This window comes from Verrucomicrobium sp. BvORR106, assembly GCF_000739655.1.
Taxonomy (GTDB): Bacteria; Verrucomicrobiota; Verrucomicrobiia; order Verrucomicrobiales; family Verrucomicrobiaceae; genus Verrucomicrobium.
Genome location: NZ_BATR01000053.1, coordinates 1 through 57,671 on the forward strand (window position 1 = coordinate 1; position 57,671 = coordinate 57,671).

The window sequence follows — 57,671 nt, forward strand, 5'->3', positions numbered from 1 at the left end:
TACGGTCGGTGTTGAGCGCCGATGAGCAGAATGTTCCGTCACCAGGCCAGCGAGGCTGCAGGCAGCCCGATGGCTGACGCCTTTGCGCCCACCCCCTGGTCATTGATCGCCGCCCTTCCAGCGCTCTTGTAGTTGACGACGTGAGGAGACACAAATTTCCTGGTATATGGTGATGTGGCGGAGGAGAAGGACCAAGGGGCCAAGGTGAGCGCTTGAACGGGCGGGAGCAGGGCGATGGGTAGGCGGAGTCACACCGCGAGAACCACGCCGCAGGCGCTTCAGGCGGTGAGGTGATTGCACGCTTTCTTTGTAAAACCACCGCTGTGAGCAAGAAACATCCGGCCTGCGCGCGTGTGGAACAGGACGATCCCTTCATCTCTTCCCCCTTACTCAAAAGTTGTACAACTGCGCAGCACGTGATCCTTGCCTCGTTCCGGGGTTGCGGTAGTAGGTGGGGCGCGAGTGCAGATTGTTCCTGAAACCGACTACCATCCTCTGACTTCCCTTCAGTCCGGGATGATCGGTCACGCTCGGGCGAGCTCGGGAAATAGTGTCTACATTCAACAATTCATCCTTAAGTTCACCTCTGCGCTGGATCTTGAGCGGTGGGAGCGGGCCTGGAGTGAGGTGATCCACGCACAAGAAGTGTTGCGGACCCGCCTCGCCGAGGATGATCGCGGGCAACTGCTGCAGGCATTCCCTGCCGACTCGAACGTTGAGTTTGAAATCAGCGACCTGAGCGGCCTGTCCCCGGCTGTGCAACAAGCGAGGTTGGCAGAGTTCCTCGCGAACGACCTTCGCCGTGGCTTTGATCTGGCCACCGATACGCTGTCGCGATGGCACCATTTCATCTTCGGAGACGCCGCCAGCTGCCTGGTCTGGACCTCTCATCATGCCATTCTGGACGGTCGCTCGCGCATGGCGATCTTGGAAGAGGTGGGGGCGCGCTATCAGAGGACTCCCGACAGTGATGCGCCACCAGCCCCGCTGAGGCCCCGCTTCAGCGAGTATGTCGCCTTTACTCAGTCTCGAGACACGGCGGCGGCCCGCGAATTCTGGCGGACTGCCTTGCAAGGACTGGAGTCAGCGACTCCGTTGGATCTTGGATTCCCTCATCCAGCAGCGCTGGATCCGGCCGAGATGCATGGTCGGCGGCAGATCACGCTGGGGACAAATCTCACCCAGGCATTGAAGAGCCTTGCCGCGTCACTGGACGTCACGGTCAACACCCTGCTTCAAGCGGCGTGGGCTCTCCTTCTTTGCCGCTACACCGGCTGCCAGGACGTCGTCTTGGGCGCACCCCGGGTCTGCAGACATACTGGCCCGCTGGGAGGTGAGAAGGTGATCGGCCTGCTGATGAACACGGTTCCCATGCGGATTCACTGCCGGGAGGAAATGCCGCTGGGGGCCTGGATCAAGGAAATACGCACGCACTGGGTGGCGATGCGGCCGCACGAGCATCTGCCTCTCTCCCAGATCTTGGAAGCAAGTCCACTGGCCCCCGGTGACGCGCTCTTTGAAAGCCTCGTAGCGTTTGAGAACGCCTCCCTGTCATCGCGACTTCGCAGCCTGAGGGCCCCCTTTTCTGAAGCGGATGCAGAGCTGCGCGGTGCCTCGCACTATCCCCTGGTTCTTTCAGGGTGCGATGGGGATGATCTGGCACTGGAATTGACGCATGACAGGCGGCGGTTCGATGATCTCACCGCTGCCTCGATGCTCAAACATCTGGTGCATCTGCTCCAGCAGTTCGCAAGATCTCCCGGACGGAAGGTCGCAAAATTCACCCTGCTGTCTCCCGAGGACGAAGCCGCCGTGATCGCGCTGCTAAACCCGCCTGGGGAGGTTCTTGCCGAGCATCGCTCTCTGGTGCAGCTTTTCAAGGAGCAGGCTGCCCTGCATCCTGACGCCGTCGCCCTCAATGAGGGAGAGCAGAACCTGACCTATGGTGAACTGGCTGCCCGGGCGCAGGCGTTGGCCATGCGGTTGCGCGAGCTTGACGTTCGCGAGGGAGATCGGGTTGCCATCAGTGCAGACCGGTCATTGGGAATGATCATTGGCATGCTCGCCATCCTCTATGCCGGGGGATGTTATGTGCCTGTGGATGTCGCGGAGCCACGGGAGCGCCTCGTGGGGATGCTGAAAGATTGCGGCGTCAAAGTCATCCTGCACGGCCCGCAGCCAGCGGAGCCCTTTGCTCCTGGGAGTGCAGGGGACTGGTCGTTGCTCCGCTACGATGACGTCTCCTGGTCCGGCGCTGTCTCGCCATGGCCGTCTCCGCATGCAGACATCGCCTGCATTCTATACACCTCCGGTTCCACAGGCCGGCCGAAAGGGGTGCGCATCAAGCACGCGTCCATTGCAAATCTGGTGGTACAGACCAATTATACCAGCATCACTCCGCAGGATGTCGTGGCCCAGGCGGCCAGCTTCTGTTTTGATGCCGCCACCTTTGAGATATGGGGAGCGCTTTTGAATGGCGCCTGTTTGACCTTGCTGCCCAGAACCTCACTCCTGCAGGCAGCGGCTCTGGAACAAGAGCTGTTGCAACGTCGCATCACCATCCTCTTTCTCACCACCGGACTGTGCCACGAACTCGCTCGCCAGCGTCCTGGCATGTTCCGCAGCCTGAAACAACTGGTGGTCGGAGGAGAAGTTTTCCGACCGGAAGCGGCGGAGCGTCTCGTCGCGGCCGGCGGCCCGGCAAGATTGACCAATGGCTATGGGCCAACGGAGACCACCACCTTCGCCACCTGGCATGATATTTCCGCGCACCACGATTGGTCCCGCCCGCTGCCCATCGGACGTCCGGTGTCAGGGGCCAGGGTGTATGTGCTGGATCAGGCTCTGCGGATGCTCCCGCCGGGGATTCCGGGGGAGCTCTACATCGGTGGGGCGGGAGTGGCGTCCGGTTACGTCAATGATGAGGCTCTTACTGCGGCCGCCTTCGTGGCGAGCCCTTTTTCACAAGGTGAAGCTCTCTATCGCACCGGAGATTGGGTCCGCATCTTGCCGTGTGGCGGGCTGGACTTTCTTGGACGCAAGGATGGGCAGGCCAAGATTCGCGGCCATCGTGTGGAGCTGGCGGAGGTGGAGCTCGCGCTCGCCCAGCATCCTGCCGTGCAGGAGGCGGTGGCCACCATCCAGCCCCCCTCGTCAGGCTCTCCTGAGACGGTACTCGTGGGGCATGTCCTGCTCCACCCTGGCAGGGACATCAGCGGGCGGGAGCTGATGACCTTCCTCAGATCCAGATTGCAGGAATTCCTGATTCCGCGCCAGTGCTACGTCTGGGAGAAGTTTTCCTTGAACCGCAATGGCAAGGTGGATCGCGAGATTCTCTCACGGCCCCCCGGCCCGCCGCTGCCGCTGTCACCTCCTGCCGAGAGACCGCAGAAGGGCATTCAGGAGCATGTGCACCGGCTCTGGGCGGAGCTGCTTGGGACCGCGGACTTTGGCGTCCACGATGACTTTTTTGAACTCGGCGGAAACTCGCTTTCCGCCATGCGGCTGTTCGCCCTCGTGAAGCAGGAGTTTCAGCTTCACCTCACGCCGGTCACCTTTTTCACACGCTGCACGGTGGGCGAGCTGGCATCATGGATCGAGGAAACACGCGTGGCCGCGGCGGTGGAGCCTTCCGCACCCCGGATGGACACTGTGCTGGGGGGCTGCCGGCCGCTTTCCGCGCAGCAGCGCTCACTCTGGGAATCGACGGCCAGCGAATCTTCGTTTGGAATCTGGAACATCACCCGGCGTGTCCGGCTTCGTGGGCCACTGAGTGTGCCGGCGCTGAAAGAGGCCCTCCAGGCGGTAAGCCGCCGTCATGATGCCCTGCGCATTACCATACGGGTCGGAGCTGATGGCGAGCCTCTTCAGCAGGTGGCGGCGGCTTGCCACATCGAGGTGGTCGAGACCGATGTCTCGCAACTTGCCACCACGGAGCAGCGGGAACTCCTGTCCCGTTGTGCCCGGGAGGAGGTGTGGCACCCGTTGGATCTAGCGGTTTCTTCGATCCGGGTGAAGCTCTTCAAGCTCGGCGCAGAGGAGCACATGCTGATGGTCACGCTGCATCACTGCCTGTGCGATGGAGCTTCACTGACCATCTTGCTGGAAGATCTCGGCCGGTTTTACACCGCCATGGTGAGAGGCGAGGCACCGCAATTGCCGCAACCTTTGGGCCAGTCGATCCTGCTGCCCGACTGGGAAAAGCGATACTTTGATTCCACGGAAGGGCGTGCGGCGGCCAAGTACTGGCAGGAGTTTGTGGCCTCGGTCCCTCCGCCGGTCCGTCTGCCCGTGAGCGGTGAGAAGGGGCGTGATGCGGACTCCCGCGGAAGGTCGCTGACCACCACGGTCCCCAGCGCACTGGGCAAGAAGCTGCTGGAACAGGCCCAGATGCTGCGATCCAGCCCGTTCTCGCTCTTCTTCTCTGCCTTTGCGGTGCTGGTTCATGGTATCACATCGAGCGGGCGCTTCGTGGTCATGACGCCGTTCGGCCGCCGCGTCGAGCCCTGGATGCAGAACATCATGGGCATGTTCACCAATGCCCTCCCGATCGTGTTTGACCTCACGGGGAATCCCACCTTCGGCCAGCTGGTGGGCCGCACCCGCACCCGGCTGCAGCAGACACTGCAGCACCAGTTCCATCCGTCGGCCTGGATTACCGGGGCTGCCCAGATGGATCAATCCAGCCCGCAACTGCTGAAGTCCCTCGTGCAGCTGGACTTCGTGGAGATGCCGTCCATGGACCTCCAGCACCGGTTTCATGAGCTGGAAGTGACGCTTGAGCCGGTGGAGCACCAGACCATTCGTAATGATCTGCGGATCCTCGCCAGTCTCACCGCAGAGCCCATGGTGCTGAGGTTTGATTACCCGATGGCTCTGTTTGAGGAGCACACCATCGCCCGGCTGATGGAAGGCTATCTCGGGATTCTCCACCTTGTGGCGGATGATCCTGAGATTCCTCTAACCCATCTGCAGTGCGTCATCACGCCCTCCCTTCACAGCCAGCTTGCCGCCTCTGCCGACCGCTAGCATGAGATACGTTTCCACCGACAGCCAGACCTCTATTGAAACGTTCAGGCACCAGCTCTTTGAGGAGCAGGTGCGCCTGAATCCGCACGCGCCCGCTCTCGTCAGCAAAGACTGCCACTTCACTTACTCGGAATTGAATGACCGGGCCAATGCTGCTGCCTTCCGCATCCTGAGGTCAGGGGCCGGTCCAGGAGATATTGCGGCAGTGTATCTGAGGCGCAGCGCAGAGTTGGTGATCGCCGTGCTCGCGTTGCAAAAAGCTGGCGTCGCCTGCCTTCACCTCGATCCTGACTGGTCTCCACAGCAGACGGAGGGGCTGCTCCAGCTGGCCGGGGCAAAGGTTGTCATCACGCATGATTCCCTAAGCCAGAGCGTGGTGGGCTGTTGCGGCACGCTGATCTGTTTGGACACGGCTCGCGATGTGCCAGGGCCCGGGGCGTGGGTCAATCCAGAGGTGAAGGTCACCACCAGCGATCCAGAGAGCATCTTCTGCACCTCTGGCACCACCGGGGCGCCGAAGGCTGTTGTGTGGAATTTCCGTCTGCAGCGCTTGAACGCCGCTGCGAAGACGGGTGAGTTCTATTTTACCCCGCAGGATCGCGTGCTGGTGAAGGCACCGGTGTCTGTGACCCCGCTCATGATGGAGGCCTTTTCTCCCCTTCAATCGGGTGCGTGCGTGGTGGTGCTGCCGCCGGGTGAGGAGCAGGACCCGGACCGTATCCTGAACTGGGTCCTAGATCACCACATTACCGTCCTGGTTGCCGTGCCCACGCAGCTGCGCCTCTTGCTCGAGACAGGGCGTCTGTCTGCATGTCGAACCTTGAGGATCGTAGTCACCTTTGGCGAGGCGTTTCCTCCCGCCCTGGAGGAGAGGTTCTGGGCCAGCACCCACGCGGATCTGGTACTCTTCTACGGAGCCACAGAGGCACCGAGTCTCGCTTACCGGTTCTCGCGGAAAGGGCATCTCCCTTCCGGGTATAACGTCGGCCGTCCCGGCGCGGGGAAGTACCTCCGCGTGCTGGATGCAAACGGTCAGGTGTTGCCGGAAGGCAGCCCGGGCGAGCTGCATGTGGGCGGGATGGGGCTGGCGCACGGTTATTTCAAAAACGAAGCGCTCACTCGCGAGCGGTTCATCCCGGACCCGCTCGGCGCACAGCCTCAAGCGCGTCTCTTTCGCACGGGGGACCGGGGCCGTTTGCTCCCGGATGGATCTGTCGAGTTCCTGGGCAGGTGTGATGATCTGGTGAAAATCCGCGGTTACCGGGTGGAGCTCAGCACCGTGGAGCAGGCGCTGGGCACCCTGCCTGGTGTCAGCCATGCGGCGGTCCAGGCCTGGGATGACGGACTAGGAAACAAATACCTTGCCGGTTACCTCGTGCCGGCCGCGGGTGGGCAAGCAGAGCTGACCGTGTGGCGGCAGATGCTGCACCATCTGCTCCCTGCGCATGCTGTCCCGGGTGCCCTCGTCGTGCTGGATCGCCTTCCCGTGTCCTCCAGCGGCAAGGTCTCCCGGAATGACCTCCCTCCGCCGGTAGCTCGTGAGGCCTGGACGGACGACACCTGGGAGGCCCCGACCGATCCCGTGGAGGTCGAAGTCGCAGCACTCTGGTCAGAGATCCTCGGGCTGGACCGCATCAGCCGGAACGATGCTTTCTTCGAACTCGGAGGCACATCCTTGCGGGCATTGGCCCTGCTCAAAAGGATGACCGCGAGCCTCGGGGTCGAGCTGCCCGTACTGGCGTTGTTGGAGAATCCCAGCCTTGCGGCACTCGCGGGGCGGGTTCGCGCCAACCAGGCCTCGGAACCGCCGGTGGAGAGTGATCCTGGATTTCTGTCGACTCTCCGGCAAGGCGGAGCTGGCGCGCCGCTTTTCATCATCCCCGGCGGCTGGGGAGGAGAAAACGAGCTGCTGGTCTTTGCGGCGTTGTTGAGAAGGCTCCGGGTGGATCGTCCCGTCTTTGGCATCCAATCCAAGGCGATGGATGCAGCGTGGGAACTGCCTTCTACTCTGGAGGTTCAGGCTGAAGCGGTGTTTCAGGCCGTGCAGCAGGTGCAGCCAGTGGGTCCCTACATCTTCATTGGGGAATGTCTCGCAGGGGTCATGGCCGTTGCGCTTGCGGCCCGGGCAGAGGCTTTGGGGCATCGTCCGGGTTTGGTCATTCTGTTGGATGCCCGGGTGGGGCCAGCGAGCGAATCCAACTCTGCCGCCGCCGATACCCCCTCCACACTGCCCCCGCGCATCGATCAATATTACCGGCTTCTGAAGGCATACCGTCCCCCGCGCATCGAGCACCAGGTGAGATTGGTGCTTTCCTCTGAGGTGAGAGACGCGGAGGCGTTTGCGCGCGGATGGCGGGAGATCGCGCGCTCCGGTATCTCGGTGCTTCGGGTCACCGGTACGCATGACAGCTACATCCGCGAGGACGCCGCTGAGACGGCCCGCCTGCTGGAGCGTTTGATTGAGGAAATAAACTGAGGAAGACATCCGGACGCCGCGGGCAGGGGGCGTCCCCGTCCCTGCCCGCTCTCTTGCAGGCTACCTCCGTGCCTCCAGCACCAGGTTGAATGGTGTCTTCACCGCGCAGCGGAAGTGGCTGAATCCCGCCTTGCGGAACACCTCCGCCAGGCGCGCTTCACCCGCCTGTGCCCCCAGCACCATGTGCCCGCCCTCGGACACGGCATGGGGACAGCACAGCATGGTGGAGCCGGTGTAGTAGAGCCTTGCGACAGGGGAGATGTTGTCCTCCGTACGGTCGTTGGCAAAGGGCTCCACCAGCAGCACCGTTCCATCGGGAGACAGCACCTTGGCGGCATATTGTGCAGCAGCCACGGGATCGCCCATGTCATGCAGGCAGTCGAAGAAGCAGATCAGGCCGTACTTCCGGTCGGGGTAGTCCGTGGCTCGTGCGACCTCGAACTCTGCGTTGCCCTCCAGGCCATCCTCCGCGGCCAGACCGCGCGCTTCCTGGATGGAAGGCTGGTGCACATCATAGCCGTGAAAGCGGGACTTGGGGAAGGCCCGCGCCATCAGCAGGGTGGAGTGGCCATGACCGCAGCCCACGTCAGCCACCTCGATGCCCGCCTCCAGCTTCTCCACCACGCCCTCCAGCGCGGGCAGCCATTGGGCCACCAGACTGCCTTTGTACGCGTTGCGATAGAAGGCGGCCACTCCGCAGTAGAGGCGGTCGTGATGCTCGCCCCAGCCGACACCCTTGCCGCTGCGGAAGGCATGGGCAGCCTTGTCTTCATCGAACCACATGGAGGCCTGCACGCTCCACGCATGCGGGATGAAGACCGGGCTGTCCTCGTCAGCCAGCACCATCGCCTGCTCAGGAGTCAGTTCATAGGTGCTGCTGACCGCGTGGTATTGCACATAGCCTCCCGCCACCTGGCCGTTCAGCCACTCGCGCACATACCGTTCCGCACAGCTGGCGCGATCCGCCAGCTCTTGCGAGGTGAGCGGGCCCGCGCCTGCCAGGGCCTTGTACAGCCCCAGCTTGTGCCCCAGGCTGATGAGGATGCCTCCCGAGCTGGCCGAGAGGTCCCCGATGGCCCGCATGACAAAAGATTCGAGTTTGGTTTGATCGATCACCGGTGTATTCATGGGCTTGGTTTGCCGTAGCAAGGGTTGTGTTTGCATGAGCGCGTTTCTGACTTCGCTGAAAGCCTCGCCCACCGTCCCCGGCGTCACCAGAGTCGGAACGACCCGGAAGCGGTTCGTTTGTGCCACTTTCCCGCCTTAACCCGCTACGGCCTGCCCGGCCCGCCCATCAGGAAAACGAGATGCCCGCATGAACCCACGTGTCGAACAAGTGAAAGCGGACCCCCGGCACGTTAGCATCCTGGCTCTGCCAGACGCAGTCATCTCCACGCTGACGGGCATTTACGATGTTCTGAATGCCTTCTCGTTCATGGATCTGCCGGTCCCGCGGAATCCGTTTATGGTCGAGATTGTCGGCGAGTCAACAGGCCCGTTGCAGCTGGCCAGCGGGGTGCCGATCAGCGTGCAGCGCGAGATCGGCCAGGTCCAGGCGACGGACATCGTCATCGTGCCCTCCTTCCTGCTGCCTGCAGACGGCTGGACCAAGGGGCGCTACCCGGAGCTGGTGGCTTGGTTGAAACGCATGCACCAGGGCGGCGCGGTGCTCTGCTCCGCCTGCTCCGGCGTCTTCCTCCTGGCGGAGACGGACCTCTACTTCGGCAGGGACGCGACGGTGCATTTTGGCTATGCCCAGGCCTTTGAGCGCACGCACCCCACCGTGCGCATCCACCCGGAGCGCGTGCTCACCGTGTCCGGAGATCGTGATGAGCTCGTCTGCTCCGGCGCCTCTATGAGCTGGCATGACATGGCGCTCTACCTCATCGCCCGCTTCGTCGGGGCCACCGCCGCTCACGAGATCGCGCGCACCTTCGCCCTCCAGTGGCATCAGGACGGGTTGACTCCCTACATGGTCTTCGACGGCCGGCGGGATCACGGCGATGCGGAGATCGAGGACGCCCAGAAATGGCTGGTGAAGAACTTCACCCTCGCCCAACCGGTGGAGGAGATGGTCAAGCGCTCCCGTCTGGCAGAGCGCACGTTCAAGCGTCGCTTCACCCAGGCCACCGGACTGGCCCCGCTGGCCTATGTGCAGCGCCTGCGCATGGAGGAGGCCAAACGGCGGCTGGAGCGGACGGATACCGCAGTCGATGAGATCAGCTGGCAGGCCGGGTATGAGGACCCCGCTTTCTTCCGACGGCTCTTCAAGCGCACCACCGGGCTGGCCCCCGGGGCGTACCGCAAACGCTTCCGGATCCCCGATTTCGCACGGTCCTGAATTTTGGTGTTTACATTTCCAATCCCTACTAGCGCAGTAGGATAAATATCCCATATTTTTAGTGGACAACTCGGCCCCCGTGAATACCTTCAATTCACACTAACTGAGTGTACATTGATGTCTCAGACATCTTTGACGGTTGGCCCATCCAGACCACGGAAGGCAGTTCTACATCCCGACAATCCGATCTCAATATCGAGAAGGAAGTCGAGCCGACCTGAAACCTGTAATGTTCTCCAAACTCCCTTCTCGTACTCACACCTCCCTCATCCGCAGCCGGAAGTCGCTGCGTTGCCGCCTTGCCGGGGGCTACACCATGGTGGAGATGCTGGTCGTGATCTCCGTGGTCGCCCTTTTGTCCGGTATCTCCATCCCCGCGATGCAGTCCCCCACCGGCGCCGCATCCCTCAGCACCAGCGCACGTGAGTTCTCGAACCTGATCACCCTGGCCCGCAGCGAGGCGATCGCCCGCCACAACGTGGTCCGCTTTGCCGTCGCCACCGACGTGAAGGACGGCAGCAACACCCAGCTGCGCAAGGCGAGCCTGTGGGAGTGGAATGACGAGACCCAGAAGTACGTCCAGCTCACCGCCTGGCAGAAACTGCCGGATGGTGTGGCACTGGAGCCGGTGCTGCCAGAGTACATCCGCTCCGCCGGTTACGCCCAGGCAGATGGCGCTTCAGTTCGAGGTGATTACGTCGCCGAAGAAGTGGGCGACAGCTACTTCACCTCCCCGGATGGGGAAACCAGGATGCGCTATGTGGAGTTCCTTCCTTCCGGCTCTGCCCGGATCGCTGACGGAGCCAATGGCAAGCGCAATGCCATCTTCGTCCTCGCGCCTGCCTCGGTGAACCCTGACGGCAGTCTCCTCTACCATCAAGGCCGGGAGGCCGCGAACTGGGCCCAGGTCAACGTGGATACGTTGACCGGCCGTGTCCGACTCTATCGCCCATGAATGTGAAGTCAGTCTCTCCTACGAAGGCCCGCCGCGGATTCACTCTGACCGAGATTGTCCTCTGCGTGGCCATCATCTCCACCGTGCTCGTCTCGGTGGTGGGCATCCTGCCAGTCGGCCTGGATGTATCCCGCAAAGCGGCGAACCACACAGTGGTGGCGACGGTGCTGGAAGATATTTACAACCGTCTGCAGGGCCAGCGCCTTCAGGCAGGGCTCGCCACTTTCAGCCCGGCCTACTTTGATGATCTGGGCGTCTATCTGCCCTCGCCGGAAGACGGCGCAGATCTGGCAACGGTCGAGCGCTACCGCACCCGGCGCACCTACCGCGCTGAGGTGGCGATCACCGACTGGACACCCGCCCCGGCCAACACTAGCAAACTGCACGCTGTGCGTGTGAAGCTCTCCTGGCCTCTGGACAGCAACGGCAATCCGGTGGGGCCGGACAATCCCAAAGCGGATGTGACCTTCGGCGTCACCTCCCTGGCTGGCCAGGACTGGCAGGTCATCGACCCCCAGTTCCAGCCGAAGATCGAGCACTAAGCCCCACCTGCCATGTTGTTTCCACATCACCATCCTGGCGGCGGCCAGGCAGGGCGGACTGCGCCCCGATCCTCCCCTCCGGTCACGCAGGCCACCTCCGGCTTCTCGCTTATCGAGCTGCTGCTTTCAGTCTCCCTGCTGGCCATCCTCCTCATCGTGCTGACGTCCTTCACGGACGCCGCCCACCGCGCCTGGCGGGATGGGCAGAACCGCACGGAGACCTTCCAGAGCGCCCGCACCACGCTGGAGCTGATGAGCCGGGAGATCACCCCTGCTGTGGTGGACACCCGCACCCAGTTTGTCATCGCCCAGGGTTCATTGCTGGGCACGCGGGGAGCGCTCAACGTGGCGCCCAATTCACCCGCGGTCCTCTGGATGGCACCGCTGGGGGCGAACGGGGACATGCGCTGCGTGGGTTATTACCTCTACCGGGATGAGGCCCGCAAGTTCCACCGCCTCAAGCGCATCTTCATCGCGCCCACCCTGCCCCCGAAAGGGAACGCCACGGTGGGGGATCCCTCACCTTATTTCCCGAAATCCGTCAACCTCACCAACCCTCGCGATCCGTCTCTCCGCACCAGCCCGATCAATGCGGACTGGTTCACCCAGAACTGGAATGCCAAGGCTTTTGACGAGGAGGATCCCACCAATCAGGACGTGGTGGTCTCCACGGCGGCAGATGGCGTCGTCGCCTTCTGGATCCAGCCGCTGGATCTGCTGGGGAATCCCATCCCCACGGTGAAGGATGACCCGAACCACCCCGGATCCGAGCTGCTCTACAACTCCGCCGCCTACTTCCAGGCCGCCACCACCACCAAGTTCGACAACGGCAAAAGCTTCAGCTACCTGAGCCAGACGGAGCAGACCATGAAGGGCAATCGCGTGCCGGCGGCCGTGGACATCACGGTCGTCACGCTGGACAGCGCCACGCTCGACCGCGGGCTCACCCTGCCCGTCCAGACCAATGTCTACGAAACCCGCGTGCTCAATGTGGAAAAATCGGTCAACCGGTTTGAAGAGGACCTCCGGGCCCTCGGCATCTACACCGCACGCACCTTCACCACCCGTGCCAAGCTAATCAATGGAAACTAAGTCGCCAGTCCGCGAGCACGCCCGACGCCACGAGGCAGGGGCTGCTCTCATCATGACCCTCTTTATCGTGGGGGTGCTGACCATCCTTGTGGTGGGATTCCTCTCCACCATGCAGACCGAGCGCCAGGCCGCCGGTGCTTATGAAAACTCCCAGCGCACGAAGCTGGTCGCCCAGGGCGCGGTGAGCCACGCCATTGAGCTTCTAAGAAATAACATCCCCGATCCGGCGCGTCTGAGTGAGGGGCCCGCGCAGGCCCCCGCGGAGAACTGGGCGACCAATCCCGGCCGCCTCACCCTCGTCCGGCCCGGCCAGCCGGTGCGGTACGTCCCGCTCCACACCGGGGAGGTGACCGTGCAGCCCCCCACCGGAGTGCTGCGTGATGCGGAGTCCGTGAACCTCAACAAGCCCCTGCCGGGCAGCACCACGCCCGCCATCGTGCCCGCCGCTGCCGGCAGCACCACCCCGCCGGAGATGCGGGTGAAGTGGGTGAACCTGCTGCGTGATCCCTCCGCAGCAGCTGGCCCGGAGAACCGCTTGAGCGCGCGTTATGCCTTCTGGCTGGATGATGAAACCTCCCGCATCAACTTCAACACCGCCATCGGCAAGCCCGCCCCCAATGAGGACAAGCGCTTCACCAACCAGCTCGCGGACGGGTTCATGCCGCCCGTCTTCCTGCGGGGTGGTGATGACACCACCTCGGGTGATGGCAAACGCACCTGGGGCCTGGGCAAACCGCAGTCCGTGAATCTGGACGTGCTGTTCAGTGATCGCACCAAGCTGCAGCACGACAAGCTGCTGGCGCAGACTTTCCTGAACGGGTTCGCCCGCTTCCCCGAGGCCATCATGGACTACGCGGACGTGCCCGACCCGAAGGCCTGGTACGAGGAAAACAAGTTCAACCTCACCTTCTACAACCGCAGCCCGGAGTTCAATGCCTTTGGCCGCTCGCGGCTCTTCACCAGCTACATCCCGCTCTCCCTGGAGGCCGGGCCCAGCTATCAGCTGCCCTTCATCTATGACCCCAGCTCCACCAACGGCGCCATCACGCCCAAAGGGGTGGAAGGCACCCTGGAAGCCGGGACCCTGGCCTCCGGCCAGCTGAAGGACGACCAGATCCTGAATCTGAACTCCCTCATGGGTTTCTTCGGGGTGAACGGGGCGGACATCGCCGGACCTGAAGGTTATCTGGCGGACAAGGCCAACATGGTGAACCGCAACCAGATCCGGATGCTCATGGAGTACTTCGCCCGGAAGTGGCCGGGATATGATCGTAGTTTCCTCGATAAATACGGCTACCTCGGCTCCTACCAGATCGCCCTCAACATCCTGCAGCAGGCCCGCATGGCCACCACCCAGCTGGGTGACTCCGTGGCGGACTTCAGTGCCACCTACGCGGCCCGCTCCACGAGCGTGAACTTCTTCCCCAACGCCGGAGAGCTGGCCGGAGCGGCCCCGGAGCGTTTCTACTGGCGCGTCAAGGATCCCGACACCAACAAGGCGGTGCTCATGCTCCCGCAGACCCCCGGGCCGCACATCACGGAGTTGCGTCTCTTTGTCCAGGCCACCACCGCTGATCCCGCGCCTAAGGGAAACGCCGCCACTACAGAGAACTCCCGCTACATCAAGTACTGGTATGAGGTGGAGTATTACATGCAGCCCTTTGGTCCCATCGTGGATCTCAAGGAGTTCCCCACCCGCATGGACTACTTTGAAATCTCCGCCAAGGGCGGCGGCAAGAGCCCCAGCCAGCAGTTCGGTGCCACCACGGCAGAGGACCCGCGCAACGACCGGCAGTGGCACAACAAGTTCATGAACCTGCTCGCCACCTACCCTGAGGCGAACACGTTGATCGGGCCCAAGGGGGCCAAGCTCGAAGGCACCGCCGTGCCCAACCGCGTGGTGGTGAAGAGCCCCGAGTTTACCATCGGCAAATTCCAGCGGACGGACAACGACAACCCGCCGACCAACAAGAGCGATGCCCCGGCGCGCAAGGATGACAAGATCACCGACCTGACCGCGGCCCAGTTGGTTAACATCTGGGACCCCGTCATCTTCGACAGCACTGTGAACGCGGGCACCGCCAAGGTCTCCATCCGGTGGCGTCCTGGCCAGGGCACGCTGGCGAATGAAAACCGCCCGCGTCAGATGATCCCGCTGGGACTCACTCCGGACGACACCTTGAAGGCGGACCTGACCGTGGATCTCAAGGACGTGGGCACACCCAAGGTGGTGTCCTGGCAAATCGCAGACCCGAACTTGAGCTCCGACGCTGCACAGTGGGTCATGACCGGCCCCGGCAAGGAGAACAAAATCGGCACCCCTGGCAAGATCAACGACGGCGAGCCCGCGGAAAACTCCAGTGAGAAGAGCAAGTTCCGCTCGATCCAGCGTGCTCCCGATGGGGCCAAGATCTCCGGGTACAACTATGACCGCCCGGACGAGTACGTCACCACCAGCCGTGTTTCCTCGCCCGGTTACTGGTCCCTGCTGCACACGGGCATGCAGTCCAAGACCCCGTGGAGAACGCTGAGCCTGGACAAGGCGGATCCCGCGCAGGGGCCGCCGGACTGGTTGCTGCTTGACCTCTTCGGAGCCACTTACCCCATGGCGCATGACCAGTGGAAGATCGACAAGAAGCTTCCCGACAGCTTCTCCACCGCCTCCTACATGGGCAGCACCGCGGGCCAGGTGAACCTCAACTCCCGCATCTATCCGCGGAACGCCCAGTTCAACATCCCGGATCGTCACCTTCCCCTGGAGGCGGTGTTCAAGTACCTGCGCTCTGATTCTGAGGTCAAAAGCCTCGTGGACAACATCACCGCCTACCAGACAGACAGCCAGGTCTTTGACTACGTGGGCGAGTTGGCGGAAGTGCCTGGGTACGACGGGGGCAACACCACCGCCTGGGCCAGGGAGTCCCTCCTGCGGAACATGGCCGGCGTGCTCACTACCCGCTCCAACACCTTCGGCATGTGGGGCGTGGCCCAGGTGCTTCAGAAGAGTTCGAGGAACATCCAGCACGATGTCTATGAAGCTGGTGACCGGGTGCTCGGTGAGAAGCGTTTCTACGCCTTGATCGAGCGCTACGTCTGGACCGGGCGTGATGGCGTGCCGGGCAACGGCCACCTCAGCAACGTGGGCACCTGGGACCGCACGGCCCAGCAGACCGCCCGCCTGAGCACGGCCGATGGCATGACGGACACCCTCTTCCAGCTCCCCGGCTCACCGCCGCTCAAGCGCTCCGGCGACGGCGACCGCCTCGATCTGGACTCAGACGGGCGTTACCCCAAGTTCGACGGCCCGGAACCGGTGGGCATGGATGTTTACACCGCCTCCGCCCTGGGAAAGGTGGAGTACACCTCCAGCTCGCTGGAAGATGCCTACAACCCTCCGCAGGCGGCCATCAAGTACCGCGTGGTTTATTTCAAATACCTGGATGAATAGGCCCAAGCAAGGGCCTCCCGTGCAACACCCTGCTAACAAGCTATGAAAACTCGCACCTTCCTGCTGGCGCTCGCCGCTCTCGGCACGCCTGGCATCTCGCCATGGATCGCTCCCGCTGCCACCGCAGCGGATGCCAAGAAGCCAAATGTCCTCGTTATCGTCGCCGATGACCTCGGTTACGGTGAGCTGGGCATTCAGGGTAATCCCCAGATCCCCACTCCCAATATCGACAGCATCGGCAAGAACGGAGCCCGCTTCACCAGCGGCTACGTGAGCGGCCCGTACTGCAGCCCCACTCGCGCGGGCCTCCTGACCGGCAAGTACCAGCAGCGCTTCGGGCATGAGTTCAATCCCGGCCCCGCCCAGAACGCGGGTGTGGATGTTGGCTTGTCCCTGGAGGAGAAGACCCTCGGTGACCGCTTCAAGGCCGCTGGCTACAGCACCGGCTGGTTCGGCAAGTCCCACCTCGGCAACAAGCCGGACTATCATCCGCTCAAGCGCGGGTTCGATGAATTTTACGGCTTCCTGGGCGGCGCTCATGATTACCTCGATCCCAAGGCGGACACCCAGAACCCCATCCTCCGCGGCACCGAGCCGGTGACGACGGCGGAGTACACGACCGAGGCCTTCGCCCGCGAAGCGGTGGGTTTCATCGAGAAACACAAGGCGGATCCGTGGCTGGTGTATCTGCCGTTCAACGCGGTGCACAATCCGCTCCAGGCTCCTGAAAAGTACCTCGCCCGCTTCAACGACGTTCAGGACCCCAAGCGCAAGGCCTTCTCCGCCCTGCTGTCTGCCCTGGATGATGCCGTCGGCAGCGTGCTGGGCAAGGTGCGCGAACTCGGAGTCGAGGAAAATACGCTCGTCTTCTTCATCAGCGACAATGGCGGTCCCACTCGCCAGACCACCTCCAGCAACGGTCCCCTGCGCGGCTTCAAGGCCCAGACCTGGGAGGGCGGCGTGCGCGTGCCCTGGCTCGTCCAGTGGAAGGGCAAGATCCCTGCCGGCCAGACGCTCGACCAGCCCGTCATCCAGCTCGACATCCTGCCCACCGCCCTCGCGGCCGCGGGGGCTCCCGCCTCCGCCGACTGGAAGCTGGACGGCGTGAACCTCCTGCCGCTCCTCACCGGGGCCAACAAAGACGCACCGCATGACGCACTCTACTGGCGCTTCGGCCAGCAGATCGCCATCCGCAAAGGGGACTGGAAGCTGGTGAAAGCCCCCGAAGACGGTACCCCGCTGGGTAACCAGGGTGGGAAGGCCTCCACCGAGGGCGCGGCCCTCTACAATCTCGCCAAGGACATCGGTGAGAGCACCAACCTCGCCTCCCAGGAGCCGGAGAAGCTGAAAGAGCTGTCCGCCGCATGGGACGCGTGGAATGCCCAACTCGTGGAGCCCAAGTGGCGCGCGGGTGGCGGCGGCAAAGGCCGCCAGCAGGGTCAGGGTGGTGGTGCCCGGCGCAATGCCCCCGCAGCCGCACCTGCTCCGGCCGCTGCTCCCCAGTAAGGTAGCCCGCCCCCCTTTCAGTCGAACTTGAATCAGCCAGCGCCTCACCGGGCGCTGGCTTTTTTCATCCAGTTCTGCCTGTGCCTTCCGGCCGGTCATCGGCCTCTTCAGGGCAGAAAGCTCTGGGGAAGAGGTTTCGCAACCTGCTGAAGCACAGGCTTTTGGCGAATGCATTTCCTGCAAAGTATCACTCTTGCTGGCCTTTTCCGGCATGGCGTGCTAGTCTCGCCGCCCCATGCATCGCCGCCAGTTTCTCACCCTCTCCGCCCTCGGGCTTGCCGGACTCCCCGGCTGCCGGAAAAAGGCGGACCCGTCGGTGGTGAGATTCGGCCATTTCCCCAACATCACCCACGTGCAGGGACTGGTGGCGCACCATCTCTCCCGCACCGGGAAGGGCTGGTACGAAGAGCGTATTGGGCTCAAGGTGCAGTGGTTCACCTACAACGCCGGGCCCTCGGCCACGGAGGCCATTTTTGCCGGGGCGCTGGATGTGACCTACATCGGTCCCAGCCCGGCGCTGAACGCCTACTCGAAGTCCGGCGGCAAGGAGATCCGTGTGCTCGGCGGCGGGGCAGATGGGGGCAACGCCCTCGTGGTCCGGCCGGCGGCCGGCATCAAAACGGCGGCCGACTTCCGGGGTAAAAAGATCGCCAGTCCTCAGTTGGGGAACACGCAAGACGTCCAACTCCGGGCCTGGCTGGACGAGCAGGGGCTCAAGGTCACCCTCACAGGAGGGGACGCCCACATCCTGCCCACCCAGAACGCCGACCAGCTCGCCCTCTTCCAGAACGGCGGCATTGACGCGGTCTGGACGGTGGAGCCCTGGGTCACCCGGCTCGAGGACGAGGCGGGCGGCAAGATTTTTCTTCAAGATACCGATACCAACGTCACCCTTCTGGCTGCCAGCGCCGAGCTGGTGCAAGACCGGCCAGAGGTGGCGAAGAAGATTGCGACCGCACACGCGGAGCTCACAGACTGGATCCTGGCCCACCCTGCGGAGGCCAAGGCATATATCAAAGCGGAGCTCACTGAACTGACCCGGACCGCGCCCAAAGACTCGATGCTCGAGAAGGCGCTGGCCCGTACGCGTGTGACCAAGGAGGTGTCCCGGGAGTCCCTGGACCGGATGGTCACCAGTGCCAATAAAGTGGGCTTTTTAAAGGGCATACCCGATCTCGATGCCCTTTTCCCGAAGCTTTGATGATTCCAGAATGAGTGTAACCGATGAACTTCAGAACATCGCGCCAGCCAAACTCATTGTTGAGGGCGTGTCGAAAACCTTCTCCTCCCGGAACGGGAAGGTGCAGGCGTTGGACAATGTGAGCCTCGAAGTGGGGGAGGGCGAATTCGTCTGCCTGGTGGGCCCCAGTGGTTGCGGGAAGAGCACCCTCTTGAACCTGATCGCCGGTCTGGAGAAGCCAGACAGCGGCCGGCTCCTGGCCAATGGCAACCCCGTGAATGGTCCAGGCCGGGATCGCATGGTGATGTTCCAGGAGCATGCCTTGTTCCCCTGGCTGGATGTGACGGGAAACGTCATGTTCAGCCTCAGGCTCAAGCCGGGCCTGACCGAAAAGGAGCGCCAGGATGTGGCGGCCTACTATCTGAAGCTGGTGGGGCTGGAGCGCTTTGCCCACTCCAACATTCACGAGCTCTCCGGCGGGATGAAGCAGCGTGTGGCCCTGGCCCGCGCCCTGGCTCCCAACCCCCGCGTGCTGCTGATGGATGAGCCCTTCGCCGCGCTGGACGCCATGACGCGCGAGCAGCTCTACACGGACATCCAGCGCATCTGGGCGGCCCGCAAGAAGACGATCATTTTCGTGACCCACAACGTGCGTGAAGCCGTCTGCCTGGGGGACCGGGTGGTCCTCTTCAGCCGCAACCCCGGCCGCATCCGCGAGCAGTTCAAGGTCGAGCTGCCCCGGCCCCGGGACATCAACAGCGTGGAGCTCGCCGCACATTCCACAGAAATCACGCGTGCTCTCAAGAGCCACCACGTCGCCCAGGAGGTTGCAGAATGAAGCGAGTTTTGATCATTGTGGCCTTCTTCGCAGGGCTGGTGGGCATCTGGCAGGCAGTCTGCGCTGCGGGCATCTGGTCCCCGGTGTTGCTTCCTGAACCCCTGACCGTGGGCCGTTACCTCTGGGCGGCCATCCTGGATGGCTCCCTGGCGGAGAGCGCCTGGGTCACCAGCAAGCGTCTGCTTATCGGCTATGCCATCGGGTGCCTCCTCGGCCTGCCCATGGGCCTGCTCACGGCCCGCAGCCGCTGGTTGAGTGACACCGTCGGCGTCCTCGCGCTCGGGCTGCAGACGCTGCCCAGCGTGTGCTGGGTGCCGCTTGCCCTGCTCTGGTTTGGCCAGAGTGAGGCCGCCATGCTCTTCGTCGTGGTCATGGGGACCTTGTGGTCCGTCTTGATCGCCGTGGACAACGGCGTGCGCAACCTGCCGCCCATCTATGTGCGCGCGGCACGCACCATGGGGTCCCAGGGGTTTCACACCCTGCGCTCCGTCATTCTTCCGGCCTCGCTGCCCTATGTGGTCAGCGGCATGAAGCAGGGCTGGGCCTTCGCCTGGCGCTCCCTCATGGCGGCGGAGATCTACGTGACCATCTTGACGGGCTACGGCCTCGGCCACCTGCTGCACTTCGGCCGTGAGTTGAACTCCATGGACCAGGTCATCGGCGTCATGCTCGTGATCGTGCTCATCGGGTTGCTCGCAGACAAGGTTCTGTTCTCCCCGTGGGAGCGCTTCCTGCATCACCGCTGGGGCACCGCGAAGGCGTAAGTGTAGGCGTTGGCGTCATTGCACACCTCTCTGGCATGCCTTCAGGATGCGGGGAGGTGTTCTGTTTGCCTTCAGCTGCCGCTGGCGAGGCTCTGTTTGTACTACGAACAACTACCACCAAAGCTGGACGTGGCAGAAGCTTTGGGAAACAACTTCCGCGACTCCCGTCATGCAACGCCAGGCTGAAGCCTGGCACTACTTTTCGCATCCGCCGTCTCATGCCGAAGGCATCCCAGACGGTAGCCAGGTGTGTTTGGAGCCTCTCCCTACCGCCTTCCTCCTGTGCTCAAGCCGACGATGCTTTAGCGGGAACGAAAATTAATGCGATGCAGACTCATTTGCAATAATCAGTTGTGACCTCGGTTTCTCATTGGTATTACATGGGGTGAAAACGATCCCCCCTTGGAGGATTCTCGGTTAAACATCGCCCTGAATTGCGCCTATGAAATAAGTAAACATGGCCTTCTCACAGCGCCAAACTTACCAGCATTGAAGCGACGGCAGGCCCCTTGATAGTTTCTGCGAATCGCATCAGCGATGCCCGTTTTGGTGCGGTTCAGTGATTCATTGAAACCCCATTCTCCGACCGACAAATCCATCATGAGCGCATCCAGTGATCACCCCGTCAGGCTGCAAGGCCTCGTCAAGATCTACACTCAGGGGGCGCGGCAGATCCGTGCACTCCATCAGGTCGATCTCACGGTGCGATCCGGAGAGTTTGTGGCCATCATGGGAGCCTCCGGATCGGGGAAAAGCACGCTGCTGCATGCCATCGCGGGCCTCACGGATGTGAACGAGGGCAAGGTGATCGTGGCCGGGCAGGACCTGGCTTCCTTTTCTGATGCTGCTCTGACCCGATTCCGCCGCAAGCAGGTGGGCATGGTGTTTCAGGCATTCAACCTCATCCCCAGTCTCACCGCAGAGGAGAACATCCAGCTCCCTGCCATGGAGTTGCCGGATGTGAAGACGCGGGCAGAGGCCATTCTCCAGCGCCTGGGATTACTGGACCGGCGGCATCATCGGCCGGATGCCCTCTCCGGCGGGGAGCAGCAGCGGGTGGCCATTGGCCGGGCCCTCATGATGGAGCCCGCCATTGTGCTGGCGGATGAGCCCACGGGCAGTCTCGATTCACGCACGGGCCAGGAGCTCTGCCAGGTCCTGCGGGATCTCGTGACGCGGGAGGGGCGCACCACGGTGATGGTGACCCACGAGCCTCGCGTGGCGATGTGGGCGGACCGGGTGGTGGTTTTCAAGGACGGCCGGTGTCTCTCCGAGTTTCCTGTAACCCCCAATGCCGGCGCGGAAGCGGTCGCTCTGGCCTATGAACACGCACTTCAATCGGCAGCATGAGAACGATCCTCCGATTGTCGTGGGCCCATGTCAGGGAGCATCCCTTGCGTCTCAGCCTCACCTCCATGGCCACGGCGGCTGCGGCGGCCATGGTGATCTGGGTGGTAAGCGGATACGATGCGCTGCTGAAGACGTTCGATGAGTATGCGAACCTCGCGCTGGGGCGGTATGAGCTCTCTGTTGCGCCCATCAGCCACTTCAGTCAGGTGGCACCCGGGGTCATCCCGGCCCCGGCGCAGAAGGACGTGCCGGAGGCCGCGGTCGCGCTGTTGCGCTCTGATCCAGCCGTGCGGGTGGCAGATCCCATGTGGGCGCTCCAGATCGCGGTGGCTCATGCGGAGCCTTCAGCCGTCGCGGGGCGTCGCGGTGAACTGCCGGGCACGGTGGTCGGAACGGGAGCGGACGCCGCGCCTTTTGACCTCGTGGAGGGGCGGTGGATTGAAATGTCCGACGGATTAAAGGAAGAGGGTGTCTTGAGTCTGGCGGCGGCGGAGGCAGCAGGGGTGCGCGTGGGGGATGAACTGGTCCTGGGTTCAGGGAAACTTCAGCAGCGCCTTCGTGTGGTGGGGCTGGTCAGCAGCCCGGATGTGTCTGGCTGGAGCGCCTCCGTGGCGAAGTCGCAGACGATGACTCCCGCCGTGGGCGGGTTGTTTGTCTCCACAAAGCTTTTGGAGCAGGCATCCGGTCAGTCCTCACGCATCAGTTTTATCGGGGTGGGCTTGAAGGAGGGGGCGGATCTCACCCCGTTCCGCTTCCAGTGGTCGCCCCGGTTGAGTGCCCTGGCCACGCCGTGCCAGTTCCAGGAGGCGCATGACATTGAGGAGGCGCTGGATGAAAGCGCCTCGGCGGAGAATCTCGAGTTTCAGGGGCACATGGCCGCCGCGGTCTCCATGCTGGCCGCGTTCTTCATCATCCTCAGCACGCTGAACATGGGCGTGACGGAACGCATCCGGCAGCTCGCCATCCTGCGGGCGGTCGCGCTCACACGGGCGCAAACCGCCCTGCTCGTGGTGGTGGAGGCTTTGCTGCTGGGCGCGGTGGGGTACATCGTCGGTTGCACGAGCGGCTGGCTCCTCATGAAAGCCGCCGTGGCGACAGCGCCAGGACTGCTGGAGGACGGGGCGGTGGTGGGCTCATTCAGTCTGGTGCTGGCGGCGGTGTGCGCCTTTGGCGGGGCATTGCTCGCCTCTGCTTGGCCGGCGCTCCGGGCCATGCGAGTGCGCCCGCTGGATGCGATGGGCAAGCTCGCCGAACCCGCCCCGCGGGGCATCCGGCCTGTTTGGCTGGGCGCGGGCCTGCTGCTGATCTCGGTGTATCCGCTCATGGCGAGAGTGCTGCCGCATGGTGATGAGGAGCCGTTTGTCGTCTATCTGCTGGTGGGATTGTCCTGCCTGGCTGTCGGCGTGGTGCTGTGCAGCCCCGCTTTCGTGCACTTGGTGGACCGCAGCCTGAGCCCGCTGCTGGCCGGCATCCTGCGCATCCCTCCGCGACTGCTGGTGAGTCAGATTTCATCGAACTTGTCCCGCACCCTGGCCACCGCGGTGGCGCTCAGCGTCGGGCTCGGTCTCCTCATCGGCATTCACGTGTGGGGGGCACACCATGCTGGGCGGATTTCTCCCCGGGAGCTGGGCACCGGATGCAATGATCGCCTTCCGCCCTGGCGGCTTGGAGCCCGGAGCAGCCGCGCAGGTCAGTGTCTGGAAGGGCATCACCCAGGCCCTGCCCGTGGTGGTGGAGCAGCCCCGGCTCAAGGAAGATCTCACCCGCAGCGCGCAGCGCGCCACCGTGGTGCGCCAGGACAGCGTGGTCATCGTCGGGGCGGATGCGGCACGCGCCTTTGGCGGGAGCGCGCCGCTGTTCAAGTTCCAGTGGGTTCAAGGAAATGCTGATGAGGCTGTGAAGCTGCTCCGGCAGGGGCGGGGCTGCATCGTGCCCGATCACTTTCTGAGGGAGTCCGGCTTGAAGCTGGGGGACTCCTTTGAGTTGGTGCCACCGGAACGTCCCGGACAGCCGGTCTCCTATATCATAGCCGCCTCGGTGAAGATGCCGGGCTGGCACTGGCAGACCAAGCCCACGGGCATGCGCACCCGCACCCACCGGGCTGCGGCCCTGATCTTTGCCGACTACGCGACCGTGGCGCAGGACTTCCAGTTCCAGGCTGCACCGTATGTTTGGCTGAACTGGGATCCGGCCCAAACCAGCAGGGACGCCGTGGAGGAGGCCGCCCGGAGGTTGTTGGAAACCACCTCCGGCAAACCCGCCGTGGTGGGCGACCCGCCTGCAGGCGACGACCTGCCGCATGTGCAACTGCATACGATCGAGAACATCCGGGACATCGTGAACGCCCACTCGCGGCAATGGCTCTGGGTTCTGAGCCGCCTGCCGGTGGTGGTGTTGCTCATCACCTCGGTGGGGGTGTTCAATACCCTGCTCGCGTCCGTGCATGCGCGGCGTTGGGACTTCGGCATCCTTCGCTCCGTCGGCTACACCCGCAGCATGCTGGTGCGTCTGGTGGTGGCGGAGGGGGTGCTGATCGGCGTGGTCGCGGGTGGGCTGAGCCTCGTATTTGGCACGCTCTCGGGATGGTGCGGGGCCGGGATATCGCGCTACATCAGCTTCTTTGGCGGCATGGACACGGACCTCGTCGTCCCATGGCCGGAGGTGCTTAGCAGTCTGGCCGCAGTGCTGGTTCTCGCCAGCCTCGCCGCGCTCTGGCCCGCGATCTCCATCGGGCGCACCAAGCCCCTGGATCTGCTCCAGCAGGGCAGGGGAGGGTTTTAGAATCCAAACTTCAAATTTCAAACTTCAAATTCCAAATCAGAACCAAGATCACACACCCCCCCACTTTTATCCTGGGGATTGAGATTTGAGATTTGAAGTTTGAAGTTTGAAGTTTGAAGTTTTTGATAACCTGCGATTCGGCATACCGTAGATACTGGTCAGACCACCCGACCACGTAACTTCCATGAGCCTCTCCACCCTTGCCCGGCCTCAGTCACTTGTTGAAACGGTCAGTCAGCAGCTCGCCCAGGAATTGCTAAGGGAGGGGGCATCGGAGTGGCTGCCGGCGGAACGCCAGCTCGCGGAACAACTGGGGGTGAGCCGCAGTGTGGTGCGGGAGGCGACGAAACGGCTGGAACTGCAGGGGCTGGTGGAGGTGCGGCACGGCATCGGCATCCGCCGGGCGGACCGGCTGCATCAGCCGCTCAACAGTTCCATCACCCTGCGGGTGCCGGATGAGCCGGAGCGGCTGAGGCAGTCGCTGGAGGCCCGTCTGGCCATCGAGCCCGAGGTGGCTCGCCTGGCCGCGCATCGGGCCACCAAGGCCCAACTGCAAGAGCTCCGGGAAGCTCACGCGGCGCTGCGGCCGGATCTGACCCTGCCGCAGGCCGTGGAGGCGGACGTGAACTTTCATCGTACCCTGGCCCGAGCCAGTGCCAACGAGGTCTTTTGCCTGGTACTCGAGACCCTGGCTGATCTGGGGCGGGCGTCACGTGAGGCCACCATCACCCAGGCAGGGGTGCAGCGGGCCATCCGTCATCACCAGAGTGTCTTGGAGGCGGTGCTGCTCCACGATGGCCCTGCGGCGGCCCGGGCCATGCGGCATCATATTGAAAAGGCCCTGGAAGATCTTCAGAGCCACCTGGAAGGGCAGCGCAACCTTGTGGAGCGATGAAATCACCGCACTCAACGATTAGCACCGGTTCCCGGCGTGAGTTCCTCTGGAAGGGTGGCGGTGGACTGGGCGGTGTGGCCCTGGCCTCGCTGCTCCAGGGGGCTGGGAAGCTGGAGGCCGCCAGTCTGGTGTCTCCACTGGCCTCCCGTCCCTCCCCGAAGCTTGCTCCAGCCCAGCGGGTTATCCAGATCTTTTGCCCCGGCGGCATGAGTCACGTGGACTCCTGGGACTACAAGCCGGAACTGGAGCGCCTGCATGGCCGTCCCTTTGACCTGGCGGATGGCAAGAACTTCTTCTCCGGCAAGGCGGGCAACTACACCAAGAGCTTCTGGGAGTACCGTCAGCACGGGGAGTGCGGGCGGTGGATGTCCTCGTTGTTTCCACGACTCTCCGGGTGTGTGGATGACATGGCCTTCATTCACTCCATGCAGAGCAAGACGGCGCTGCATGGCCCGGCCATGTTCATGATGAACTCCGGTTTCATCCTGCCGGGCTTCCCCGCCATGGGGGCCTGGGTGACCTACGGGCTGGGCAGCGAGAATGAGAACCTGCCCGCCTTTGTGGTGCTGCCGGATCCCCGCGGCCTGCCCCCGGGCGGGGTGATCAACTGGGGGGCGGGCTTCCTGCCGGCGGTGCACCAGGGCACGGTGCTGGAGACGGCGGCGGGGAAGGACCCGATTACGGATTTGTTTCCTGCAACCGAGGCCGCACCCATGGAGGGGGCAGGCCGGGACTTCCTCCAGAATCTGAACCGGAGTCACCTGCAGCAGCGGGCTGGCAACACCGAGCTGGAGGCGCGCATCGCGGCCTATGAACTGGCAGCACGTTTGCAACTGAGCGCTCCGGAAGTGACGGAGCTGCGGGGTGAGACGGAGGCCACCCGCCGGCTTTATCAACTGGAAGATCCGGACGCGGGCCCCTTCGGCAGGCAGTGCCTGCTGGCGCGTCGCCTGGTGGAGCGCGGCGTGCGCTTCGTCCAGGTGTACTGCGGCGCGGAGAACACCACGGCCAAGAAGATCCGTCCCAACTGGGATTCGCATGAAGACATCGTGCGGGATCACGGCTACTGGGGTGCGGTGCTGGACTCCGGCGCCAGCGCCCTGTTGCTGGACCTGAAATCCCGCGGCCTGCTGGAAAGCACGCTCGTCATCTGCACCACGGAGTTTGGCCGCCAGCCCTTTGCTCAAGGAAACAACCGGGGTCGCGATCACAATCCGGGCGCCTTCACCGCCTGGATGGCAGGCGGCGGTATCAAGGGGGGCGTGAGCCACGGGGCGAGTGATGCCATGGGCTGGAAGGCGGAGGTGTCTCCCACCTACAGCTATGACCTCCATGCCACCGCACTGCACCTGCTGGGCATCCCGCATGAGAAGCTGAGTTTTTATCACAATGGCATCTCCCGCCGCCTCACGGATGTGCACGGGGAGGTGATTCACGGGATCGTGACATAGGCAGGGGCGAGGCATGAAAAATCAAATCTCAAAATCCAAACTTCATTTGGCAGGGCTGTTTCTCGCGGCAGCGATGGGGGCGCTGAAGGCCGAGGTTCCGGTGGACTTTGCAAAGGAAGTGGCGCCTATCCTCACGGCTCATTGCACGGAGTGTCACGGACCCAATGTGCAGAAGGACAAGGTCTCCCTCCAGCGGCGCGCGCACACCTTGGGTGTGGAAGGCTGGCGTAAGGTCATCGAACCCGGACGACCGGACCGGAGCCGCTTGCTCACCATGGTGGCAGGACCGGAGGCGGAGATGCCGAAGAATGCGCCCCGGCTTTCCGAGGCGGAGGTGGGGATCCTGCGTCGCTGGATTGCGGAGGGCGCTCTGTGGCCGGAAGATCTGGTCTTGAAGGAGAAAGTGCAGGACGGGGGAGACTGGTGGTCGCTCCAGCCCGTGAAGGTGGTGCCGGTGCCCGGTGGTGCGGCCAGTCACCCTGTCGATGCGTTTCTCCGGGGGCGGCTCTCCGTGCAGGGATTGGACTTCTCCCCGCCAGCGGACCGGCGTACGTTGATCCGTCGTTTGAGCTTCGACCTTCTGGGTCTTCCCCCTTCACCGGAGGAAGTGGCCGGGTTCGAGGCAGATTCTCGTCCGGATGCTTATGAAAGGCTCGTGGACCGCTATCTGGCGTCTCCCCGGTATGGTGAGCGCTGGGCACGGCACTGGCTGGACATTGCTCACTACGCGGATACGCACGGCTTTGAGCGGGATCAGAAGCGGGAGCACGCCTGGCCCTACCGGGACTATGTGATCCAGGCTCTCAACCGCGATCTCCCCTATGACCAGTTCATCAGGGAGCAGCTGGCCGGGGATGTCTTGGCTCCTGAAGACCGGGATGCCGTGATCGCCACCGGGTTCCTCGCCGCAGGGCCGTGGGACAAGGTCGGCCATGACGAGACCCCTAGCCCGGTGCTGAAGCGGGGGGCGCGGGCGGATGACCTGGATGACATGGTCACGCAGGTGATCACCGCGACGATGGGGCTCACGATCAACTGCGCCCGTTGCCACAATCACAAACTCGACCCCATCCCCCAGTCGGACTACTACCGGCTCTGGGCCGTCTTTGCCGGGACCCAGCGGGGTGAACGCCCGCTGCCAACTGGGGGCAAGCTCTATGGGCCGGTGGCGAAGGCTCCGGCACCGGTGCAGGTTCTGGTGCGAGGTAACACAGAGTCTCCTGCGGAGCCGGTCACGCCTGGCGGGTTGTCCTGCTCCGGGCATGCGGTCCCGGACTTTGGCAATGATGCCACGCCGGAGGGTGAGCGTCGTCGCCTGCTCGCGGAGTGGATCGTTCATCCGGCCAATCCGCTCACTGCCCGGGTGATGGTGAACCGGCTATGGCATCACCACTTTGGCAGAGGCATCGTGGACACACCCAGCGACTTTGGGCGGGGTGGGGGCGCGCCATCGCATCCGGAGCTGCTGGACTGGCTCGCAGGGGAGTTGCAACGTTGCGGCTGGAGCCTGAAGCACCTGCACCGCCTGCTGGTCACCAGCCGTGCCTATCAGCAGCAGAGCGGCACGGTACACGGAGCCTCCGTTGATGCATCGAACCGACTCCTCTGGCGCATGAATCCCCGCCGGCTGGATGCCGAGTCTCTGCGCGATGCGGTATTGACGGCCTCGGGCTGCCTGAACGCCGCAATGGGTGGACCGGGCTACCAGGACTTCACCTACCAGGAAGCCTATGCCCCCATCTACCAGCATGTCACCGCCGATCGGCCGGGCTTGTGGCGTCGCAGCATCTACCGCTTCATCGTGAGAACCACGCCGCAGCGGTTCCTCTCCACCATGGACTGTCCGGATCCCGCCAATCTCACTCCGGCGCGCCTCACCACCACCACCGCCTTGCAGGCGCTCTCCCTGCTGAACAACGAGTTCATGCTACAGCAGGCGCGACATCTGGCCCGTCGCATCGAGCAAAGCCCGGGTGCGGGTGCCTCACCGGAGTTCCACATTCAGCGGGCCTTCGAACTCGTGCTGCAACGGGCGCCGGGTGCTGCTGAGCTCGCCCTGGCTCGGTCCGTGGTGGATCGGGATGGGCTCCCACAGCTGTGCCGCCTGCTCCTGAATGCGAACGAGTTCATCCTCGTGGATTGACCCGATGGAGGGATCCTGAAAAAAGAGGGGTGACAGATACTTAACATCCCCTTATGATGCCCGCGATGTCGTCTGTCCCCCAAACTTCAGCCGCATCCGCGCCCAACGTCGTGTTGGGTGGAGCCGCGCTCGCGGTGGGTGCATTGATTGCTGGTGTCGCCATAGGCCGCCGTTCCCGGTGGGGCCTCCTGGTCGGCCTCGGTGTGGCTGCGGTGGCAGGCTACCAGTTGCTCAAACAACGGCGCGAGCTGGAGGGAGAGCCTGTCGCCCCCGCTTCGGAAGATCTCTCGACGGCCTCAGAGCCAGCGTCGCTGACCGCATTGCCAGCGGATCCTGTGGTGACAGAGCCCGAACCCGCGATCACCAGCACGGACCTCACCCCGAAGGTTCATTTCATTCAGGCTCCTGCAGCGGAGCTGACCTTGCCCAATCCCTCCTTTGCCCCTCTGGTCTGGGAAGGTGGCGATAGCGGTTCACGCTCTACTGATGAACTGGGGGAGACCGTCTGGTTTGGCCTCCAGGATGTCGCTCTGGCGGCGGTCACACCTGAAGTGACGACGGATGCTTCCTCTCCCGCGAGCATGGGAGAGGTGGCTCTGGAGGGAGATCTGGCCCCGGTGGTGGCTACCTTCCTGTCGGATTTCCCGCCAGCTCCCCAGTTGGAGATGCCTGTCCCGCCCTCGATGTCGGTCGATGTGGCTGCCTTGATCCAGGCGCTGAACCCGCCACCTCTGTCTTCGACCCAATTTCTTCCAGATGCCTCGGCGATGGGAGCCAGCGCGTTCGCTTCTGTTTCTCCTGCTTCGCCCTCATCCACGCTCTTCGATGACGAGGATGACAACGCAGCGGAACCGCACGAATCCTTCCTGCTGGAGGGGGACCAGGATGGAGGCTCGCCTTCGGGTAAAGGGGCTCCTCTGGCGGCCGCAGCCCTCGTGTTACTGGGCCTGCTGGGCCTGGGTCTGGGTATTGGCCAGATGAAGGCGGGTGCCGCTCCGACCGATCCTGTCGCAATTGTCTCGGAAGCAGGTCGGTAAGTGCCGTTCGGACTGCTGGGCGTGCGGGGGCCGTAGCGCCCCTGAGCTAGATGGGTTTCGGGCGACGTGCCTCATTGAGCGATCCGCACTGTGGGCACGCGGTGATCGGCTTCTTCTCGGCGTTCTCGTAGATGTGACCGCAGATGCGGCAGAGGACGAGATCCTCCCGGGCGCGGCTTTCATCCCGACGCTCCATCCACACGGCGATGAGCCAGATCACGCCGAGGAAGGTGATGCCCACGGCCATGCCTAGGAGCAGCAGGGTGGTGAGGGAGACGTGAATCATGGCGTGGCGGGGGCATCCCAGTGAAGCACGGCAGTTCCCCAGGTGGGGGAGGGCGAAGCGGGCTTCTTGTCGGCTGGCGCAGTGGCTGCAAGGGGTTGGAACTGCAGCACTTGCAACTGGTCTAGCACCTGGGCGTTCGCTTTCGGGGAGAGATCGGGCTTTTCAGAGGCGCTGATGGGGAGGATGAACTCCACCCGGCCTTCGGCATCCACGCCGAGCTGGTAGCGGCAGGACTCGGGGTACTCCAGAGAGAGCAGGGAGAGATCCGGCTGCTTCACGAGCGGACGATTGGCGAGATCCCCCAGAAAGCTGACGGAGAGTTTGGCCTTGGTTCCGGCGGGCGGGGCGGAAACCGTCCCGTCTCGCTTCTCTGCGGGAGGAGACTTGAGCTCACTCAAGTCCAGGGGAGGCAGGACGGTCTTGTCCACATTCAGCAGACGCGCTGGCGGCACGGTGAAGGCCTTGTACGGCAGGTCGAGCGCACGGAGCTGATGCCCCTCAAAGCTGGGGTGAAAGACGGGGGCGTGCTCCTGGAGGGAGGGGCCAGCCGAGGCGTCGGAGTCGGAAGGCAAGAGGAGATAATCGCGATCCTGCACCCGGCTCAGCAGTGCCATGGCCGCCGGATCCGCTGGATTGAGCACGATCACCTGCTGGGGCACTGGGGTGAACCGCTGGGTCTGGGGGTAAACCACCTGAAAGAGATAAAAGAATACCGTCAGGCCCACGATGACCATGAACACCCAGAAACCCAGCCTCCGTCCCTGCCGCACCGGCTCGTCCCACTGGAAAGTGAGGGGAGCGTGGGTGGTGTTGGAATCTTTGGACGGCATGTGGCTGGAGAGCGGGCCATCTTACTCGGAGAGGGCAAGGGAGGCACGGGAAAAGTAGGCTGAGATTCCCAGAGTTCGGGGAGACTGCCTACGAACCGAGGAATTTGGGCAGATTTTTGGCAATCACTGATTAACTGAGACCGTTTGCTGCTTCGCCCGTCCCCCGAAATCCCCCTCAAGCCCCCCAAAGACTCCATGCTCAAGCCTGCGCTTGCGTCGGTCCTCCGTCGCTTCAAATCCTTTTGCGCCTCCAGCCCTCTTCTAAAAACGGCCACCTTCGTCCTGGCCGGGATGGGCATCAGTTTAGGAACGGTTTCCGCGGATTTGATTCAATGGAACCAACCTCTGGGAGGAGACTTCAACACGGCCGCCAACTGGAGTCCGGCTGGAGTACCAGGGGCAGGTGATGTGGCTGCTTTCAGCATTGTCACGGGGGATGTCACGCTCTCCAGCGCGGCGTTTCTGAGCAGCATTCTTTTTACCGGCGACGCCAGCACCTTCGCGCTTGGCACCTTGGGAGGCAATGGCCTGACGATGGGGGATGGCGGATCCATCACGGTGTCGTCGTCTATGGCAGGCACAGGGAAGACGTTCACGATCAACGCACCGCTGCTGCTCGCGCCCCAGTCTGCCACGACGGCCGGCATCTTCTCCATCAGCAATGACACGACATCCTCCACCAATGCCCTGGTCGTAGCCGGTGACATCTCTGCCGGGACAACCACCGCTACGGAGACGCTCGCGCTCGGGGGGAGCAATACGGGGGCAAACCTGGTTTCAGGAGTCATCGGAAACGGAGGTGCTTCCAGCCTGGCCCTCGTCAAGAGCGGAGCGGGCACCTGGACGCTGAACGGAGTCAACACCTATACCGGTGGCACAGCCATCTCTGAGGGAACACTCGCGCTGAGTGGAGGAAACAACCGACTGCTTGGCACGAGCTCGTTGAGCTTCAATGGGGCATCCGGCACCCTCGACTTGGGTGCCACCAGCCAGACTCTGGCAGGGCTCACTTTCCTGGCGGGCACCCCGAACCGGCAACACGTGATCAAAGGTGCCGGAGGCGCACTGACGGTCAACGGGTCAGACTTCGTGGTAACTGCCGGAAGCGACGCCCTGCAGTCTGTGGTACAAAACGTGGATATGAGTGGTCTGGGGAGCTTTTCCTACCTCAGAGCGGCGGGGAATTTCTCGGTTGGAGGAACCACCAACACCAACTCCGCCTCCCATACCGGCAATGCCACGGTGACGCTGGCCGCTACCAACACAATCACCGCTGCCAACTTCAACGTCGCGCACTATTCGACGGGCATCAATTCCCTGAACAGCGGCACAGTTCACCTGGGGCAGACCAATACGATCAATGCCACCAACATCAATGTGGGCAATTCAAAGACGACAGCCCTGCTTGATTTTCAAAACCTCATCGCGCCCACTCTCAAAATCCGTGGCGTTGGTGGCACCGACGCGGATCGTGCCCAGATCATTGTGGGTTCCAACGACAGCGGCATCACCGCGGCGGTGTCCACGTTTGATCTCACCAATGGAGGCACCATCAGCAGCACGCTGGATGCGAAAGTGAGCACCCTCCGGATCGGCCAGAACAACCGGAACAACACCGGCCTGGGGCAGGCCGCCACCGGGACCTTCAGCATGGCGCTGGGCACGCTGGACGCCACCACCATTGTCGTGGGCGGCCAGGCGGCGCTGACGGGAGTCAACACCTTCTCCGGGGCTGCAACCGGGACGCTGAACCTGCGCGGCGGCACGATCACGGCCGCCACCTTGACCCTCGCGGACAAGCTCAGCGGCGCGGCGGTGCAGACGATCACCAGCAATATCAATCTCTACAGCGGCACCTTGAATGTCTCAACCCTTCAGCGGGGTGGGACGGGCAACGGAGCCGGCGCGGCCACGGCCACCATCAATTTCAACTGGGTGGACGGAACCATCAGCAACGTGAGTGGTGCGAACCAGACTGTGAACGGCAAGACAGCAGTGAGCGGACTCACCGGCGGCTTGAACATCGTGCTGAACAACACCGGCAACGTCTCCGGCACACATATCTGGAACGTAAGTGGGACGCAAACCTCGACGGTCCAGAACACGGTCACCCTATCCGGGGCTGGCAGCCTCCGGAAGACGGGCACAGGCGCTTTGATTTTCCAAGGGGCCAACACCTACACGGGAAGCACAGAGATCACGGCCGGCATGATGCTGTTCGCAACACGCGCTGGTCTTTACAATGGCGACACGTCAAAGTGGACCAGCACCAATCTGGTGGTGTCCTCTGGAGCCACGGCTGCCTTCAATGTCGGAGGTGCAGGAGAGTTCACGGTGCAGGACATCGATCAGTTGAGCTCTCTGGGCACGGCGACCGGCGGTTTCCAGAGCGGGTCGTTCATTGGGCTGGACACCACCAATGCTGCAGGCACGGTGGTCTACAGCACGGCTCTCTCCAACACTGACAACGGGCCGAATGTCCTGGGGTTGGTGAAGTTGGGGAGCGGCACCCTGGAACTGACTGCGGCCAACACCTACACCGGTGGCACCAACATTGCAGCTGGCACCCTGGCATTGAGCGGCGGCAACGACCGGCTCTACAGAGGCGGCGTGGTCAATTTCACCGGGAGCAGCGGCACCTTGAACGTTGGTTCCACTAACCAGACCCTTGGGGGCATGACCTTCGGAATCGCCGGCACCAACAACTACGTCATCACGGGGGCCACCGGGACGCTGAACGTGACGGCGGGAAACTTCCATGTCGGTGGGGGTGGCGTGGGTTCCACGGGGGCCAACCCCACGACCGTCAACATGACGGGGCTGGGCACCTTCAACTATGTCAATACTGCCGGCACTTTCAGCGTTGGGGGCCGGGCTGACATCGGCGCTGCGGTGAGCTCCGCCGGTACGCTGTTGATGGCCGCCAATACCACGATCACTGCCGCGAAGTTCTCGGTCAGCCCGGTGTCATCGGGAAACAGCTCTCCCAACACTGGCATCGTGAGCATGGGGCAGACCACGGTGATCAATGCCAGCTCGATAGAGGTGGGAGTGGGCAAGGCGACATCGATGTTGAATTTCCAGGCGCTTAACAGCCCGACGCTGAAAATCCGGGGCACTGGGGGAACGGACTCAGACCGGGCGGCCATCGTCATGGGTATTCACGACTCGGGAGTGATTGGGAATACCTCCACCGTGGATCTGGTGGGGGGAGTGACGGGCGGGAGCACGCTGGACGCGATGGTCAGCACGCTGATGATCGCGCAGAACACCCGCAACGGCGCGGCGGGCACCGCCACCACGGCGACTTTCTCCATGGGGCTGGGCACGATGAACGCCACCTCCATTGTCATTGGTCAGCAGAATGCCGTCACTGGCGGCAATGGCTCGGGCAATGCCATCGGCACACTAAACCTGCATGGGGGCAGCATCACCGCCACCACGTTCACCCTGGCCAACAAACTGGCCACCGCCACGGCCCAGACCATCACCAGCAGTTTCAACCTCTACAGCGGCGCGCTCTATGCCACGACCATTGAGCGAGGTGCCGTGGGCACAGGGGCCGGAGCAGACACGGCCACCATCAACTTCAACTGGGTGGATGGCACGATCGGGAACATCGCGGGCGCGAACCAGACGGTGGATGGCAAGTCGGTGGTGAATGGTCTCACCGGTGGGCTTAACATTGTGCTCAACAACACGGGCAACGTTTCAGGAACGCACACGTGGGCTGTCAGCGGCACTCAGACCGCCACGATCAAGAGCACCGCGATCCTGAGCGGGGCGGGTGGCCTGACGAAGACTGGCACAGGCACCCTGGTGTTTGAAGGAGCCAACACCTATGCGGGCACGACCGTCGTCAATGCTGGCGAATTGCAGCTGAATGCCACCGGCACCCAGTCGATTGCCGGGAACGTCACGGTGAACGGGGGTTCGGTGAAATTGATGCAGTCAGCCCAGATCAACACGGCCAGCAGCCTGGTGGTGGCAGGGGGCTCCTTTAACCTTCAGACTTTTGACCAGACCCTGGCAGGCGTGCGCCTTGATTCCGGGACCATCTCCGGCGCTGGTACACTCACCAGCACCAGCGCTTTTGACCTTCGATCAGGCACTGTCAGTGCCAAGTTGGGTGGAACCGTCGGCGTGGCCAAGAACACGAGCGGGACCGTGATCCTTTCTGGAGTCAATACCTACTCTGGGGGCACCACCGTGAATGGTGGATTGCTGATGGCCACCAATTCCGGGGCCTTGGGTACCAACAATGCGCTCACCATTGCCAATGGAGCAAGCTTCCTGTATCGCCCGGTGTCCAACGGGGCGCTGAATCTGGGGACTGGCGTTCTGAATCTGCAAGGTGGCAGCACCATCGGGACCACGTTGACCGGCACGCTCTCGCAGAATGTGATCAGCAGTTCCGCCACTGCTATTGCCAGCGGAGTGGTGAAGGTGGCGGTGTACTTCACGCCCAGCGTCACGGCCGCTGCCGGTAAACACAACCTAGTGACCACCGGTGGCGGATTGACGTCTGGCGGTGCCACGTACTCGGCTGCCTACTACAACCTCACAAATGCCACCGTCAGCGCCTTCCAGGCCACGGATACCACCATCAGCGTCAACGTTGCCAGCACCGCGGCCCTCACGAGCGCTTACTGGAAAGGGGGACTGGGTATCGGAAACAACGTCTGGGCACTGTCTGACGGCACCTCCAGCAACTGGGTGACGAACTCCGACGGAACCGGGGCGACGGCGCTAGTTCCTGGCTTGGGGGCGGCCATCCACTTCTCCGCCACTGGTTCCAGCAATCAGTCAGACATGGTCCTAGGAGCCAACATGTCCATCGCCTCGCTGACCGTGAGTGACACCAGTGGTATCACGTTGAACGACGACGGCAGCATCCTCACGATCTCGGCGGCAGGGGGTATCAACGTGACCGCAGGGGCCGGCGCGGTAACCCTGAACGCCGGACTGAATCTGGCGACGCCCCAGACCTGGACCAACAACAGCAGCAATACGCTTTCCATCGGCGGGCCGGTGGTCTTCAACAGCAATTTCACCCTGACGGCGACTGGTTCAGGAAATATGGTAATCTCTGGAGCGCTCAGTGGAGCGGGTGCCGTAACGAAGAACGGTACTGGGACATTGACCCTCTCTGGTGCCAACACCAATACAGGGGCGCTGGCTGTCAATGCAGGTCGGGTCAATCTCTCGGGCAGCTATCTGGGCGGAATTTCCGTGGCCACGGGGACAAATGCCCGCGCCATCCTGAACATTCTGAGCGGTGCCAGCCTTACAGGGACCAGCACGGCTCTGGGGATCGGCAACGGAGAAGGGGCCAATGGGGCTCTTTACCAATCGGGTGGTGATGTGGTGATGAACAATAACATCAACCTGGGCCTGGGGGGCACAGCAACCGCATCTTCCTACGGCTTCTTCAGCATGAGCGGTGGCACCATTTCCGATTCCAATGGGGGAAACGTTCGATTCCGCATGGGAGGTGGTGCCAGCTATTCCAACGGAGTGTTCTACCAGTCTGGTGGGTCCATTAACATTCTCATTTCCAATGGATTGGAAGTGGGGGGGAATGGCACCGGCGGCTTCTCCAACTCCACCGGTATCGGTTACCTCACCGGCGGCACGGTCACCGCCGTTTCAAACCGTATCGGGTACAACAGCGCCACGAACAGCGCTGGAGGTATTCGAGGGGAGCAAACCGTCGCGGGAACGGCTGTGATGACGATCAACGGCATCACCACCTTGGGTCAGGCTGCTGGAGATGTTGGCATCCTGAACCTGAACGGCGGCTTGTATATCACGAGGCAGATCACGAAAGGAACTGGCACCGGCATCGTGAATTTCAATGGCGGCACGCTCCGAGTCGCGACGGGCACGGGTGCTGCAGCTACTTTCCTGACGGGGCTCACCCAGGCCAATATCTATTCCGGTGGGGTGACCATCGACACCAACAACATCAATACCACCGTCGGCCAAGTCTTGGCGGCTCCGACGGGGAATGGGGTCTCCACGATTGAAGTCACCAACGGCGGCAGCGGCTACGTGGGGCCTCCGCTCATCGTCATCAGCGGGGCGGGCACGGGTGCTACGGCGGTTGCCAATATGGTGGATGACGGCACGGGTAATGGCACGTTCAAGATCGCCAGCATCACCATCACCAGCGCAGGCACGGGCTACGCCAGTGCGCCCACGGTGACGCTGACGGGCGGGGGCGGCACGGGGGCGGTGTTGGGAACGGTCTCCACGGCGGCGAACACTTCCGGAGGCATCACGAAGACGGGTAACGGCACGCTCACTCTGAACGGCGCAAACTCCTACACCGGGGCCACCGTAGTGGATAAAGGCACGTTGATCGCGGGTAACACGAGCGCCTTCGGCGTGAACTCGGCCACAACTGTCAATGCTGGGGCCACTCTGCGACTCGCGGGAAACGCCGTCACTCTCGGATCGTTGTCAGGCGCTGGCACCGTGGAAGACGCTAATACCACTTCGGCCACCCTGACATTGGGCAGCGATGGCACTTCGATCAACTTCAGCGGCGTGCTCCAGAATGGCACTGGCGGCGGTCTCCTCTCCGTCGTGAAGACCGGTGCCGGCACCCAGGTCTTCTCTGGTGTGAACACCTATGCCGGCACCACCACGATCAACCAGGGTACGTTGCAAGTCGGTCACGGGGGCGTGGGTTCCACCGCATCCGGCAGTGCCATCACGGTGAATGGGGCTGCGGCATCCATCGCTGGCTCTGGTCTGGCCGCAGGTTCGGTCACGGTCACCTCCGGCTTTGTTCGTCCTGGTGACAATGGGGGTGCCAGCACCGGCACTCTCAATGTTGGCAGCTTGAACCTGGCCGTAGGCGGCAGCGGGGTCTTGCAGATCGAAGGTGCCTCCAGCTATGATCGCATCAACGTGGTCAACAGCGGTGGACTCACGCTGACTGGCAACCTGAATGTGACCAGTTCTCTGACTGGCAACGCCTTTGATCAAGCCTTCGCCATCGGCACCACCTACAATCTCCTCGATTGGGCAGGACTCATGAGCGCCAGTTTCAACGTGGGCACCAACTTCCGCAATGGGAGTGAGGATACCGGCCTCCAGTTTGACCTGCCAGACCTCAGCGCCCTGGCCCGCTACTGGGATGTCAGCCAGTTCCTTACTGACGGCACCATCACCGTGGTCGTCCCTGAGCCGGGCCGGGCGATGCTCCTGCTCCTAGGGCTTGGTGTGATGTGCATCGGTCGCCGCCGGCCTCGCCGATAGAATACCAGGTCCGGCGGAATGTTGCCGCCGGACCTGATTCAATGCGGGTCAACTATTTCAAAAACCCGCTGTCCACCAGCCATTCACGGAAGCGGAAGGGCCAGGCACCGGCGGCGGTGGTGGTGCCGGGCTTGTAGCCGAAGCCGTGGCCGGCGTTGCTGTAGATGTGCAGCTCGGCTTTCACGCCGGCGGCCTTGTATTTGAGATAGAGGCTGGCCATGCCTTCCGCAATGTCCGGGCGGTCGCCGTAGCCGCAGGCGATGAAGAGCGGGGGCATGCCTTTTTCCACGGTGAAGAGATTGGAGGTGCCGGGGTAGATGAGGGCCTGGAAGTCGGGGCGGCTGCTGGCTTTTTCAACGGGATCGGCCGAGCTGGCGTCGCCTGAGTCGGACTTCATGGCGGAGAAGGCGGCCAGTTCACCCCCGGCAGAGAAGCCGATGATGCCGATCTTGTCCGGCTTGATGCCCCACTCTTGGGACCTGCTGCGGACGATGCGGAGAGCCCGGCGCGTGTCGGCCATGGCGTGGTCCTGGATGGTGTAGGCTCCGTTGGAGTCTTTGTCCCGTGCCAGACGATACTTCAGGACGAAGGCGGCGATGCCGTGGTCTTGAAACCACTCGGCCAGGGCATAACCCTCATGCCCGAGGCAGAGCTTGGAGTGACCGCCACCAGGGGCGATGATCACGGCCAGACCGGTGTTGTCCTTGGTGGGAAGGTAAGGCGTGATCGTGGGGTTGTGGACGTTGGTGACATTGCTGCCGTCCAGCTTCTCTGGCTCGCTGCGGCGCGCCTCGGAGCCCGGGGCTCCATTGGGCCACAGGGGGAGTTCGGCGGGGTGGCTGGGCTCGGCGCTGAGCAGAGTGCCTGTGGTGAAGGTGACGGCCAGGAAGAGGGCTGGGAGTGCGAGTTTCATGAAGAGTGGATCAATTCGTGGAGAACCGTAACGGTCGCCAGAGGCAGGATTGTGCAGCCCATAACAGATGACGGGCAAACTCGTGACGGAGCGCTCGGATGATTCTTTACAGCGGCGGAGAAAACGCCACTAGTCCGCATGATCCGTGTCCCGGCCGCTGAACTGCGCACGCCCTATCCCAGCCCCTACTCGGAGCCCCTCGAAGCAGGGTTTGGTTCAGCGCTCGAATGCGAATGCCTTTGCGGATTGGTGCGCCGGGCCGTGGGAGAAGCGGCATCCCGGGCCTCTTTGTTTGAAATTGGCACCCATCGGGGGGCCGGGCTCCGCCATTTTCATGCGATGGTGCCTGAGTTGGAACTTCACTCCTTGAATGTCCTCCCGGAGCAGCTCGCCCACCTCCCCAGGCAGATGGCGAGCGAAATTCTGCCACGTGAAGAGATTGGCCGTTTCGCCGTCGAGGCGGGCGTCTCCTTCGTCCAGCACTACGGCAATTCGCGCACGTTCAATTGGGAGGCGCTGGCAGCGCAAAAGCAGTTCGACATCGTCTTTGTGGATGGCAGCCATGAGCAGTTCACGGTGTTTGCCGACACCTTGCACGCTCGGCAAATCCTCAAGCCCGGTGGGTGGATCATCTGGCATGACTACAAGGTCATTGATGAGCCGGGGAGGCAGGTCTTTGCTGCGGTCAACGATCTCGATGAACACGAGTTCGGCGGTCAGATTCACCACGTGGAGGGCACCTGGCTCGCCTACGCTCGCCACCCAGAGGGCGCGACATCCCGAGTCAGGCAGCCGGCGGTGCAGGAAGCCCCACGGACCGCCCCAGACGATGCCTGCCTGCGATTGAAGGTAGTGCCAACATTCCACGCCACTCCCGCGGCGGCCGTGGCGTGGCATCTCGCTCATGGCCGGGAGGCCAGCTTTGCGCGCCGCGTCGCTGGACTGCCCGCGATCCCCAAGGTGTTGTTCTTCGCCGATCATCATGATCCGGTGTGGCCAGGGGCAGAGGAGTTGAGGTGCGCCTCAGGGGACTTTGAAATAACTCAAGATCCGCGCCAGATCCGTCAGGCAGACATGGTCGTCTTTCATCTCCCGCAGGTTCCGGCCTGGACGAGGTTGCCCCGCCATGATCGGCAGATCTGGGTGGGGGTGACTATGGAGCCGGATGGTTATTATCCCAGCCAGGCGGATCCCTCGCGGATGGCCTCGCTGGATCTGCTGCTGTCCTACCATGCCTGGGCCGATCTCCAGATGACCTATGCCTCTCCCGGCACTCTCGCCCAGACCCTCCAGCCGCCGCCAGCCAAGGACCCTGAGAAGCTGGTCTGCGCCTTTGTGTCCAATTCTCACTCCCTCTCCGGGCGGGAGCGTTTCATCACGTTGCTGGAAAGGCACCTGCCAGTGCATCACTTTGGACAGTGGCATCACAATCAGCCCGGGGCACCGCCCATTGGGAGAGGGGCCAAACTGGAGGTGCTGCGCCAGTACCAGTTCTGTCTGGCCATCGAAAACTGCCTCCAGGATGATTATGTCTCGGAGAAATGGTACGACTGTCTGGTGGCGGGATGCGTGCCCATCTATTCTGGCGCACCCAACATCGAGGAGTATGCGCCTGGCCCTGGGGCGTTTGTGCAGATTTCATCCGCCGACAGCGCTGCGCAACTGGCGGCAAAAATCAAAGTGACGGCGTGTGCCACCCCGCATTATCAGAGCTATTTCACCTGGAAAAAACAGGTCGCCCCCTCCTTCAAGCGGATCTATGAGCGGGAGGTGGATCGGCTTTCGCTAATGGAAAAAATTGCGCTCATGATCGACCAGACGCGTGGACCGGGTCGAAAATGACAGGGCGAACGCCTATTTTGTTTCTTGTCGATAATTTCGTGGTATTATCTCTTTGCCTTGACGGGTTGCCTCGATCCCGTTACGTGCCTGAGGACCTTCAACGATTCATACTATGGAATTCGACAGCCCTGCAGACTTCACCACCGTCGCCGCCGTCCCAGCCAAGCTTGATCTGAGCCTGGAAGAACTGGATGCGATCCTTGAGGTGGACGTGGTGAACACTGTGCCTCCCCTGACCAACGTTTAGTCAGGCTGGCGGTGCAGCCATCGCTCGATCTGGGCGCAGGCCGTCTTCAGGGCCGAATTTGAATCGAAGTGCGGCGCCAATTCACTGGCCCGGCTTCGATTTTCTTCTGTTAGCACCCGGGTCTTCAGCACCTCGGCCAATGCCGGCGCGGTCAACTGGTGTGGGTTCACGGCAGCACCGAGCCTCAGGCTCACCACCTGCCGGGCATTATAGAACTGGTCGTTCCCATATGGCTCGATCAGCAGCGGGGCGCCCGCCGTGATCGCACGGGCCACGGTGCCGATGCCACCATGGGTGATGACCGCCGCCGACTGGGCAAAGAGCCGGTGCTGGGGACCTTCAGGCAGCAGGGCCGCCTCCCCTCTGGTGCAGGCTGCTTGAAAGGCGTCACTCCGCAGGGCCGCCCAACCTGCCTGCGCCACGAGGGGACGTCGCAAGAGTCTCGCGGTTTGCAGGTGCAGGTCCAGCACCCGCTCCGGGTGGGCCAGCGGCTGGCTGCTGAAGGCCAGGACCAGAGGCGCAGGCTGGCCCTCCAGAATGTTTGCAAGAGAGTCCGCCGGATCCCGCCCCTCCCATTGCGGAGGTTCGTGGAGCCAAAATCCCGTTTGCACAATTTCCCGGCCAGTTTCCGCCGCGGGTACGCCAAAAAGCGGATGCGTCGCCAGAAGCACCCGGGGGGCGACAAAGAGATCGCGCTCATCCGCCACCGGGATCTCCGCAAGACCCAGTCGGCGCCGCAGCGCATGAATGCGGTCTCGATAGCGGCGGGTCCACGGCTGGGTGGCATCCCGCTCCTCGCGGGCGGCGATGCCTGCCGCCGCCGCCGTGCCGGGAGCCGGGTAGAGCCAGGGAAGCACGCAGACCGTGATCCACGGGATGCCGGCGAGATCACTCACCATGCGACCGATCGACTGAAGTCGCGAGCAAACCAGCAGGTCAGCCCCGGCACAGGCGGCCGTCACGTCTTCCAGCATTTCATCGAACCCGAGCTTATCATGCAGCTCCGGCTGGTTCACGCCGGTGGTGCGATCCCTCACGTCAGAAGGGCCTCCTTTCTCCGGCAGCCAGTGGTCAAAGGCCTCCGGTTTGTTTCGCACCGTGGTGGGGTCCTGTTCGCGCCGAGTGGGATGGAGTTGCATGCCGCAGCTCTCCACGTGGAGCCGGAGGTATTCCGGCCCCGCATATCTCACGGTATGCCCCCGCTCCACCAGACTTCGTCCCAGTGCCAGGAAGGGGAAGTGGTCTCCCAGCGTGCCGGTGGAGGTGAGTGTCAGCAGGGCCATGGCGGTCAGGGGTGCACGATCTCCACCTTGGGCAGGCCCCAGCACGTCACCCCGAAGTCCTGGGCCATCTGGGCGAGGCCCTCAGTTTCCACGAACCCGCGATACGGCATGGCGGGGAAGCGCAGCCCGTGGCGATGCAGGTCCGCTTCGACCAGCAGCATGGTGCCTCCCACCCCGTCCAGTTCCACTTCCTCCTGATCCCGAAACGCGTCCAGATAGTTACGGCTCAGTCCCGCGGGTGGTTGGTAAAGCCCGTCCAGGAGATGCTCGGGCCCGTCGCGCAGCGCCTTGTCTTTGAACACAAAGCTGTTGAGGTCAAATGAGGGGCCGCCATACACGCCCTTCACGCAGTTCGGGCACACAATCTGGTGACCTGAATCCAATAGCCTGAGCAGCACATCAGCTGGCCACTTCAGCAAGTCCACATCGATCCACAGAACCCACGCCTCGTCATCCAGCGCGCTTTCCACCAGCGTATTCCGGCTTTGGGCGAGCACGGTGCGCCTCTGCCTTTGCAGGGAGGGTTGCGAGCGTTCTCCCTTCAGTTGAAAGCCGTAGTCACGCTGGAGCAAGCGAGAGCCTGCCAGCCGGTGGCCATGCGCTGCCAGATGCTCACGTGCGACTGCCGCCGTGGCGTCACGGCTGTCGCTTTCCAGCAGTGCCAGGGAGATCTTGTCCAGGGGGTAGTCCGTGCGCAGCAGGTTGGCGAAGAACGAATCCAGAAACGGCACGGCGTCCTTGACCGGTGTGGCAATCAAGATCTTGGGCAGTTCCCGGGTGATGGAGACTGCGGAGCGGCTGGGTGACGCTGAGACAGGGGTGACCACAGAAGCAGGCTGTGGAGACATTGCCGGGGAAGGGGGGGCTGAAAGTCCTGGCAAACCCACGGCCTGCAGATACTCGTGCACCGGGAGCGCGGGCTGCATGATGCGCAATCTCGTCTCACAAGCGGCATCCTCCCAGCGCTGGCTGGCCGCCTTCCAGAGTGAGTCCCAGTGGGCCTCGGAGAAGGTGTTCTGCCCGTGGCAGATGTAGGTGTAGAGGTTGGGGGCATCCAGCATGCAGATGCGCCCCTTCCCAGCCAGTTCCTGGACCGGCGGGGTGTCTTCTCCAGCGCGCAGCTCGGGATACTCCGTGATGGCACCGCGTCGCCACATCAGGGCGCATTCCCAGATGCGGTTCGATGAAATGGCAAAACGCCCCTGCGCGGGCCACCACATCTGCAGGCGGTTCAGCCCACAGGCATCCGCCCCCGTGGCATAGATGGCCATGGCCTGCCGTTCCAGTCTTGCCGGGCTGGACAGGTCATCGTCATCCCACTGGCACATCAGACCTCCGCGCGCCTCGGCCAGCGCGACATTGCGCAGAGCTCCCAGTGGCTTCCCTTCCGCGGGGACTTGGATCCAGCGGATCCGGCCCTCGTCGTCGTCATGAAGGAACTCCGGAAACTCCAACCCGGAATCATCGATCACGACGAGTTCGCGGTTTGCATAGGTCTGGCGTCGAAAGGCACTCACCGCCTGCTCTGCCAGAGCCCGCCGACGGCCGGTGACCATCAGGCAGGAAACCAGAGGCCGGTATCCTGCGGCGGCTGCCGTCGAGAGCGCCTTGGGTTCATTGAGCATTCCAGAGACCAGAGGCGAGGCCGAACGCAGCAGAAACAGACGTGTCTGCTCATGCCCCTTCCGCCACCAGGTGCCGTCCCAGTAGTGCAAGGCATAGGTGCCCGGACCATACCAGTGGGGCGAGCCTGGCTCCCTGGCCTTGAGCCAGTCCACATCCTGATTCGTCGCTGGCTGCACCGTCTCACTGGGCAGCAGCTTGGGTCGCCATTCGGGCTTGTCGCAGGCATGCGTGACGTGGGTCAGGAGAAAGGGGCCCGTTGCATCCAGAGGCCCCGCGTTGTGCCGGCGTCGTTCCATCTCTACCACCACCTGTCTCCAAAACGGATGCCCGGGCTCCGAGGCCATCCAGGCGTTGCCCACGATCTGGCGCATGCCTGCCGCTGTGGAGATTTGGGAAGTCACATGCACCTCCGGCTCCAGCGGGAAAAGCAGCCGCTCACCTTCCAGGAGCGGCGCCAGCGGTTGCAGGCACTCCGTGTCCAGATCGGCATAGACCCCGCCGAAATGATCCAGCAGCAGGTAGCGCGCCGCGTCCGCGCGCATGATGCCGGAGCTGTACCCATCGTACACCGGCAGGAATGCCGGATAGCAGGCGGCGACAAACTCCCGGAGCGAGGCGTCGGTCCAGAGCCGGTGTTGCCAGTCGGGCAGGTGTTGCTGCCAGGTCGCTCTCAGTTGGGCCCATCGCGCTGGCAGCGCCTCGTCGCGCCACATCTGATGGAGGATCTTTGGGATGGGCATGCAGGGAGCGGAGGAAGCCGTTGCACGTCCTAGCGGTGGCCCCTGGAGGATTCAAGGTGAAAGTTGAGCCCTCCTCCTCCCAGACCCGGCTGGAAAAAGCTGTGCATGGCCCTGCAAGAGCCTGCGCCATCCGAACGGGCGGTTACTTTCCTCGTACCGCGAGTGCCGCTCTGGCAGAGTCCGCCATGGTGACAAGCGCCGCTCCCAGCATGATGACGTCTTTGATCACCAGCCGCCCGCGCCCGCTCAGGTAGGGGAAGCCGTGTTCCGTATCACCCAGCGCTGGCACCCAGGACTCTGGCGTGGTGATCAGGAAAGAGAGCGTCACCAGCGACATCACCGCGACGAGAAAACTGCCCACTGCGGCCAGTCCTGGGGACCAGGGATGAAGGCAGAGCAGCAGCCCGTAGAGCACGATCACCGCACCCAGACCGTAGGAGAACTCATAGGTGCGGTTTTCTTCATGCCAGGCCCGGTTCTGCGGCACGAGCTGGCCTTCGGCGTTCATGTGGGTCTTGTACTCCGGTGCCGGGTGTTTGTAGAGGAAGCTCATGAGAGGACTGTTAGCCACGAAGGGGACAATCCCATCCGCCTCATACTTGAAGATCTTCAGCCCACCGATCCACAGTAGCACCACGACGAGGCCCAGGCGGGTCATGGTCATGCCCAGTCGTTCCGAGCCAGCTGCCAGGGTAAGAAAGCGCGAGTACAGATTCATGACGCACGATATCGCCGTCCCGTCTGTGCGACATGGATGCCAGGAGCCTCTACATGGACAGATTGCGCCCGCCGCGGATGGTCGTTTCGAACTCCCGGTACTTCACCGGTGATAGGCCGATGGCTTGTTTGAACAACCGGCTGAAGTAGAACTCGTCCTCGAGCCCCACTTCTGCAGCGATCTCCTTCACGGGGCGGAGGGTATGCAGCAACTGCCACTGGGCATGCTTGATGAGGCGCTCTTTCACGATCTGCGTGGGCGTGCGTCCCAGAGCCCGTTTTACCGCGCGCCCCAGAGCCTTGGGCGTGAGGTGCAGCATCGTCGCGTAGTCGGCAGGGGCATGCAGCTTCTGATAGTGGCGCTCCACCAGCTCGACAAAGCGGTCCACCACCTCCGGTGACCGGCTCAGCGATGCCTCCTCCGTCACCGTTCCCAGCTCCAGCTTGCGTCGGGTGGCTTTGATGAGCAGCACCTTCAGATAGGAGACCAGGAGTTCTGTGTGGGCCAGGCCCCCGTGGTCCAGTTCGTATCGCATCTGGGTCACAAGGTTTGTGATACCTTCAACCAAGTCGCCATCCACGGGAACGTGGGGCGAGCCATAGACCTCGTTGAAGAGCACTCCATTGCAGCCGATCTCATCGTGATGGGTCTCGATGCAGAGGAAGTTCGCGTGGAACTGCAAGACCGTTCCGTCTGGATGCCGGGTGCGGGATCGCTCCAGATGAAAAATCTGGTAGGGCTGGAAGAAGACCAACGCAGCACCGGACAGCGCGTGAGTGGCCTCGCCTGCATGATAAGTGCCGCCATCAGGCAGCCATAGCACGGTGAAGTAGTTGGCTCGTTGGGCACCCTCTGGCCATCGCGCATCCTCCAGCCGCTCCACGCGGAAGGCTGGCTCACCCCGGCGGGGATCGTAAAGGTGCAGCGGGATGTTCATGAGGGTGACAGGGATGAATACGGAACCAGCCGCAAGAGGCCAGAATAAAAAAGTGCCGCAAGCCTGAGCCTGCGGCACTTTTCCCGAAGTCTGTAGAGGGATCAACCCAGGTCAAACAAGATGCCCTCGGCATCCTGGTCTGCCTTGATGGTGAGCGTGCCTGCCGTCTCACTGCTGGCGCCGTCGCCGGCGGTCAGGGAGTTGCCATTCACGCTCAGGCTGCCCTTGGCGAGCTGCAACCACACACCTCGCCCGGCGGCGAGGTCATGGGTGATTTCCTCGCCCGCCTTGATCTTCAGGCGGTAGATGCTGGCATCCTGGTGAATGACCGCAGAGTCCTCACGCCCGTCTTCGGAGATGACCAGCACCTTGGCCTGCGTGTCATGCTCCGGCTTCGGGTGCCACTCCGTGTAGCTCGGGGTGAGCCCGCGGCGCTCGGGGAAGATCCACATCTGCAGCATGTGAGTCGGCTCGGTCTGGGAGGGGTTGTACTCGCTGTGACGCACGCCCTGGCCAGCGCTCATGAGCTGGATCTGGCCGGGCTTGAGCGCACGGCCGTTGCCCATGCTGTCGGCATGTTGCAGGGTTCCCTCCAGCACGTAGCTGAAGATTTCCATGTCGCGGTGGGGGTGGGTGGGGAACCCGCCTCCGGGGGCGATGCGGTCTTCGTTGATGACGCGCAGGCTGCGGAAGTGGACGTGCTTCGGATCTTCGTACTCGGCGAAGCTGAAGCTGAACTTGGAGTCCAACCAGCCGTGATTGGCGTGGCCGCGGTCATTGGATTTGCGAACGGTGATCATAGGATTTGGGAAGCTGGGTGTTTCGATAGGGGAGTCAGTCCGGAAGTGGCGCTGACGGGACGAGCATGCTCTCCGCAGCGGGTGGGAACTAATACTTGTTCCGAACTCGGAGCATACCCTGTGGGTTGGCTCGTGAAAGGGGCAAAAAGTCTGCGCATATACTCCATGGCCCTCCCAGCTTTCTCCATTCAAGAAAACGCCCGGAGCCCGTAATATCGGGCAGTTCAGACTCTCACCCCTTCTTCCTGGCATGTTCAAGTTCTCTCCAAAAGGCTCCATCTCCACCTGCGACGGCGTGTCGCGGCGCGACTTCCTGCAAGCGGGTGCCCTGGGGGCCATCGGGCTGACTCTCCCCCAGTTCAATGCGCTCCGGGCCTCTGGGGTGGTGGACAAGAAGAAAGATGACCGGGCCTGCATCATGATCTTCAATCTTGGGGCGCCCAGTCAGATTGATACCTGGGATCCCAAGCCGGACGCACCGCGCGAAGTGCGTGGCCCTTTCAAGACCATCCGCACGAACTGCCCGGACATCCAGCTCACGGAGATCTTCCCGCACATGGCCAAGATCGCGGACAAGTTCTCCCTAGTGCGCAGTGTGTATCACAATGCTGCGGCCGTGCATGATACCGGACACCAGATGATGCAGACCGGTCGGCTCTTCAGCGGCGGCATCAACACCCCGCATGTCGGCTGTGCGCTGGAGTTCCTCAAGGGGCGCAAGTCCGAGCTGCCCGCGCATGTCATCCTCCCGGAGCCCATGGGGCCAACCGGAGGCAACATGCCTCACGGCCAAGATGCAGGATTCCTTGGCAAGACCTACGACCCGTTTGTCTTGAATGCAGATCCCTCGGCAAAGGATTTCAAGGTGCCGGATCTGCTGCCGCCGCAGGAGATCAGCGAGGTGCGCCTCGCCCGTCGCCGGGCTCTGCGGGACATGGTGGATCAGTCGGTGAAGAACTTCGAGGCCAGTGAGTCCGCCAAGCTCATGGACACGAACTTCCACGATGCCTACCGCCTCATGACCAGTAGCGCGGCGCGGGAGGCGTTTGACCTCACGCAGGAGAAGCCGGCGGTGCGGGAGCGTTATGGGATGAACCGGTTCGGCCAGTGCTGCCTGCTGGCCCGACGCCTGGTGGAGCGCGGGGTTCGGTTTGTCACGGTGAACAGTTTCATCACGGTGTTCAACGAGATCACCTGGGACATCCACGGCAGCAAGCCCTTCACCAGCATTGAGGGGATGCGCGACCTCGTGGCCCCCATGTATGACCAGGGCTACAGCGCCCTCATTGAAGATCTGCACCAGCGCGGCATGCTGGAAAACACGCTGGTCTGCAATCTGGCGGAGTTCGGCCGCACGCCCAAGGTCAATCCCGCGGGAGGCCGGGATCACTGGCCTGGGGTGTGGACCGTGGGTTTCGCCGGCGGCGGCGTCAAAGGCGGCCGCGTGATCGGTCGCAGCGATGAGATCGGCGCCTACCCCGCAGAACACGCGGCGGCTCCGGCCAACGTCGTGGCCACGATCTACGAGTCTCTGGGCATCGACCTGGAGACCGAGCTGCCCGGGCCGCAGAACCGGCCCTTCCCCGTGGTGGACCGCGGTTTCGACCCGATCCGCCAGCTCTTCTAGCCTTTGTTTCCGCTCTTCACTCCCCTCCGCTGCATGCCGGGTCGTCTGTCTTCTGTTGTTTCATCCCTCCTTCTGCTGGTCACCGCATCCGGTGCCCTTGCTCAGGAGGCTGCTCCATCTTTCCGCAACCAGATCCAGCCCATCCTGGCGCGCTACGGCTGCTCCAGCGGGGCCTGTCATGGGGCGGCGGCCGGGCAGGGGGGCTTTCGTCTCTCCCTGCGCGGGTATGATGATGCCGGTGACTACCTCAGCATCACCCGCTCCGCCCAGGGGCGGCGTGTGACGCTGGAAGATCCCGCCCGGAGTCTGCTGCTGCTCAAGGCGACCAAACGTGTCCCCCACAAGGGAGGGGAGAAGATCAAGGAAGGCTGGCCGGAGTATCAAGTGCTCGCGGACTGGATCGCTCATGGTGCCCCCGGGCCCCAGGAGCAGGATGCCCGCATTCAGCGGATCACCGTGAGCCCGTTGCATGCTTCCGTGAAGAACGGGCAGCAACAACCCCTCAAGGTGACTGCCTACTTCAATGACGGCCGGCAGGAGGATGTCACACGGTGGGCCAAGTACACCGCGGGCAATACCTCCGTGGCGACAGTGGATGACGACGGAGTGGTGAAGGTGGTGGGCAATGGCGAAGGGACGGTGACGGCCTGGTACCTCAGCCAGCTCGCCATCGCTACCATCACAGCCCCGTACGAGCACCCGCCTCTTGCCACGGCGTTTGCTGAATTTAAACCGCGTAATTTCATCGATCACGAAGTGGTGACCAAGCTCAAGGAGCTCAATCTGCCTCCCTCCGGGCAGTGCACGGACGCAGAGTTCATCCGCCGGGCCTTCCTCGACACCTTGGGTATTCTTCCCACACCGGACGAGACCCGGGCCTTTGTTTCTGACACCCAACCTGCCAAGCGGGACCGCCTCATTCAGTCATTGCTGGAGCGGCCGGAGTTTGTGGACTACTGGAGCTACAAGTGGAGCGATCTGCTACTGGTCAACAGTGACAAGCTCCCGGTCCAGCCCATGTGGAGCTACTACCAGTGGATCCGTCGCAACGTGGAACAGAATACGCCGTGGGATGTGATGGTGCGTGACCTTCTCACCTCCACCGGCAGCACGCTGGAAAACGGCGCGGGGAATTTCTTCACCCTGCACGATGAACCCACCCGCCTCGCGGAGACGGTTTCGACCGCATTCATGGGCATGTCCATTGCCTGTGCCAAGTGCCACAACCACCCCATGGAGAAGTGGACGCACGACCAGTACTACGCTTTTGCCAATCTCTTCTCCCGGGTTCGATCCAAGAACGGCGCGGTGACCGATGAGCGGGTGGTGTTTGCCAGTACTGATGGGGACCTCGTGCAGCCGCTCTCTGGCAAGGCGCTCGCTCCGACGCCGCTGGATGCCCAGCCGGTGTCTCTCACCGCGACGTCAGATCGTCGCAAGCCCCTGGCTGACTGGCTGACGGCCCCGGAGAATCCGTACTTCTCCCGCGCCATCACGAACCGCGTGTGGAAGAACTTCTTCGGCACCGCGCTGGTGGAGGCGGTGGATGATCTGCGCATGACCAATCCCGCCAGCAATGAGACGCTCCTCTCCGCGGCGGCATCGCACCTGGTGAAACAGAAGTTTGACCTCAAGGCGCTCATCCGCACCATTCTGGAAAGCGAGACCTACCAGCGCAGCAGCGTGGCGCGGCCGGAGAACCAGGGGGACACCCGTTACTACTCCCGCTACTATCCACGTCGGCTCATGGCGGAGGTCATGCTGGATGCGGTTTCCCAGGTCACGGCGGTGCCCACCTCCTTCAATATGGACAAGCGGAATGCCAACAAGGGCATCGGCAGCGCCTATCCCATGGGCTACCGGGCACTGCAGCTGCCGGACTCCCATACCTCAAGTTATTTCCTTGATAGCTTCGGCCGTCCGGACCGGGTGCAGACCTGCGACTGCGAGCGTACCAATGAACCCAGCATGGCCCAGGCCCTGCACATCGCCAATGGGGACACCCTGAACCAGAAGCTGGTCAAGGCGGACAACCGTATTGGCACCTTGCTGGCCTCCGGACTTCCGGATGCCGGGCTGGTGGAGGACGCCTACCTCTGGTGTGTCAGCCGCCCGCCCACGGAGAAAGAGCGTCAGGGGGTGCTCAAGGTCCTGTCCGAAGCCCCCAGTGCCGCGGAGAAGCGACTGGTTCTGGAGGACGTCTTCTGGGGTCTCATGAGCTCGCGTGAATTCCTTTTCAATCACTGATCCTGACATTCCTCATGCCTTCTTTGCGACATCTTTCTGCATTCCCGGTGATGGCTCTGGCGGGCATTCAAGCCGCCCCGGCTCCGGTGGACTATGATGCCCGGGTCCTGCCTCTATTTCAGGAGCATTGTGTGGACTGTCATGCGGCAGATGATGCCGATGGCGAGTTCGCCCTCGATACCTTTGACGCACTGATCAAAGGTGGCAAGGCGGGCAAGGCCGTGGTGCCAGGGGACGCGCAGAATTCCCTGCTGGTGAAGTTTCTGGAAGGGCGTAGCGGACGTGAGGGCAAGAACCAGTTCATGCCTCCGGGCAAAAAGGAGCATTTGAAGCCGGAGGAAATTGCGATCATCCGGCAGTGGATCGATGCCGGGGCGCATCCTCCCGCCGCGCCCGGTAAGCCGGCGGATGCGCTGGCCACGTTGCCCCAAGTCTCTCCGCGCACTGCCATCAAGAAATCCGTGCTCTCGTTGAGCGTCTCCTCCCCGGCCAAGTTGGTGGCGGCAGGTGGCTACGGGAGCGTACGTCTCATCGATCTGAACAGCTTGCAGACCGTCCGGGAGATGAAGGACGTGGCGGGCAAGGTGAATGCCGTGGCCTTCTCGACAGATGGCGCCTTTGTCTTTGCTGCGGCGGGCGTCCCGGGTGTCGGCGGAGTGGCTTACCAGTGGAAGACGGCAGACGGATCGCTGGTCCGGAAGCTGGAGGGGCATTCGGATGCTCTCTACGGCATGGCCATCTCTCCGGATGCCAAGTTGCTGGCCACCGGCAGCTACGATCAGAAGATCAAGCTCTGGGACCTGAGCACCGGCGCAGAGCTGCGCGCTCTCACCGGGCACAACGGTGGAGTCTTCGGTCTAGCCTTCCGTCCCGATGGCAAGGTCCTCGCCAGCGCGAGTGCGGACCGTACCGTCAAGCTCTGGGAAGTGGCCACGGGCCGTCGGCTGGACACTTTCTCCCAGCCTTTGAAGGAACAGACCGCTGTGGCCTTCTCCCCCGATGGCCGTTTGCTGGCCGCCGGTGGTGCGGACAACCGTTTGCGAGTGTGGAAAGTGAGTGCGGAGGCGGTTGAAGGAACCAATCAGCTCCTCGCCACCCGGTATGCGCATGAAGGCGCGATCCTGAGCATTGGATTCGATCCAGGGGGGAAGCAGATCTTCACCAGTGCGGCAGACCGCACGGCGAAGATCTGGAGCAGCACCAGTTACACCGAGGAACACCTCATGGATCAGCAGTCCGACTGGGTGCCGGCCATGGCGGCCCTCGGCGGTGACAAGCTGTTGTTGGGCAGGCTCGACGGCTCGCTCGCCGTCTATCTGATCTCCACCGGACTGCCTGCGACTCCCGTTGCGGCCGCTCCCAAGCCGATGGCCAAGAGCAAGCCTGCCCCTGCTGCCAAGCCGGAGCTGGTGCGTCTGGAGCCGCGTGGGGTGCAGAGCGGAACGCGTACAACATTGAAGGTCACGGGCAAGCACCTGCAAGGGCTGAGCGCGGTGAAGATCGGGCATGCAGACTTGAAGGCGTCCGTTGTGTCCGTGAACCAGGCGGGAACAGTTGCTGAGATCGAGGTCGAAGCGGGTGCCAAGGTGCCACGAACCCAGGTGGACGTCTCCCTGGTGACCGCGGGAGGGGAGACCGCAAAACAACGTCTGCTGGTGGACTATCTGCCACAGCTTGTAGGGGTTCCGTCTGACAAAGGCACCCGTCTGCCCGCACTGCCGGTCAATGTGTGGGGAACTCTCCGTCAGACCGGTCAGGTGGATGCCTGGATCTTCACCGCAAGAAAAGGCGAGACTGTGATCTTTGATTTGGCTGCTGCGCGCATCGAGTCCAAGGCCGTCTCGCCTCGCTTGGAGGTGGTGGATGCTGACGGCCGTCTGCTGGCAGCCAACAACGGGCTGGACAGCGGCAGTGATCCCTTTGTTGCCTTCACCGCCCCGGCGGATGGGGAGTACAAGGTCCTGGTTCGGGAAATTACTTTGGCCGGGTCTGAGGATCATGTGTATCGCCTCACCGCAGGCGTGTTGCCTTATGTGACCGGATGGTGGCCGCTGGCCGTGCCACCCGACCAGGAAAGCCGTATCGAGCTTGTCGGCTACAATCTGAAGGACACGAAGGTGATGGTGACCAGCCCGGCGGAGGGGGAGGTGAGTTTGCCCCTGGATTCTGACCAGTATCGGAGCCGGGTGAACATGCGGGTCCAGGTGAGCCCCTTGCCTCAACAGACGGAACAAGAGCCGAATGATGCCGTCGCCAATGGCCCGAAGTTGACCGTACCCAGCCTGGTCAACGCCCGGTTGCAATCAGCCAGGCCGGGAGAACCGGATGCAGACCTGTTCCCTTTTGAGGCCACGAAAGGGCAACAACTGGTCTTTGAGACCCGCGCCGCCATGCTGGGCTCACCGGCCGATACGAAGCTCGAGATCCTGGACGCCAAAGGGGAACTGGTCCCGATGATCAAGATGCAGGCCACCAAGGATTCCTGGATCACGCTGCGGAGCGAGGATGCCAACGATTCCGCCATCCGGCTGGGCAGGTTCGCGGAAATGGAGTTGAACGACTACATGTACTTCAATGGCGAGGTCCTGAAGATCTACCGTCTCGCCCGGGGCCCGGACGCAGACATGATCTACTACGCCGGGGCGGGCAAACGGAAGGCGTTTTTCAACACCAGCCCGGCGGGCCATGGTCTGGATGACCTGTGTTATGCCGTGGAACCGAGGGCACTGGACGCCCGCATTGTCCCCAACGGGCTACCCGTCTTCACCTTGTACTACATGAATGACGACGATGGGGAGCGTAAGCTGGGCAGGGACTCCCGACTCACCTTCGTGGCCCCGGCGGATGGCACCTATCAGGTGCGGGTGAGTGACACCCGTGGCTGGAGCAGTGAGCGCCAGGCCTACCAGCTCATCGTGCGGGACCCGAAACCCGACTTCATGCCCCGGTTGCGCATGCCTGCCACTGTATCCGTTCCGGCAGGTTCCGGGGTGCAGTTTGCGGTCGCGGTGGATCGGGAGGATGGCTTTGAGGGAACGGTTCAAGTGGAGCTGTCCGGGGTGCCAGACGGGTTCTATGTGTCCACGCCCATCGTCGTGGAGGGCGGGCATCTGGACGCCGCTGGCGCGCTGTACGCCCGGCCGGAGGCTAAAGTGGGCAATCACGACTTCAGCGGCGTGAAGGTGACCGCCAAAGGCATCATCAATGGCCGTGAGGTCATCAAGGAGGTCAATGGCCTGCCAAAGATCGCTGTAGTCGCGGCCGGGAAGCGCTCTCTGTTCGTCGAGCCTGACATGGCGGGCAAACCCGCTGGAGATGGAAAGACCGCACCGGGAGGCCCCTATGAAATCACCATCGAGCCCGGCAAGCTTGTCTCCGCCTGGCTGCGGGTGGACCGTCGGGGCGATGATGCCCTCATCGGTGTTGACATCGAGAACCTTCCCCACGGGGTCATCGTGGACAACATCGGTCTCAACGGTGTGCAGATCCGTGCTGGTGAAAACGAGCGCGAAGTCTTTCTCTCCTGTGCCCCCTGGGTGGCGGAGCAGGACCGTCTCTGTCACATGGTGGTGGGCAGCGCCCGCAATGATGCCGTGAAAGCGGATGCTGCGGCGACCAGCTTCCCCGTGCTGCTGAAAGTGCGGAAGAAGTCCGACGCCGTGGCGCGCGAGTAGTGAGCCCCCGTTTCCCGGCTCACTTGTGGCTGCGCCATCCCATGGCCAGGCGTTGTAACCAGCTTGGACGGTCGGGGGGCACAGTGACTGAATCGGGGATGTCTGGAGCGGGCTCAGGTTCAGGGATCCATTGGATGGAGACCAGCCGGAAGGAGCGCTTGCGTGGCTCTGCCCCGATTTGGACGGGGGGAGGACCCTGGAAAGTGATGCGGGTCCTCTGGCCGCGAGGAGGCACGGGCGCTTTAACAGAGATTCCACCCGCACCGGCCGCGCGTGGCACGGGAGTGAAGGGAGCTTCGTCCACAGCGATCATGAGCTCTCTGTGAGGCGAGTTGGCAGGGGTTGGGGTCACCTCTATCCGCAACTCCACTTCTGCGAAGCCGGTCCGATGAGGAACCTCCAATCCCGCCTGCGAGTCGGCCCACCCGTCAACGTCGATCCCGTGACAGAGCCAGCCCGACAGTTCATGAGTATGCCTGGCGCTCGAAAAGCTGAAGTGCCCAGTGGTGACGGTGTTACTCAGCGCCTCCTGGGCAATTGACCACTGGTGCAGGAAAAATTCAGGAGGTTTCTTATGAGTCAGCCCACAGAAAAGAGCCGCGAGTTCCTGCTGTTTGGTCGCTGTAGTCGAATCTGGAGGGTAAGGGGATGCCTCTAAACAGGCTTGTCGGCCTGCCCGGCTGAGCAGCGGTTCGGGACCTGTGTAGCTGCCCGAAGGTCTCACAATCGTGACCTCTCCACCTTCCAGATAAAAGAATCTGCAACCGGAAAGCACCGAGAGTCCAAAGCTCGTGGAGATCTCGTTGGAACACGAGTACTTGAACTGTCGGAAGATATTGTACAACCGAAAGTAGAACTCCGGCTCGTTGGGGTGTCCGGAACACACCAGCTTCAGCCCCGCCTTTTGGTAGGGGACATGGCATCCCCGTTCGTAGTCCCGCCAGTGCATGCTCACATAGACGGGCTGATACTCCTCTGGCAGCGCAGCCAGCCGGGCCGCGTAGCTCTCACGGTCAAAGTCCACCAGTTTGTTCAGGTCGGATTTGTCGGGGAGTGCGATGGTCCCTTTGCGGACAGGCTCTGTCGCTTCCGGAAAGGTCCGATGGTAGTTGTCGCAGGCGTAAAGGAATGTGTGTCCTATGCTCTGCGGGTTTTGGAGGCCGCGTTCTCTCGCGGCCTGGCTGAACAGTTCATTGAAGAAAAAAGAGCCGGGCATTCGAGCGGACTCCATTTTTTCCATGATGCGAATCGTCCTCGAAACATTCGACTGCATTTCCGGCCCGGTGCGGAAATCGAGCACCAACTGGAGTGCCCAGGGGATGGGGGCACCAGTTGGCAGCCCGGCATAGTTGCGTAAGATTTCTGCTCCTCCGTACAGGTGGTTCGAGGGATAGTATTCTCGCTCGGTTAGCTGGGGCTCCCTGCTACGGGCATAAAGGTCTTCTTGTCCAAACTTGAAGCAGGGCCAGTTGCTCATGCGAAGAATTGCGCCGTCGTGCTGAATCGATGGATCCACCTCTCAGGTGCCAGAATGGTGGAGATGCTTGGGTAGGGTGGTGTCCGTCCAACCCTGCCTCAGCAAATACCGTTCCGTGAGCAGGATGTCGTCCTCGTCGTGGACGTCCCGTCCTCCTGGATTCTCCTCGAGGAGGATCTTCCGCCCCAGATAGGGGAACGGGGCGGAGCCATTGGCAGGGATGCAGGAATTAACACGCATGGCCCGGGCCGCCCCATCGAGAATCACACAAGGGTCGAGCGCCTGCCGGTTGCTGGAGGTGTAGGCTGGCACCTCGTTCCAGGGTTCCAGCCAGCCGTCTGCGGTGAGCTTTCGAGTGCGGTAAGGATGCACCGACCGGTCAATGACGCCGCTGACGCAGGAATCCGCGCTGGGGTCTGCCTCCAGCCGCGCAATGCAGCGGTCGATCAGTCCTGCGGCGTGGGTCGCACAGTTGGCATGCAGGGTGACGAGGTGTTCTACCGTGCCGCCAATTTCCTGCAGGGCATGGAGAATGCCATCCACCATCTGGGCCGTGTCGTGTGAGATGTCGTCTGGGCGTCGGATGAACCGTACCTTGAGCTCCGTGGCGACCCGCTGGATGCCGGGGCAGTCGGATGTCACCACCACCTGATCGATGCGCCGGGCATGAAGCGCCGCCAGCAGGGGGTATATCACCAGCGGACGGCCCAGTACTGGCATGACGTTCTTGCCCGGGATGGACTTGCTGCCGCCTCTCCCCATGATGAGCGCCACGTTCATGTGTTGGGAAAATTGGATGGGTTGATCGGAAGTGGGACGCACCTCACTCTGTCGCGAAAGCGAATGCTGTATGGCGTGACTTCTGGTGACTCAGTTTCTCGACGGATTGCAGAGCCGTCAAGGTCCAGATCACAGGATAAAGCTGCTCGTGATACCAGAGCCGCGCAAAATAGAGTCCGATGGGCGCCGAGGGGAAATTCCCGCCGGTGGAAGTATGCTGGACGAGCCACCGGGCTCCTCTTGCGGACGCTTCACTTGTGGCCTTGTCGACGGGGCCTCCGATTTTCACCGCATGGCAGGCCAGTGCGGCGACGGCCACGGCCGTCTCTTCCAGGCTGGCAGGCCCCGTTTCACCCCCGCTCCAGCCGCCGGCGGGTTGTTGCCAGGCCAACAGATTGCGGTGCCCGGTTTCCAGGATCCTGGTAATGCTGGGCGAGGCAATCCCTGAGCCCATCAGGTGATTCATGATCTGGGCCGTGCCGTACACGTGGTTTTCCTCTTCCACGGCATGTTCATTGCCGAACCAAAGGGGCACATGATTAAACCCGCTC

The 57,671-nt window shown here is 62.7% G+C and carries 36 protein-coding genes (1 of these 36 running past the window's edge); 24 read left to right on the forward strand and 12 right to left on the reverse strand.

Annotated elements, in window-relative coordinates:
• Positions 1 to 462: 462 nt before the first annotated feature.
• On the forward strand, positions 463 to 5,028 hold the full coding sequence (locus tag BV106_RS08305; protein ID WP_265595447.1) for a non-ribosomal peptide synthetase: 4,566 nt from the start codon (positions 463 to 465) through the stop codon (positions 5,026 to 5,028).
• Position 5,029: 1 nt separating this feature from the next.
• Complete coding sequence (locus BV106_RS08310) at positions 5,030 to 7,504, forward strand: AMP-binding protein (RefSeq protein ID WP_038163307.1); 2,475 nt, start codon at positions 5,030 to 5,032, stop codon at positions 7,502 to 7,504.
• Between the two features lie 60 nt (positions 7,505 to 7,564).
• On the opposite strand, the gene BV106_RS08315 is transcribed toward BV106_RS08310, so the two are convergent.
• Positions 7,565 to 8,668 (reverse strand): class I SAM-dependent methyltransferase, encoded by a 1,104-nt coding sequence (locus BV106_RS08315; RefSeq protein ID WP_265595448.1) that lies wholly within the window; start codon positions 8,666 to 8,668, stop codon positions 7,565 to 7,567.
• Positions 8,669 to 8,819: 151 nt separating this feature from the next.
• On the opposite strand from BV106_RS08315, the gene BV106_RS08320 reads away from it, so the two are divergent.
• From BV106_RS08320 to BV106_RS08390, 16 genes are all read left to right on the forward strand, one after another.
• A complete protein-coding gene (locus tag BV106_RS08320; RefSeq protein WP_038163311.1) occupies positions 8,820 to 9,845 on the forward strand; it encodes a helix-turn-helix domain-containing protein in 1,026 nt (341 codons plus the stop codon).
• 229 nt (positions 9,846 to 10,074) lie between these two features.
• Complete coding sequence (locus BV106_RS35275; protein WP_051945414.1) at positions 10,075 to 10,800, forward strand: GspH/FimT family pseudopilin; 726 nt, start codon at positions 10,075 to 10,077, stop codon at positions 10,798 to 10,800.
• Positions 10,797 to 11,342 (forward strand): prepilin-type N-terminal cleavage/methylation domain-containing protein, encoded by a 546-nt coding sequence (locus BV106_RS08330; protein ID WP_038163314.1) that lies wholly within the window; start codon positions 10,797 to 10,799, stop codon positions 11,340 to 11,342. The genes BV106_RS35275 and BV106_RS08330 overlap by 4 nt, the downstream gene beginning before the upstream one ends.
• A 12-nt stretch (positions 11,343 to 11,354) precedes the next feature.
• A complete protein-coding gene (locus BV106_RS08335) occupies positions 11,355 to 12,434 on the forward strand; it encodes a prepilin-type N-terminal cleavage/methylation domain-containing protein (RefSeq protein WP_038163317.1) in 1,080 nt (359 codons plus the stop codon).
• Positions 12,435 to 12,486: 52 nt separating this feature from the next.
• Positions 12,487 to 15,879, forward strand: coding sequence for a hypothetical protein (locus tag BV106_RS08340; RefSeq protein ID WP_038163318.1), 3,393 nt, complete (start codon positions 12,487 to 12,489; stop codon positions 15,877 to 15,879).
• A 42-nt stretch (positions 15,880 to 15,921) separates the two neighbouring features.
• The gene (locus BV106_RS08345; RefSeq protein ID WP_063767917.1) at positions 15,922 to 17,385 is read left to right on the forward strand and encodes a sulfatase-like hydrolase/transferase; all 1,464 of its coding nucleotides are present in this window, start codon (positions 15,922 to 15,924) and stop codon (positions 17,383 to 17,385) included.
• Between the two features lie 235 nt (positions 17,386 to 17,620).
• Complete coding sequence (locus BV106_RS08350; RefSeq protein WP_038163320.1) at positions 17,621 to 18,586, forward strand: ABC transporter substrate-binding protein; 966 nt, start codon at positions 17,621 to 17,623, stop codon at positions 18,584 to 18,586.
• A 10-nt stretch (positions 18,587 to 18,596) separates the two neighbouring features.
• Positions 18,597 to 19,403 (forward strand): ABC transporter ATP-binding protein, encoded by an 807-nt coding sequence (locus tag BV106_RS08355; RefSeq protein WP_051945416.1) that lies wholly within the window; start codon positions 18,597 to 18,599, stop codon positions 19,401 to 19,403.
• Positions 19,400 to 20,167 carry an ABC transporter permease gene (locus BV106_RS08360; protein ID WP_038163323.1) on the forward strand — a complete coding sequence of 256 codons (768 nt, stop codon included), beginning with the start codon at positions 19,400 to 19,402 and terminating at the stop codon, positions 20,165 to 20,167. Before BV106_RS08355 ends, BV106_RS08360 begins: the two co-directional genes overlap by 4 nt.
• 600 nt (positions 20,168 to 20,767) lie before the next feature.
• Positions 20,768 to 21,517, forward strand: a complete 750-nt coding sequence (locus tag BV106_RS08365; protein ID WP_038163436.1) for an ABC transporter ATP-binding protein — start codon at positions 20,768 to 20,770, stop codon at positions 21,515 to 21,517.
• A complete protein-coding gene (locus BV106_RS08370; RefSeq protein ID WP_081891614.1) occupies positions 21,514 to 23,406 on the forward strand; it encodes an ABC transporter permease in 1,893 nt (630 codons plus the stop codon). Before BV106_RS08365 ends, BV106_RS08370 begins: the two co-directional genes overlap by 4 nt.
• Before the next feature lie 190 nt (positions 23,407 to 23,596).
• A complete protein-coding gene (locus BV106_RS38190; protein ID WP_265595461.1) occupies positions 23,597 to 24,298 on the forward strand; it encodes an ABC transporter permease in 702 nt (233 codons plus the stop codon).
• Positions 24,299 to 24,482: 184 nt separating this feature from the next.
• Complete coding sequence (locus BV106_RS08375) at positions 24,483 to 25,193, forward strand: FCD domain-containing protein (RefSeq protein ID WP_038163324.1); 711 nt, start codon at positions 24,483 to 24,485, stop codon at positions 25,191 to 25,193.
• Positions 25,190 to 26,644, forward strand: a complete 1,455-nt coding sequence (locus BV106_RS08380) for a DUF1501 domain-containing protein (RefSeq protein ID WP_051945421.1) — start codon at positions 25,190 to 25,192, stop codon at positions 26,642 to 26,644. Before BV106_RS08375 ends, BV106_RS08380 begins: the two co-directional genes overlap by 4 nt.
• A gap of 13 nt (positions 26,645 to 26,657) precedes the next feature.
• Positions 26,658 to 28,787, forward strand: coding sequence for a PSD1 and planctomycete cytochrome C domain-containing protein (locus tag BV106_RS08385; RefSeq protein WP_265595449.1), 2,130 nt, complete (start codon positions 26,658 to 26,660; stop codon positions 28,785 to 28,787).
• A 65-nt stretch (positions 28,788 to 28,852) separates the two neighbouring features.
• Positions 28,853 to 29,824, forward strand: coding sequence for a hypothetical protein (locus tag BV106_RS08390; protein ID WP_265595450.1), 972 nt, complete (start codon positions 28,853 to 28,855; stop codon positions 29,822 to 29,824).
• A 46-nt stretch (positions 29,825 to 29,870) separates the two neighbouring features.
• Here the strand turns inward: BV106_RS08390 and BV106_RS08395 are convergent, their stop codons facing one another.
• Positions 29,871 to 30,110, reverse strand: a complete 240-nt coding sequence (locus tag BV106_RS08395; protein WP_038163329.1) for a hypothetical protein — start codon at positions 30,108 to 30,110, stop codon at positions 29,871 to 29,873.
• The gene (locus tag BV106_RS08400) at positions 30,107 to 30,940 is read right to left on the reverse strand and encodes a hypothetical protein (protein WP_038163331.1); all 834 of its coding nucleotides are present in this window, start codon (positions 30,938 to 30,940) and stop codon (positions 30,107 to 30,109) included. Before BV106_RS08400 ends, BV106_RS08395 begins: the two co-directional genes overlap by 4 nt.
• A 195-nt stretch (positions 30,941 to 31,135) precedes the next feature.
• Here BV106_RS08400 and BV106_RS08405 point away from each other — a divergent pair, with 195 nt between their 5' ends.
• Positions 31,136 to 38,209: an autotransporter-associated beta strand repeat-containing protein gene (locus tag BV106_RS08405; protein WP_265595451.1), complete on the forward strand. Its 7,074-nt coding sequence runs from the start codon at positions 31,136 to 31,138 to the stop codon at positions 38,207 to 38,209.
• Between the two features lie 52 nt (positions 38,210 to 38,261).
• Here BV106_RS08405 and BV106_RS08410 read toward each other — a convergent pair whose 3' ends face one another.
• Positions 38,262 to 39,122: an alpha/beta hydrolase gene (locus BV106_RS08410; protein ID WP_038163335.1), complete on the reverse strand. Its 861-nt coding sequence runs from the start codon at positions 39,120 to 39,122 to the stop codon at positions 38,262 to 38,264.
• Positions 39,123 to 39,260: 138 nt separating this feature from the next.
• On the opposite strand from BV106_RS08410, the gene BV106_RS08415 reads away from it, so the two are divergent.
• On the forward strand, positions 39,261 to 40,964 hold the full coding sequence (locus BV106_RS08415) for a glycosyltransferase family 10 (protein WP_038163337.1): 1,704 nt from the start codon (positions 39,261 to 39,263) through the stop codon (positions 40,962 to 40,964).
• Between the two features lie 112 nt (positions 40,965 to 41,076).
• A complete protein-coding gene (locus BV106_RS38195; RefSeq protein WP_265595452.1) occupies positions 41,077 to 41,211 on the forward strand; it encodes a hypothetical protein in 135 nt (44 codons plus the stop codon).
• Here the strand turns inward: BV106_RS38195 and BV106_RS08420 are convergent.
• From BV106_RS08420 to BV106_RS08440, 5 genes are all read right to left on the reverse strand, one after another.
• Positions 41,208 to 42,494: a glycosyltransferase gene (locus BV106_RS08420; RefSeq protein WP_038163339.1), complete on the reverse strand. Its 1,287-nt coding sequence runs from the start codon at positions 42,492 to 42,494 to the stop codon at positions 41,208 to 41,210. The genes BV106_RS38195 and BV106_RS08420 overlap by 4 nt on opposite strands.
• 5 nt (positions 42,495 to 42,499) lie before the next feature.
• Positions 42,500 to 44,860 carry a glycosyltransferase gene (locus BV106_RS08425; protein WP_038163342.1) on the reverse strand — a complete coding sequence of 787 codons (2,361 nt, stop codon included), beginning with the start codon at positions 44,858 to 44,860 and terminating at the stop codon, positions 42,500 to 42,502.
• A 142-nt stretch (positions 44,861 to 45,002) separates the two neighbouring features.
• On the reverse strand, positions 45,003 to 45,578 hold the full coding sequence (locus BV106_RS08430) for a DUF417 family protein (RefSeq protein ID WP_038163344.1): 576 nt from the start codon (positions 45,576 to 45,578) through the stop codon (positions 45,003 to 45,005).
• 49 nt (positions 45,579 to 45,627) lie between these two features.
• Positions 45,628 to 46,515 (reverse strand): AraC family transcriptional regulator, encoded by an 888-nt coding sequence (locus BV106_RS08435; RefSeq protein WP_038163346.1) that lies wholly within the window; start codon positions 46,513 to 46,515, stop codon positions 45,628 to 45,630.
• A gap of 101 nt (positions 46,516 to 46,616) precedes the next feature.
• A complete protein-coding gene (locus BV106_RS08440) occupies positions 46,617 to 47,315 on the reverse strand; it encodes a pirin family protein (protein ID WP_038163347.1) in 699 nt (232 codons plus the stop codon).
• A gap of 250 nt (positions 47,316 to 47,565) precedes the next feature.
• Here BV106_RS08440 and BV106_RS08445 point away from each other — a divergent pair, with 250 nt between their 5' ends.
• Genes BV106_RS08445 through BV106_RS08455 form a run of 3 tightly spaced genes read left to right on the forward strand, consistent with a single transcriptional unit; the run spans position 47,566 to position 54,863 of the window.
• Positions 47,566 to 48,942: a DUF1501 domain-containing protein gene (locus BV106_RS08445; protein WP_038163348.1), complete on the forward strand. Its 1,377-nt coding sequence runs from the start codon at positions 47,566 to 47,568 to the stop codon at positions 48,940 to 48,942.
• 33 nt (positions 48,943 to 48,975) lie between these two features.
• On the forward strand, positions 48,976 to 51,189 hold the full coding sequence (locus BV106_RS08450) for a DUF1553 domain-containing protein (protein ID WP_038163351.1): 2,214 nt from the start codon (positions 48,976 to 48,978) through the stop codon (positions 51,187 to 51,189).
• A 14-nt stretch (positions 51,190 to 51,203) separates the two neighbouring features.
• Positions 51,204 to 54,863 carry a c-type cytochrome domain-containing protein gene (locus BV106_RS08455; RefSeq protein ID WP_265595453.1) on the forward strand — a complete coding sequence of 1,220 codons (3,660 nt, stop codon included), beginning with the start codon at positions 51,204 to 51,206 and terminating at the stop codon, positions 54,861 to 54,863.
• Between the two features lie 19 nt (positions 54,864 to 54,882).
• Here BV106_RS08455 and BV106_RS08460 read toward each other — a convergent pair whose 3' ends face one another.
• The 3 genes in view from BV106_RS08460 to BV106_RS08470 are tightly spaced (at most 43 nt apart) and all read right to left on the reverse strand, a layout consistent with a single transcriptional unit that may run on beyond the window.
• Positions 54,883 to 56,340: a hypothetical protein gene (locus BV106_RS08460; RefSeq protein ID WP_038163356.1), complete on the reverse strand. Its 1,458-nt coding sequence runs from the start codon at positions 56,338 to 56,340 to the stop codon at positions 54,883 to 54,885.
• 42 nt (positions 56,341 to 56,382) lie between these two features.
• Complete coding sequence (locus BV106_RS35285; protein WP_051945424.1) at positions 56,383 to 57,120, reverse strand: hypothetical protein; 738 nt, start codon at positions 57,118 to 57,120, stop codon at positions 56,383 to 56,385.
• A gap of 43 nt (positions 57,121 to 57,163) precedes the next feature.
• Positions 57,164 to 57,671, reverse strand: partial view of a prenyltransferase/squalene oxidase repeat-containing protein gene (locus BV106_RS08470; RefSeq protein WP_051945426.1) — the 3' end only. The gene runs 1,358 nt beyond the window's last position; only the last 508 of its 1,866 coding nucleotides appear in the window; the start codon falls outside the window, past its right edge; the stop codon is at positions 57,164 to 57,166.

Coding starts and splice junctions, on each gene's coding strand:
- BV106_RS08310 (WP_038163307.1), top strand. CDS start 5,030: ATGAGATACGTTTCCACCGACAGCCAGACCTCTATTGAAACGTTCAGG.
- BV106_RS08450 (WP_038163351.1), top strand. CDS start 48,976: ATGCCGGGTCGTCTGTCTTCTGTTGTTTCATCCCTCCTTCTGCTGGTC.
- BV106_RS08405 (WP_265595451.1), top strand. CDS start 31,136: ATGCTCAAGCCTGCGCTTGCGTCGGTCCTCCGTCGCTTCAAATCCTTT.
- BV106_RS08430 (WP_038163344.1), bottom strand. CDS start 45,578: ATGAATCTGTACTCGCGCTTTCTTACCCTGGCAGCTGGCTCGGAACGA.
- BV106_RS08380 (WP_051945421.1), top strand. CDS start 25,190: ATGAAATCACCGCACTCAACGATTAGCACCGGTTCCCGGCGTGAGTTC.
- BV106_RS08440 (WP_038163347.1), bottom strand. CDS start 47,315: ATGATCACCGTTCGCAAATCCAATGACCGCGGCCACGCCAATCACGGC.
- BV106_RS08340 (WP_038163318.1), top strand. CDS start 12,487: ATGACCCTCTTTATCGTGGGGGTGCTGACCATCCTTGTGGTGGGATTC.
- BV106_RS08460 (WP_038163356.1), bottom strand. CDS start 56,340: ATGAGCAACTGGCCCTGCTTCAAGTTTGGACAAGAAGACCTTTATGCC.
- BV106_RS08415 (WP_038163337.1), top strand. CDS start 39,261: ATGATCCGTGTCCCGGCCGCTGAACTGCGCACGCCCTATCCCAGCCCC.
- BV106_RS08410 (WP_038163335.1), bottom strand. CDS start 39,122: ATGAAACTCGCACTCCCAGCCCTCTTCCTGGCCGTCACCTTCACCACA.
- BV106_RS08320 (WP_038163311.1), top strand. CDS start 8,820: ATGAACCCACGTGTCGAACAAGTGAAAGCGGACCCCCGGCACGTTAGC.
- BV106_RS08315 (WP_265595448.1), bottom strand. CDS start 8,668: ATGCAAACACAACCCTTGCTACGGCAAACCAAGCCCATGAATACACCG.
- BV106_RS08360 (WP_038163323.1), top strand. CDS start 19,400: ATGAAGCGAGTTTTGATCATTGTGGCCTTCTTCGCAGGGCTGGTGGGC.
- BV106_RS08455 (WP_265595453.1), top strand. CDS start 51,204: ATGCCTTCTTTGCGACATCTTTCTGCATTCCCGGTGATGGCTCTGGCG.
- BV106_RS08385 (WP_265595449.1), top strand. CDS start 26,658: ATGAAAAATCAAATCTCAAAATCCAAACTTCATTTGGCAGGGCTGTTT.
- BV106_RS35285 (WP_051945424.1), bottom strand. CDS start 57,120: ATGAACGTGGCGCTCATCATGGGGAGAGGCGGCAGCAAGTCCATCCCG.
- BV106_RS08390 (WP_265595450.1), top strand. CDS start 28,853: ATGTCGTCTGTCCCCCAAACTTCAGCCGCATCCGCGCCCAACGTCGTG.
- BV106_RS08370 (WP_081891614.1), top strand. CDS start 21,514: ATGAGAACGATCCTCCGATTGTCGTGGGCCCATGTCAGGGAGCATCCC.
- BV106_RS08425 (WP_038163342.1), bottom strand. CDS start 44,860: ATGCCCATCCCAAAGATCCTCCATCAGATGTGGCGCGACGAGGCGCTG.
- BV106_RS08365 (WP_038163436.1), top strand. CDS start 20,768: ATGAGCGCATCCAGTGATCACCCCGTCAGGCTGCAAGGCCTCGTCAAG.
- BV106_RS08395 (WP_038163329.1), bottom strand. CDS start 30,110: ATGATTCACGTCTCCCTCACCACCCTGCTGCTCCTAGGCATGGCCGTG.
- BV106_RS08375 (WP_038163324.1), top strand. CDS start 24,483: ATGAGCCTCTCCACCCTTGCCCGGCCTCAGTCACTTGTTGAAACGGTC.
- BV106_RS08350 (WP_038163320.1), top strand. CDS start 17,621: ATGCATCGCCGCCAGTTTCTCACCCTCTCCGCCCTCGGGCTTGCCGGA.
- BV106_RS08330 (WP_038163314.1), top strand. CDS start 10,797: ATGAATGTGAAGTCAGTCTCTCCTACGAAGGCCCGCCGCGGATTCACT.
- BV106_RS08345 (WP_063767917.1), top strand. CDS start 15,922: ATGAAAACTCGCACCTTCCTGCTGGCGCTCGCCGCTCTCGGCACGCCT.
- BV106_RS08400 (WP_038163331.1), bottom strand. CDS start 30,940: ATGCCGTCCAAAGATTCCAACACCACCCACGCTCCCCTCACTTTCCAG.
- BV106_RS08435 (WP_038163346.1), bottom strand. CDS start 46,515: ATGAACATCCCGCTGCACCTTTACGATCCCCGCCGGGGTGAGCCAGCC.
- BV106_RS38190 (WP_265595461.1), top strand. CDS start 23,597: ATGCGCACCCGCACCCACCGGGCTGCGGCCCTGATCTTTGCCGACTAC.
- BV106_RS08355 (WP_051945416.1), top strand. CDS start 18,597: ATGAGTGTAACCGATGAACTTCAGAACATCGCGCCAGCCAAACTCATT.
- BV106_RS08420 (WP_038163339.1), bottom strand. CDS start 42,494: ATGGCCCTGCTGACACTCACCTCCACCGGCACGCTGGGAGACCACTTC.
- BV106_RS35275 (WP_051945414.1), top strand. CDS start 10,075: ATGTTCTCCAAACTCCCTTCTCGTACTCACACCTCCCTCATCCGCAGC.
- BV106_RS08445 (WP_038163348.1), top strand. CDS start 47,566: ATGTTCAAGTTCTCTCCAAAAGGCTCCATCTCCACCTGCGACGGCGTG.
- BV106_RS38195 (WP_265595452.1), top strand. CDS start 41,077: ATGGAATTCGACAGCCCTGCAGACTTCACCACCGTCGCCGCCGTCCCA.
- BV106_RS08335 (WP_038163317.1), top strand. CDS start 11,355: ATGTTGTTTCCACATCACCATCCTGGCGGCGGCCAGGCAGGGCGGACT.